Genomic DNA, 57,671 nt, shown 5'->3' with positions numbered 1-57,671 from the left:
AATATTGTAGGATCCTTGATTGGTGGATTTTTAATCCGTTTGTCTTTACATGAACAGGTTCAGTTGTTACTATTAACAGGTTTCTTAGGGGCATTCACGACTTTTTCTTCGCTTCAAATAGAGGGTTTCAAGTTGATAGAAGATGGAAAGTTCGCAAAAGGAATTGCCTATACTTTTCTCACATTGATTACAAGTATAGGTATGGCTGGAATTGGAGTTGGAGTGGCCAGTTTTTTTGTCGTATAGGAAATTGTTTAAAGAGGATATTCATGAAAAAGCCTTTGGGTTTCTCAGAGTATCCGTTCGGTTTTGTTATGTGAATAAAACCCCTAGAGAGAGGAAAAGCGCTGTAAAATAATTTAAAATAATTTGTTTTCATTCTACTATATTTCGACGAATATGTTCTTCTTTTGGATAAAATAAAAGCCCCTCGAAAGGGGCGTTGATACTATTGTAAATTAATCAAACCTGTTTCTGTTCCGAAGAATCCAGTTTGAACTTGTATTTGTGCACTAGAAATATCTAGTCCTTCTGGTGCATCAAAAGGTACTTTTCCTGTTAAAGATAAACCAGGGTTAACACTTTCTAGGAAAAATTGAGCATTTTCATTAGCGTAGATCGCAGCCGTTCCATCTGCATCATATTCTACTCCGTCTACTTGTAATTTGAAGAATGACGAATCAACGGTAATCGCTTCATCTTTGTCGTTCTCTACAGTAACATCTATAATTAAAAATTCACCTTTTGCGTCTTGTCCGAAATCTCCACCAATATTTGATGAGGTAGTTACTTCATTTATAGTGAACACTACACCTTTCACATCTAAAGGTGTACCAATTCCAATTGTGTCGTCACCGGATTCTTCTTTATTATCTCCTGCTACATCTTCAGCAGGCTCCTCACCACCAGCTTTGTCTTCATCGTCACCGCCAGATGCTACAGTCGCAATAATAATAACTGCAAGTAGCCAAACCCACCATTTCTTATAAAATGGCTTTTTTACTTTTTCTTTCTTCATATGTGTTGCCTCCTGTTTCTAATTTGGAACTTTACCAGTTTACTACATTTCGACATAGTAGTGTTCAAAAATATAAAAAATGACAGGAGGTAATTGTTGGGTATTACTTACATTCTAAATATAGACAAAAAAATCCAGTAATAAGAAAAGGAGTTTCCTTTATCAATGAACCACATATTGTAGCAAAAATGGGACAAACAGAAACTTGAATGACATTTTTTTAAGACACAGAAGGTAATACTCATGCTTTAATGAGCGAGTTAGAAATTTAATCAAAGACTTTGGAGACTGTTTAATTGTGGAGAAGTACGAAAATGAATTCACATTTGGTTTTGATGAGCGTATGGCTTACCTCGCTCATAGATTGCTTGGGTCTTGTGAGATGTAGAGAGTAAACGAGATGATCTGGAGATCTCAGAAATAGTATCGCCCGTACGATTTTTAGTACAGGTGTTTTTTTATATTGATAAGTAAATGTGCATCTATACAAAAAAACCCATTCGAGTGAGTAACATCTTGGAGTTCATATTGTGCCCCACGGTAAAATTGTTGGTGTCTTTAACTTACTGGCGAGTCGTTGACAAATTGTTGACAAGATTAAACAGTAAACTATAGGTAAGATAGAGGTAAAGTTCACAACGAGACAGAGTTTTATTAGATATGATAGTATTACAATGAAATACAATAACCTTATGTAGATAAGGATAGCACTGGTGTGAAAGGTGGTCCTTGGTGTGTGGAGAATTATTCAATTAAAAAGTGATGCGGAACCATGGTGGTTTTTAGATGGTTGGCGCGATGACACTGTAAACGAATGGACATTTAATGAAAAAGAAGCCGCTTTTGATTTTTATCGAGTGATAATAGAAGAGATGGTTACTAAATATCCTAATGTCCGCGTAAAAAGAGGGACACAAATTGCTTTTTGGTGTGAAGGAGAGCTTTTATTTTGCGATTCATGTGATGAAGATTTGCAACTTTATCACGGGATTTTAATGATGAAAGATGAAGCACCTTTTACGAATGAGCACATGACCAATGATGAGAAAAAGTTCTTTGAACAGTTGATTGATGAGCAAAAGAAAAAGACTGAAGAGTAGAGTGATAATCCCGCTCCAGTCTTCAGTCTTTTTCTTTTGGTGATTTTTGTTATACCAAAAGATTCTTCAAATTTTTTTATCGTTATATCTATTCCGAATGGTGATAAATCTGTAGGCGTTGACTACGATGGCTTTGCCGACAGCGTATGTTGGGACGGCCATAAGTAAGCCAAGTACCCCAGCAAAGCTTGCCGCAACCAGTAATAAAAAAATGATCGTAAGTGGGTGAACGGCAAGCTTTTTACCCATGACTTGTGGTGAGATGAAGTTACTTTCAAATTGTTGGACGGCAATGACGACTGCAATTACGAGTAATGCAGTTATAGGAGAATCAATAAATCCTACGATAATTGCAGGAATTGTGCCGATAAAAGGTCCAATAAACGGGATGACGTTTGTTAACATTGCTACAATTGCTAGGACAATCGTATATTCAAGACCAATAATTATGTACCCAATATACAACAGAACACCGACACAGAAACTAACAATAATTTGTCCCTGAATATATGAGCTAAGTGCAGTGTCCATATCTTGTAATACTTTTTTACTTTCAGGACGAAATTCTTCAGGGGTGAATCTTAAAAAAACATCTGGAAGCTTATGACCATCTTTTAACATATAAAACAAAACAAATGGGATCGTCACAATTACAATCGCAATATTCGTTAAGAGACTAATAAGTGATACAACGTTTGAACCGATGGAATCAACGGCTCCTTGTAAAAAATCAGTCAAACGCTCAGCAATATCTTTATAAGAGAAATCTTGGCTTTGCTGAACACTTTTAAACCAATCAGATTGCTGCAAGTTTGTTACCATACTACTTAATTCATCGAAAATACCTGGCATATTATTGATCAAAGAATTGAACTGTTCAGATAGGGGAGGACCAACGATGAAAACAAGACCAACGATTAATCCAATTCCTAACAAATAGATAATTAAAATCGCGAGCGCACGCGGGACGTATTTTGCAAAAATTGTTAGAACAGGACGTAATAAGTAATAAAGAACACCTGCAATAGCAATTGGTGCAAATAGTGTTGTGACAATAATTGTGATGGGTGTAAAAATAAATCCGACTAAGTTTACTAAATAAATGATCAATAAAATAGTAATGATTGCGAATCCAATTCGAAACCATTTTGATTTTGCTAGCTCGTTCAACCATATCCCTCCACTAATAAAATCCATAGATTGGTACTATCATACATCAAATCGCAACCAATCGCTATTATTTCTATCCATTAAATGAAACTAAATGTAGGTTGCCTCGTATGACGAGTGATTGAAATTTATATGAAGAGGGTAGAAAGTCAAAAATACAAAAAACCTTCCAAGTTTCGTTTGACATTTCCATTGAACGATGTATAATATGATTAAACAATTCAATAGCAAATTACCTGCAAGTTTAGATTCACATATTACAAAGAGTGATCGGAATGCACGGTGCTTTTTGTAATATGTGAATTTACTATGGTTATATTTGCATATTGTCATTAATATTTTGGAGGTTTTTCATTATGAAAACTGGTACAGTAAAATGGTTCAACGCAGAAAAAGGTTTCGGCTTCATCGAAGTTGAAGGAGAAAACGACGTATTCGTACACTTCTCAGCAATCTCTGGAGATGGATTCAAATCCCTTGACGAAGGTCAACAAGTTGAGTTCGAAGTGGTTGAAGGTAACCGTGGACCACAAGCAGCTAACGTTGTAAAATTATAATTGATAATATAAAAAAGCCATTCTCATAATTGAGAATGGCTTTTTTCATATTTGTAAAGTGAATACCCGAAAAATTTCGTCAAGTCCCTTTGGCGTACACAGAATTCTTTTTTGGTTATACGCCCATACACCGACAATTTGTATTGAATACAATACGTCAAAAGGGGTGAAGAGCATGTCCAATCAACCAAAGAAAAAGGTAGTAGAGAAAGAGGTGGAGGTAGAGGTAGAGGCAGTAGAAGAGACGCAAGAAAGAATTCATCCGTTTGATTCTTTTTGGAATTTTAACAACCAGAAACAAGTTGAAGAGGAAGTAAAGCCCTCTGAAGAAGTAAAACCCTCTGAAGAAGAGAACAAAGGTCCTGGTCCTTTTTGGTTTTAATTTCAAAAACGCTGGAAGTTTAGGTGCTTTTCTCATGCTTTTGAGGATGATCATAAAAAGTCCATCGCCTAATACCGGCGATGGACTTCTTATGATGCTTGTTGTTCTTCAAATTTCTTTAATTTAAAATCAAGTGCAAGATTTCCAAATGGGATGAATGCTACGATAAGAGACAGGAGTGGCCAATACCATTTCCAGCGTGTAACAAAGGTCGCATATGCAATCACCAAACAATAAGTGACAAATAAAAAGCCGTGAATCGATCCAACGAGGGTGACAGCCTCTGGAAGATCAAATAAATATTTTAATGGCATAGCAACAGCGAGTAATACGATAAGAGAAAACCCTTCAAAGTATCCCATGATTCGTAACCGTCCAATAGGTGTTTTTATCATACGTTCTCCTCCTGCGTTTATAGAACAAAATACAATTAATAATCATTTTAACAGAAGTTCAAGCGTAAATAGAAGCTAGTTCACTAGATCGTCATAGTATGAGACAAAAACATACTATCTAATCGTATGTTGACTGATATTTCTTTTAAAAAAGCTCCATCGATTCAAAGTAAAAGGTTCAGCATCATTTTATTAATGAGAGTTTGTTAACGTCAAGGTCACCCAGGAAAAGGATGAATGTGGACTAGCTGTCATCAATCAAGTGGCTGCTTTAACTGAAAAAGTAATCGTTTTGTTCTAACAAAGATAATAAGTACATGTAGAAAATAGGAAAAGACCTTGCAAGTAGCAAGGCCCTTCTTATTTTTAAGATGATACTTTGGATTTATTCCACTCTAGGAATTCATCGTATGACAACTGTTTGTCGGTAATTTTACCGTCATTGATGTCGATAATGCGGTTGGCAATAGTTTGAACAAACTGGTGGTCATGTGAAGTGAAGATCATTGCACCTTTAGAGTTTGTTAAGCCATTGTTTAACGCAGTGATCGACTCAAGATCTAAGTGATTTGTTGGTTCATCAAGTAAAAGAACATTTGCTTGCTTCAACATCATGCGTGAAAGCATACAACGAACTTTTTCTCCCCCAGACAAGACGGCAGGTTTTTTACGAACTTCTTCACCTGAGAACAACATACGACCAAGGAATCCACGCAGGAATGTCTCACTTTGATCTTGTGGAGAATATTGACGTAACCAATCAACTAGATCCACTTCATTCCCATTGAAATATTCATTGTTGTCATGAGGGAAGTAAGCTTGAGACGTTGTGACGCCCCATTTAAATGAGCCGCTATCTGCTTCGGTTTCGCCCATAAGGATTTTCATCAATGTAGTTTTTGCGATTTCATCTGTACCAACAAGTGCAATTTTGTCTTCTTTGTTCATTGTAAAGCTTACGTTATCAAGTATTTTGACACCGTCAACCGTTTTGCAAAGATCTTTGACTTGAAGAACATCGTTACCAATTTCACGTTCGCTTTCAAAGTTAACAAAAGGATATTTGCGCGATGATGGTTTAATATCATCCAAAGAAATTTTTTCGAGTGATTTTTTACGAGAAGTTGCTTGCTTTGATTTCGATGCATTTGCACTAAAGCGCGCAACAAAGGCTTGAAGCTCTTTGATTTTTTCTTCTTTTTTCTTGTTTTGATCCTGCATCATTTTTTGAGCAAGTTGACTTGATTCATACCAGAAATCATAGTTTCCTACGTAGATCTGAATTTTGCTGAAATCAAGGTCGGCAATATGGGTACAAACCGTATTTAAGAAATGACGGTCATGAGATACCACGATAACGGTATTTTCAAAGTTGATCAAGAAGTCCTCAAGCCATTGAATTGCTTGGATGTCGAGACCGTTTGTCGGCTCATCTAGTAAAAGAACGTCTGGTTTACCAAACAAAGCTTGTGCTAAAAGTACTTTTACCTTTTCAGAGCCAGTGAGTTCAGCCATTTTTTTCGTGAACATCGATTCCTTAATGCCTAGGCCTTGAAGAAGGATAGCCGCTTCTGACTCAGCTTCCCAACCGTTCATTTCAGCAAATTCACCTTCAAGTTCAGCTGCTTTAATGCCGTCTTCATCAGAAAAGTCTTCTTTCATGTAGATTGCATTTTTCTCTTGCATGACTTCAAATAAACGATTGTGACCCATCATCACAACACTCATCACTTCGTGTTCTTCATATTCAAAGTGGTTTTGTTTTAGGATAGCAAGACGCTCATTTGCGCCCATTGATACGTTCCCAGTTTGAGCTTCAATTTCACCAGAAAGAATTTTGATGAATGTTGATTTACCTGCTCCATTTGCGCCGATTAAACCGTAACAATTCCCAGGGTTAAACTTAATATTGACATCTTCAAACAGCTTGCGATCACCAAATCGTAAGCTGACATCTGTTACTTGAATCATAATAATTTCCCTCCATACACGTACTAATCAATGCATTATAACATTAAATATACATGTTCGCTTGTTTTTAGATGAAATAATGTAGGAATCAATTTATCTTGAATTGATATATTTTAAATTTGAAATAATGTAGGGCGTTGGTTACAATCAAGATAGACCATATGTAGAAGGGAAGGGTGAAGGATGAAACATATTTTCAAAGAAGGATTAAAATCAAAACCAACGTTTCTTTTACTACATGGCACAGGCGGTACAGAACAAGACTTGTTGCCACTTGCTGACATAATTGATCAAGAAGCGAGCGTGTTAAGCGTTCGGGGGAATGTATCCGAAAATGGTATGCCACGCTTTTTCAAACGTTTAGCAGAAGGGGTATTTGATCTTGAGGACTTAAAGTTCCGCACTGAAGAATTGCATAACTTCATCGATAAAGCAGCTAAGGATTATGGCTTTGACCGCGAGAACGTGATTGCTATCGGCTATTCAAATGGAGCGAACATTGCAGGAAGCTTGTTGTTCCATTACAGCAATGTTTTAAAGGCTGCGATTTTGCATCATCCAATGGTGCCGATTCGTAATAAGGAGCTTCCTGATGTTTCCAATGTACCTGTGCTGATTACAGCTGGTGACAATGATCCCATTTGTCCACCGCAAGAAACGAATGATTTAGAAAAGCTCTTAAAAGAGGCAGGAGCAAGCATAGATGTATATTGGCATAGTCAAGGTCATCAGCTTACACAAGATGAAGCACAAGCGGCGAAACAATGGTATGAAAAATTAAAAGGGTATTAATCGATGAAAGGATGGATTCAGCATTGCGCTGAATCCATCCTTTCATTATTCGTAGCTTTTTTCTAGCTCATCAACCAATTCGCCGACAAATGCTACTGCTTTTTTGATTGGGTCAGATGTCGACATGTCTACACCCGCATGTTTCAGTAGTTCAAGTGGTGATTTCGTACCACCTGCTTTTAATACTTCTAACCAGCGATCTACAGCAGGCTGGCCTTCCTCTTCAATCAATTGAGAAACGGCTGTTGAAGCTGTTAATCCAGCACTATAGGTGTATGGATAAAGCTCCATGTAATAGTGTGGCTGCCTCATCCATGTAAGTGATGCATGCTCATCTATTTCGACTGAATCGCCCCAGAACGCGCTTAACAGTTCATGCTTTTGTTCAGAAAGAACCGCAGCATTGATTGCTTTGCCGTCATCTGCAAGCTGGTACACACGACGTTGCAATTCACCCTCAAGTAAATGGGTGACAAAGTTATGATAGTACGTACCTAAGAATTGAAGAATCACCCAACGTTTCATCCGTGGATCAGTTGTTGTTTTTAGTAAATGACGACCAAGTAGTAATTCGTTCATCGTTGAAGGAGCTTCCACAAAGTAACGAGATGGGCGGGTGTTCGTTTGGCTTTGATTTTTCCCCGCTAAATAAAAGTGACCTGCATGTCCGAATTCATGCGTGAGAACGAATGCACCACGCATCGTATCCGTCCATGTCATTAGAATATACGGGTGAACATTATAAGGACTTGAGCAAAAGGCACCCGTTGATTTTCCAATGTTATCTGACAGGTCAACCCAACGATTATTTAATCCTTTTTTTATCATCTCAAGATATTCCGGACCCATCACTTGCAAGGATTCCAAAATCACATCGCCTGCACTTTCGTAAGAGGTAGGTGGGTTGAAATCTGGATCAAGCGGTGCTTTTAGGTCGGCAAATGTCATTTTATCTAAACCGAGCACTTTTTTACGCAATTTTGCAAGCTTTCTCATGTGTGGAGCAAGTTCCTTCTGGATGATGTCAAGTTGATTGTTGTACATGTCACGCGTTACTTGTTGTGGATGCAATAACATATCAGTAACAGAATCAAATCCACGTAATTTAGCAAGAGTTACTTGTTTTGTAATCTCTGTTTCATACGTAGCGGCAAATGTATTTTCATAGCGTTTTAATGTTTTAGAAAACGATTCATACGCTTTTCTTCGTGTTTCTGTATCTTTTGCAAACTCATAGCGGTCTTCAAATAGAGCAAATGAGTTTGGTAATGTTTCACCGTTAGAAAGCTCGATGTCTGCAAACGTCATGTCAGACATTTTACTACGCTCATAAATGTTATGCGGACTACCAAGTACTTGTCCAAGTGCTGCTAAGGCTTCTTCTGTTTCAGGGGAAAGCATAAACGGCTGCCACTCAATCAGTTCTTCGATCATGGTGCGAAATGCTTGGATAGGGCCATCATCTTGGACCAATGTTTTTAACTCATCTTCTGTATATAAAGAAAGCTCTGTAGAAATAAATGATAGTTTGCCACTAATCGCTGCAAGAATCGCTCCAACACGAGAAGCATTTGCTTGGTTTTCAGTATCAGTTCCTTCACAAGCAAATTTTAGGTTTGAATACGTAGAAACACGGCCAAGTTGAATAACCAATTCTTCATAAGCCTGAAGGCAGGATGCGACTTGATCTTTGTCTTTATGAAGCGTTCCTTTATAGTTAACTAGCTTGTCTGCTTGCGGGGAAAGTGAGTGCAAGGCTTCTTCCCATGCTTCCTTTGACGGATATAAATCGGTCAAATCCCATGTTTGATCCTCAGGTACTTCACTTCGTGACAATCGTCTAGATGCATGTACGTTCGTAGTGCTCAAAAAAAATCATTCCTTCCTACGTATATTTAGACTCACTACATATTATACAGAATAGATTGATAATTGCGTTAGTTTTTTCATTCAAGAAAAATGCTGTCTTTATTAATGAGGAACATATGATCGTTTTATATAGATTTGAAAAATCTTCTGTGGTAAAATTAACAAAAGAATCTATCTTTTGGAGACGGGGGAGAGCAGATGAGTAAAAATAATCCGAAGAAATTTGCGTTAAATATGAGTGCGTCTCAATTTACGAAATTTTATATTTTACATTTGTTATCGCTCCAACATTCAGGCATGATTAGTGAACATTTCAAAGGAGAGTTTCGAAAAGTAGGGGGAAATTGGGAGCCGGCGCCAAGTACACTCCTTGATGCTTTGCATGGTATGACAGAAGAAGGTCTATTAAACCGTACTGATGACTACAAGTCTTATGAAAAAAAACGTCAAAAAGTCTATTGGTATCGCTTATCTGATCAAGGTAGAGAAGAATTTGGTCTCATGAAGAAGCAATTTTTACCGTTGTTTGAAGAACAAAAACGAATTATCGAGAACATTTTAAAATCAGTATTTTAAAAGGGAAAACGCTTGTTTGCGTTTTCCCTTATTTAAAAGATTATGTGGTTGCCAGTGGCTTGAACAGTGAAAGTTTTCCAATTCGTTTTGCTGCTTCGATGAGCAATTCTTTATCCTGTACAAGTGCAATTCGCACATAGCCTTCACCACTTGGACCAAACGCATGACCTGGTGTCACAACAACATGCGCTTCATCCATCAACTTACGACTAAACTCCATTGATGTGATCCCTTCAGGAATAGGCGCCCACACGAACATTCCTCCTTCTGGAGATGGTATGTCCCAGCCAATCGTTTTTGTACTCTCGATAAGATGATCACGACGCTCTTGATAAATAGCACGCGCCTCCACACCATACCAATCTCCTTCAGTCAGTGCTTTTGCGGCAGCTACTTGAATTGGCCTAAATACACCATAATCTAAATTTGATTTCATTTGATTAACCGCATCAATGACTTGATGATTGCCAGCTATGTAACCTATTCGACAACCAGCCATGTTAAAGCTTTTTGAGAGTGAATTGGTCTCAACACCAACGTCAATTGCTCCAGGGATCGATAAGAAACTCTTTGGTTTTTTTCCGTCATAATAAAGCTCACCATATGCAAAGTCATGGACAAGTAAAATATGATGTTTTTTTGCAAAAGCAATCGCTTCTCTATAGAAAGATTCTGTTGCTTGGACAGGAACGGGATTACCTGGGAAGTTTAAAATCATCAAAGCTGTTTGATCTGCGACTTCTTCTGGAATGGCCGAAAGATCTGGTAAAAAGCCATTGTCTGCTTTTAGGGGCATATAATAGGGCTCTGCTTCTGCCATTGCAATCCCTGTCTCATAAGCTGTGTAGCCAGGATCAGGTACTAATATATAATCACCAGGGTTCGCAAACACCATTGGTAAATGTACAAGTGCGTCTTGTGAACCCATTGATAGCATAACTTGATTTGTAGGGTTTAATGTTACGCGATGTTCGTTTTTGTAATAGGTTGAAACAGCTTCATTAAATTCTTTGATACCTGTAAGTGTATAGCCATATTGATCGTCGTCTAAGGACAATGTAGATATCGTCTCTCTAATAAATGCAGGAGGTGCTAAGTCCGGACTACCGATGCTGAGATCGATCATGGCGGCGCCTTCACCAATCTTTTGTTGTTTATATGCAGATAATTCACTGAAAATCAATGTCTTAAAGCCTGCCATTCGCTGCGCAAGTGGAAACTCCATCCATAATCCCTCATTTCTATGTATATTTATAGCGCTAAATGGATCTTCAACATTGTACCAAAAAGTACGACAATATAAAAACAAACATTTAGAAGACTTTTAAAAAAAGATCTCTAAGGGAGGGGTTTGATGACGTTTCAATCGAATGAAAGTCATCGTGAAGATCTTAAGCTTGTCGTATACGAAGGAAATTTTGCTTTAGTTACTGAAAAGCGTAAGCTACCCACTGATTCATCCCAATGGATTCGCATCCAAGACTTACCACAAACAATTGATTTAAATAGCTTGATACTTAACGAAATCGCTGTAGAAGAATGGTCGATTCAACGCGCGTCTGGAGTAAGTCAATTGACGATCCTTCAAGCTTTAACAGGAGAAATTATTCTTTTTGGTGCTGAAGGCACTCCAAAGGAACGTCATCGGTTGATTGCATCTGTGCCAGATTTAGTGTTGAAAAATATACGAACAAAAGAGATTTTATTGAACCCAGATGGCGAAGTTGCCATTTTATCGATCCCTCCAACTGTCAGTAACTTACACACATTTCTATTTCGAGTAGATGAGAACGTTTGGCCAAACGCTTTTACGATGACGTATTTAACGAATGAGTTGTCGTGGCAAGCGCATTATCTGGTTTTACTGGGAAAAGATAAAATGAAAGTGAATGGTTTTATTGAGGTGAAAAATAATACAGGTTCATCTTTTATTAACGTTTCTCTTCAAACCATGGCAGGTGAAACGAAACGCATCCGCCAAGAAGAACCTACTTATATCCAACAAAATAAATCGATGATGTTGATGGATAGCTCAGAGTCTATCGTAACGGAGGAAGGGGAAGGAGAATTACATTTGTTCACTATTCCGTTTCGAGTGGATTTACACGATCAACAATCAACAGTCATTCCTTTTATTGATTCGATACTCCCTTATCGTCTATATTATGTCGCAATACCTGGGCATGAACATCCTATATCAACCATTGCGTGGAAACATGATAGTGACATGCCACTCGCAAAAGGGATTATGACTTTTTACTATGAACGTAACGATCAAGTTCTTTTTGCTGGAGAAGACCGCATTTCGTATAGCCCAAAAAATAAAGAAATTGAATCACAGTTTGGTCGTGCTGTTGATATCGACAGTGAATATGCTCTTATAAGAAGATATAAAAGTGGTGAAGATACGATTGAAGAGCACGAGTATCGATTACGCAATGGCAAAGATCAAGAAGCTGAAATGGTGATCATTCATCCATTCTACTATAAGACGTGGGAATTGATTGAAGCTTCCGAAGATATTTTATATCAATCAGCAAGTGAGCTGCAGCTTCATACAACGTTAGCGCCCGAGCAATCAAAAGTGGTTACATTTACGGTGAAAGTGAAGAAAAAATAAAGGCTTTACTCATTGCATAAAGCTGAATATACATGTACTTTTCAAACATTTCATGGTAGATTTAACAAATTGACAATCAAAAGTGGAAGCGGCTTGTGATAAGTCAACCTCTTATAGAAGGCGTCCTAGTGGTTGACATATCACCTCGGGGAACTGGTTGATGATACACTTTTATTTTATTTTAATATGAGAACGTAACAGGAGGATTTTATATGTACCAACAAGAAGAATCAATCACAGGGACCGTTCAGCGTTTAACGGTCGATAGAGAAGCGCCATTTGGCTATTATTTAATTAGAGGATCCGAAGAATTCCCATTAAATGAATCAGAGATAACAGAAGAACTAACTATTGGTGAAAGCCGCGAGTTTTTCCTTTATGCTGATCGTCGTGGACGCGTTGTGGCATCCATGAACATTCCAGAAATTCGTAAAGGTACATATGGCTGGGCAAAAGTGATTAAAATTAATGAGCGGGACGGTGCAGCGCTTGATATTGGTATTTCACGTGAAGTTACCGTTGTCTCAATGGATTTACCTGCCGCCCGACATGTATGGCCAAAAGCAGGAGATTATTTGTATGTAACACTTAGAACAGATCGCAGTGGCAATATGTTTGCAAGACTTGCTACAGAAGAAGTGGTTCAAGTCCTGTCAAATCGCGCGGAACCAGAGCTGCATAACAAAGAGCTTAAAGCACGTCCTTACCGCTTATTACGTGTGGGTACGTTTCTATTAACAGAAGAAGGCTACCTATGCTTTGTGCACGAGAGCGAACGACACAGTGAACCTCGTTTAGGTGAAGAGCTGACCGTTCGAATCATTGGTGTAAAAGACGATGGCTCGTTAAATGGTTCACTCGTACCTCGAAAACAAGACAAAATGGTTGGAGATGCGGGTGTGTTGTTGCAATATATTCAAGATCATAATGGTGAGATGCCATTTTGGGACAAAAGCGACCCTGATTTGATCAAGGAAACGTTTGGTATGAGTAAGGGTGCATTTAAACGAGCATTGGGAAAGTTATATAAAGAAAAGAAAATTCGTCAAGAAGATGGATGGACTTATTTGATCGAGACGAATACAGAAGAGTGATTGAACAGGATGGGTTATGTACCCATCCTTTTTTTGGGTAAAATTGAAAAAGAGATTATTTAACGACAAGCTAGGAGTAACTAATTTATAGGAGCGGGTGCTAAATGAACATTGAAGTAACAAAAGAGCAATATAAAAAGATACTACAAGCATTTTATTTGGGCGATTTAGTTCTTCACTCGATGAAAGATGAAAATGAAGAAAATGACGAATCGTATATTGCAACGGAGCAGTATCTGTTTTCTTTAGCAAAAGACTTTGGCTATGAAGACTATGTTCTATTTGATAAGGATTTAGATCAATATTTTCCAACTCCATTAATGGAAAATGAATTTGATACCGCGATGCTTAAATATGAACAAGAAATATTCCCAGATCAGCTTGCTGCAACACTTGCTAGAAATAAAGTGGAGGCAATGTTAGACGCAAAAGAAATAAGTACAGATGAGGCTGGACTTCTATTACTGGAACTTGAAGATAAGTATTTGGATCAACTAGACCAAGATGGACTTAATAGGATAGATATAAAATAGAAGAGGGGGACTGACATGAGGTATCAGCCAGTAATGATCGCCGTCAATGTGATTTTTGCATCTATAACTGGTTTTTGGACGGTTCAAAACATAGTTAGAGGCGATTATGCCATGGCGTCTTTATTTGGCGTTATCTGTGTGATTAATGCGTTCATTGCATTTAGAAGATACCAAATTGCTCGGATGCATGATCAGCGATAGTAGAGATGAGCTGCCTGTGAAAAGTTCGGGATTTAATAACACAGTGTTATCACTTTTTTAAAAATAATGAAAATATTGAGAGCCTATTATTTTTTCATTCAATAATAGGCTCTCATAATGTGCCAATACAATGACGGTGCGAAAAACGAAATACTAGGAAACGTATGTGTTTGAATACACAGATATAAAGAATACAGCTGGAGCAAAACATAAAGGCAGCGGGAATCAAATAAGAGCGATCAACTTGAAGAAGTTGTAGGGCGACAATTAAAGGATTTGAAAGATGATAACTCCTGATAAAGAATATGCTCAGTCGATTTATTTGTAGAAGCATAATAAAAAACCCCCATCCGTCTCACTATTTTAAGTTTACTTTTGATATGATACATACTAACGCTTGTTTTGTTTACTTCCTATAATATATATTATGTAAACTTGTCAATTTTGCTCGAAAGTGCGGGTTTGCTTCCCCATTATGACGAACGACACAAAATTACAGACAAATGAGTCAATACTCAAACAATAAAGACTTAGAATAAATTAATAAAAGAAGATCCTCTATATCCTTTTTAGATGTCTCCAGGACCTTTATTTTGCATAAAGATCATTTAGAATTACATCGTATAATCTTGCAGCGAATTTAGGTTGTCTTTCCGTTTTCGATAGATCGCAGGTTTCGATCCATATTTATATACATTTTCCAAATGAGGTATATTGTTAATTCTCTAGTATACTTTATCTCCTTTGGTGAATTCCTTTGTCATTACTCCAAAATAAGTAAAGAATACAAACCGAACACTTTTATCACCTTTATAAGCCCTGCTATCAAATTGGATTGATTATTTTGTACGATTTCCCCCACTTCTCTAGAAAGCTTGACCTTGGTTTTCCTTATGCTGTATCCATTCAATAACTGGATTTATGCTTTATCACATTTCCTTTTAAATTAACTTGCCGAATGTCCCTTCTGTCTTGCATTATCATAGCTTGACTTGTTATACGGTGCCGTTGCACTAACGAGCCTCAAACATGTTTCTACAAGCAGGAAGTTGACACTATAATGTAGGCTTAACAGATATAATGATTTACTGTGCCCAGTTACACGAACGTTGGTATTGGTTTTATATATGGAGTAGTATAGATTTTTTTAAAAAAATCTGAAGTATAGTAATTCTATTTCATTGTAATTCAAGACGTTCCATGTTATAAGTATAATGACCGTTCTATATAAAGGAGGTATTTTAAGTGAGTAAAAAAAAACAAGATTTACTAGAACACGCTGAGGAATTATTTTACAAACATGGTTTTCACTCAATCGGATTAAAACAGATAGTAAATGAAGCCGGTGTTGCTATAATGACATTATACAATCACTTCGATTCCAAAGAAGACCTAATACTTCAAGTACTTAAGAGACGGGAAGAAAAGTATTTCTCATACTTGGAATCCTCGGTGAGCAAGCCAAAATGCAATTCAATAGCATTATCATTGGCACAAGCACATTTAAATTGGATTCGAATGCATGAGACTAATGGGTGCATGTTTTTAAGAGCTAAAGAAGAGTTTTCATCTGATTCTAACAATGAAATTGTAAGGTATGTAAACAAGCATAAAAACTCATTGATATTCTTTTTCAAGCAGCTTAATTTTGATTATTGGGAATCTACTCGATTAGCTTTGCTATTTGAAGGCGCTACTGCTTTATCAGAAATCATAAATGTTGATGATGTAGCTCATGAACTTATGTATTGCATAAAGCATTTATATAAAAAGTAAGCTGATTGGCTTACTTTTTTTTCATAATAAATATAATGAACGTTCTATATATTTTAAGAGGTGATTAATAGATGAAGAAAATTGTACTTCCTGGTATTGCTATGATTGCGGTAACTTATTCATTTGCACGCTTCAGTTTTGGCCTGTTCCTACCTAATATTTCATCTTCCTTAGGGCTTACGGAAAGTAATGCTGGCGTAGTTGGTTCAACGGCTTACATTTCCTATACATTAGCTTTATTTACTTCTACCTTTTTGATTCAAAAATTTGGTCAGCTAAGATTAATTCAACTCTCTGGGATAAGTGCTATTATTGGATTAGTTGGAATAGCACTTTCTCAGGAGTTTTATTTGCTTGCTTTAAGTTCATTTATTGCAGGAATAGGCAGCGGTTGGGCGTCACCAGCCTTTAGTCAAGTAGCATCAACTGCTCTACAAAAAAAGGATAAAGATCGCGGTAACATCTGGATTAACAGCGGATCAAGTTTTGGAATTATACTTTCGGGATCTGTGGCGCTTCTGTTCACAGAATACTGGAGGCTTTCGTATGTTCTCTTCGCGATTCTTGCATTTATTGTACTTGTATGGAATACCTTGAGCATACCTGCTCAAGGTTCTAGTACTCACAAAACACAGACTAAACTACATTGGTGGCTAGCTATCAAGAAAGCTAAGTTTTTATTGGTAGTCTCCCTTATCATAGGAATAAGTTCCTCTATATTTTGGACATTTTCGAGAAGTTACTTAACTGTTGTCTATGATATGAGCACGAATGAAAGCGTAGTTTTCTGGATTTTAATGGGCACATCAGGAGTGTTTGGAGGATTTGCAGGGGAATTAATTAATAGAGTTGGTCTGGCTTTATCTTATCGTTTGGTTCTTGTGATGATGCTTCTCTCTATATATTCTATAACTATCCCTACAATGATTACCGTATACTCTTCTGCAGTATTATTCGGGATTTCTTATATAATTATGACAGGTTTATTTATTGTTTGGTCTTCCCGAATATTTAAGTTAACGCCTTCGATTGGGGTGAGTTTATCTTTCTTATTATTGGGAGTTGGTCAATCGGTTGGGTCATCAATAGCTGGAGGAATTATTGGAAGTACATCTTATTCACTAGGGTTTATGTTATTTGCTCTGACCGGTCTTGTGGGACTTTTTATTCCAATTAATAAAAGTGATGATACGTAAAATTGGTTTTATTCAAATATTGGGGTTGTAACAGTTGGTTCTATTCTCATGATCTGGAGGTGTTTTTGATGTTATTCATGCTGAGTGGAACGATTCGAATTAACGGGAAAGGAAAAAAGAACGCCTCCTTCCCCTCCATCCGATGATTATGCCGCTTTTAAAGGCCTTGAACTTTACGCTTTCAAAGGAATAGACTAAAGAAGCCCAAATCTGATTATGTCCATAGTAATTAGTAATCATGATGTTTCTCTTGTTAAACCTATCAATAACACTCCCAGACCAGAAGTTTGTTAATAGAGGTGTCATAGGCTTCAGTATATATAGCGGCTACTGCTGCAGGCGAATGCGTCATGTCAAATATTATTAAAGATAAAGCAATTAAATAAACCCAATCTCCAATATGCCCCTATCTGCTTATACTCTTGAGGGTATTGCTGCTTGTTTGCCCTCCGCCAGAAATCCTCATCTCGCTTTCTCTTTAACAGATAACTTTAAAAGCTGTGTAAGAGAAAGTTTCTCTCTTGTATAAAAGGCATATTTATAAATGTTTGATACTCCACCAAATAGGACAAATCCATATATTACGGATATTAATATGGCCAAATAGGTTAAAAGTTCAAATCCATTTAACATGGCATAAATTAATATAAATAAAGGAGAAAAAATTGGAATGAACATGACGATTGTGGAGATTAAAATCCATGTTTCAACCGTACTTGTTGGTAAAAAAATAAACAGGCCGAATAACACCATGTATGGAAGCAATATAATTAACGCTACAGGAGCAGCATCTACTAAACTATTTATTTTAATCGCAAGACTGAGTGTGAATAAAATAGAAGTTGCTAGCATGATCATTACAATGAGAACACACCCAGCAAAAAATAGACTCCCCTTTAATGTGAACGAAGAAAATATAGGGGCAAGTACAACTGTAAATACGTTAAAGGTGCTTGAAAATAGACTGTAAACCATACTTGCAATAAAGATAGCAAGAGCCATGGAAATAAAAACTACAAGCATGTTATAAAAAGAAGTAACTAACTTTCCAAATAAATAATGCTTCTCCGTAATACTTGTACTAATAACCTCGGAGACCTTACTATCACGATCTTCAAAAACGTTTTGCATCATAATTGCTACATTACTAAAGAGAAAAAATACAATAATGAGCGCAACGCCTTTTACAACATTTAAAGACGAAATCAAGCTGTCACTTCCAGTATCTATATTACCGATAAAGGGAATATCAGGTTTAAAAATCAATAAAAGTGTTGTTACAATTAATGCAATGATTAAATTGAAAAGAAATCCAGAAAACAACGACTTAGCAGGAAACAGTGTTTTAATGGAAACATAAGAGTATGCAGTATATTTATTGTGCATTTCTTTCCCCCTTTTCACTGAATACATTTTTAAAAATATTTTCTAAATTAGGTTTTTCAATAATAAACATTTCTGAAAACTTATTAGGCAACAAGTCAACTATTTGCTGCGAATCTTGTTTGTCCTTAAGTGCGATTTCATACACATTGTCCTTTAACTCATAAATGACCCCAGCTGATTGCAATATTTCTTCTGTTAATGAATCATTTATGATTTTCAATTTGTAGGTATACTTATCCTTAATACGATCAACGGTATCAAAATGAACAACTTCCCCTTTATTAATCATTAATAAACGATCCGACAGGTTTTCAACGGTATTTAATTGGTGACTAGAATATAAAATGGATACTCCTTTATCTTTCAAGTCTTTGATAGCATTTATAAAAAGATCTACATTAATTGGATCCAATCCGCTAAATGGTTCATCCAATATTAATAGTTTAGGTTCATGTAAAATAGAAGTGATAAACTGTATTTTCTGTTGGTTCCCTTTTGATAAACTTCCTAATATATCATTCTTGTGTTCATTCAAACCAAAATAGGATAACCAAACGTCTATTTTTGGTAGTAATTCTTTCTTGCTTTTCCCTTTTAAATAACCAAATGCTAAGAGTTGCGTAATAATAGTTGTTTTATTATATAAACCCCTTTGTTCTGGTAAATAACCAACATCATTTTTTAGATCAAAATTATTTTCATAAAACTTAACAGTTCCATTGTTAGCATGATAAATATCTAATAGTACTTTAAAAAGTGTTGTTTTCCCAGATCCATTATGGCCAACAACACTTATTAATTCCCCTTTTCTTAAATTCATTGAAATATTTTTCAACGCACGCTTCGAACCAAATGTTTTGGTAATATTCGATACTTCAAAAAAATAATGCATCCTTATCCTCCATTAGCTCTATTTTGGTTGTAAAAGATAGGTAATATCGTTTTGTAATAAATGTTATTTTTGGTTATTTCTTATTACTACTAGTGTAATTCTATACTAAATGTAGTTATCCTTCTTTTATAAACATTTTTTAAGCAAAATAAAAAACATTTTAGGGACAGTTCTCCAAGTAATCTAATCCCCGTTTTTGGTTATGTTCTCAAAGAATGACTTATAATAAAACCATTAAAAAAACGTACTTGGATACACCAGAGTACGCCTTAATACCACCTTTTAGAGGTTTTTTCAATTAACGCTCCTTTATACAGGAATCCTTCTTTTACTACTTAAATGTTTTTTTCATATTGATATCCGTAGGTTCAAAATTCAGTTTTTTATATAGGTGAATTGCTCGTTCATTGTGTACAAAAACATGAAGTGAAAACTTATCAAATTCCTTCTCTTTTACCAACTTTTCTAACGCCTCTAGTGAGATTTATCTTACCCTCTTCCTTGGTGTTCTTCAAATATGTAAAAATCATAAATATAAGCTTCTTTTTGTAACTTTGAATCATCGTAAAATACCATAGCCACCCTATCGTTTGTCCCTCATTAACAATAGAAAGAACTGTGTTAAGAAGAAATCGCGGTTTGGAAGACCTGTCGGCTTAATTATGGTACAATATCTATTTAAATTCCCAGTTTTCAACGCTCAACATTAAATTACTTCCTTTACTTTACTTCCATCCTCTTTTCCCATTATTGGATACTCTTTCTCCCAAAAATCAGCACCCTTAATCCCAAGTTTTTTGGGATCAAAGACAGGGTCTCTCCGCTGTTTTTTTTGCTCCTCATAATCCCTTAATACTTTTAGAGCCGTTTTAGTCATTAATAAAATTACAATTAAATTTACCCACGCCATACTTCCCATTCCAAGATCTCCGAGAGCCCATACGATTTCTCCAGATTGTACGCTTCCGACAAACACCATAACGAGCAAAATGAGTTTTAAAATATACAAAAAGAATTTAAAAGATTTATTTCGATTACCATTAATAAAAGCTAAACAAGTTTCAGCTTTATAATAGTATGACATTAGAGTTGTAAAACCAAAGAAGAATAAAGCAATAGCTAAAAAAGGTGCACCAAAACCAGGACTGACTGATTCTACAGAAAGTTGGGTATATGTAGAAGGATCCTCTCCAGCTGCAGCATTCGAAGTAATGAAGCCACCTCCATCAAGAGAGACATTATACATTCCTGTTATAAGTATCGTAAAAGCTGTTGCTGAACAAATAACTAAAGTCGTTAGATAAACGGAAAAGGCCTGTACCAATCCTTGTTTTGCCGGATGTGATACTTCAGCAGCTCCAGCTTCAAAAGTCTCGCTGCCAACCCCGGCGGCATGTGAAAAAGCGCCACGCTGTACTCCCCAGTTAATAGCAGACCCCACAGCACCTCCAAACACCGAATCTATGCCAAAAGCACTTTTCAAGATTAGCATGATGACACTGGGCAATTGTTCTAGATTAAACCCTACTATTACACAACATAATAGGACATAACCAATAGCCATTGTAGGTACCACTGTTTCCGCAACCTTGCCCAATCTTTTCACCCCACCAAAAATAATAATTGCTAGAATGATGACTAATAACCCACCTGTGATGGCTGTAGAGAGGCCAAATGCTTGATGAACAGTAGCGGCAATTGTGTTTGCCTGTAATGTTGGCCATAAAACTGCCATAACAATGATTGTTACAACAGCAAATAAAATTGCGACCTTTCTCATCTTCAGCCCTTTTTCAATATAAAAGGGGGCTCCTCCCCGATACTCTCCTCTAATCTTACTTTTATAAACCTGTGAAAGTGTAGTTTCAATAAATGAAGAAACAGCGCCGAGCATTCCCATAATCCATATCCAAAATACTGCACCGGGTCCTCCAAAGGCTATAGCTGTTGCAACACCAGCAATGGTTCCCGTCCCAACACGACTTCCCAAAGACATGGATAACGCTTTAAATGGAGATAATCCAGCTTCTGAATCTCTTCCTTTAAACGTTAGGGTTACCATATCTTTTAAATGCCTAATTTGCAGAAATCGTGTCGCTACTGAGTGAAATATACCGATTATAATAAAAAAAAATACTAAAGCTGAACTCCATATATAGCTGTTTAACGAATCCACAAAATTTTGTATCATCCTGTATTAGCCCCTTTGTTCATCCCTAACAGATACGTATTTTTTCTCCCCATACTAGTTTTTTGCTTGTTGTTCCTGGATTGAATATCCATAATCAAAAATGCGTCTGATTTTAAAAGAAGAGCTTTCTAGATCCTATAAAAATGGCTATCCACACTTCGTCCACTGTCCATCCATTACAATATGGTATGACCAATATATTTTCACTACATTTCTTTTTTAGCTATTTATTCAGAAAAAAGCACAAAATTATCGAAGGTTCAATATAGAATTGTAATCTCAGGTTGAGCGCGTATATCAACCTCATCATACGAACCCTTAAAAGTGGGCAAATTGATGATGCTAATTTTTGCGAGATTTCTCCAATATACATAAAATGACTTTATGCTCCGATAATGACAATAGGATTGAAGCCCTTTTCAATTAGTAAACATTATAGCTTTGTCCCGTTTGAGCTCCCAAAATACTTTTTCGAAACGCTAAACCTACCCGCTTCGAAGCAACAGGTTCAAATCCTTGAAACAATGGACCATATTTCTCAATAGAATCTTCCAACATACCTGGACTCACATGGTTAATGCGAATACCTCTAGGCATTTCAATTGCCGCTGATTTAACAAAAGCACGAATGCCGCCGTTTGCCATAGCTGCAGAAGCTGCTTTTTCAATGGGATCATCCATTAAAATGCCTGTTGTCAAAGTGATACTGCCATTATTATGTATATACTTCAATCCAAGCAGGACTAAATTAATCTGCCCAAGCAGCTTGCTGTCTACTGCAATAAGGTTTTGTTTTGGGGTCATCTCTTCAACATAACCAAAATGTGCAGCGCCTGCTGCGCTTGCAATGGCATCCACATGTCCTACTTGCTCAAACATCCTAGAAATACTTGCTGTAGAGGTAATGTCTACCTCTACATCTGAATTCGTTCGGCTCGCCGTAATAATCTCGACATCATTATTCATTTCTTTATAAACAGCTGAACCAATTGTCCCGTTTGCTCCTACAAGTAACAACTTCAATTGTATTCCCTCCTAAAGCCTCTCTTTTCATCAATTTCTCTCTAAGCCTGATTTCTTTCATAGTATTTGTATAATTCTTCACGAGTCTTAGGGATATTCGGCTGAAATTGAATAAGCGCCTCAGCTCTTGTCTTCCTTACTGAGTGTATCGCCTGATCAATTAGATCATCCAGCTTACCAGAACGATTGTTTATTTCAGCTGCAATGGTTAGACCTGCAACTTTCCCCTGGGCCATCGCTACTTTAGCACTCTCTATACCCGTGATGTTTCCTGCAACATAAAGATGAGGAATGTTCGTTTGCATTTGCTCACTATGCACCGGTATGTGTCCACCCAATTCAGTTACATATTGAAAGGAGCAGCCTACAATCGATGCTAATTCAGCCATTGGCATCAGCCCGCCTGAAATGCAAACGACATCTGCTTCAACTGTTTTTTCAGTTCCAGGAATTGGCGTGCCAGACGCAGTAACTTTCGTTGTTCGCACTCCAGTTACTTGCTTATCTCCTAGTATTTCTAAAGCAGCTGTTTTCACTTTAATAGGGATACCAAACATTTTGATACCAACAGCGGGGTAGCATTTCGCAGCAAGAGCGGGGGGGAAAAACCTTCCAACTTTCCCTAACTGTCTTAACATTGCGTTAGGGGCAAGATGAGTTAATTTCATAAGTGATTTCAATACACTTATTGGGTGCCCTGCTTCTTTTGATATGAGGCTTGACTTAGGGATAATGATTTCTTTCACGTCTACACCACAAAGCCTCAGCTCGTTTGCAATAGCCATCGACAAGACATTTGCACCAATAATCACACAAGATTGACCAGGTTTTACTCGGTAAACATTTCCCATAACTTGAGCGGCGCCTATCGAAATAACTCCAGGAAGCGTCCATCCCGTTATCGGAATTGGCGTCTCACTGGCACCAGTGGCAAGCAGCAGCGCCTTCGACTTCAGGATTCCATTTGATGTGTGAACATGCCATCCAGCTTCTCTCTTTTCAATATCGTAAACGGATGTTTCACACTGGATATCAACACCTGCTGTTAAGGCGCGACTATACAACTTATCTGATTCTGATATTCCGTTCCACCATTCTCCATTAGGCTCTTGATGCAGCTGTCCAAGCAGCCTTCCACCAACTCGGGGAAATTCATCAATGACATGAACATTTAAACCCTGCTCTGCAGCTTCAATTGCGGCACTCAAGCCAGCCGGACCAGCACCCACTATCAACAGATCCCTCATGCTACTCTCCCCCTTTTTTATATCCAGCTACAGAATGAATGTCCATCCCTTCTTTTACTAGTGTCAAACAAGCTCGGACAACTTTGCTATCTTCTAGTTGTACTCTGCACTCAAAGCAATGGCCAATATTGCAATAAATGCCTCTACTTGTTCCACTCATCTCATGTTGACGGAGTGTCCGTACTCCAGCAGCTAACATAGCTGAAGCAATCGAATCTCCTTCAAAGGCTTCATATGCCTCTCCGTTAAAATAAAATGTAAAGGGTTGTTTTCTTTCTAAAGAACCAAGAACAGGGTGATGTTCAACTCTCATTGTCATGAACGCTTCCTCCTAGTGCTCCAAATGTGACAGGACGAACTGGGGGCCGGTAACTAAGCTGAATGTCATTCTTCATAGTCTCTTGATTCATTCCTTTTGTTATTTGGTCAATTACACACCGGCAGGTTCTTCCACCACAATATCCCATGGCTGCTCGTGTGCGTAATTTCACTTCTCGAGATGAACATCTGTATCGATATATTGTATCTTTAATTAACTTTAAGGTAACTTCTTCACACCTGCATACTATAGTATTCATTTCATCCATGTCATTAATCCCCCTGTTTAAATGAATCCCATATATGGTTTTTGTGCAGTCGCCATGTGAGCCCAACGAATCATTGTAATAAAATCAAATACTGGCAATCCAACTGCCTGTTGTATCTCCCATGCATAAGGGGGAAGATCACTGCATTCTAACAAAATTGCGCCGATTTTAGGATTCTCTTTGACTAACTCTATCGCCGCTTGGACAACTTCCTGACGAACAATTCCATTATCAAATCTTCCTCTGCTTTCAGTAATGGCTGAGAACTCTGGCAAATTCCCTAGATTTTTTACGACTACATAGTCTTCTTTATGAATACCGCAGCTTCTATACAATGAGGAAGTAATGCCATTACTATCAGCTGTCAGCATACCAACTTGCTGCCCATCTTTTAGTCCAGTTTTTATCCAAGGCAATTGGATGACACTAGACATGAAAACAGGAATGTTTACTGCATCAGCCACCTCTTCTTGAAAATTCCCAAAAAATCCACATGCACCACAAATCGCTCTTGCTCCCTCTGCCTCTAATTGCATAGCAGCAGCTACCACATCCTCAGCAAGAGTAGGATCTCCCACGTGAATACGCTCCTGTGTACAATTAGGTACAACTTTTAAAGCCACCGGAAAGTCGTATGTTGATAAATTTGCCACGTTTCCAGGCAAGATAGGATACCAGCATTCATCTAAAAATAAGATTCCTATGGAATACCCTGACACATACTGCCCTTTTTTCATCTCAATGGTGGCATCCGAGTTTGATTGCATAAATCCATAATTACGTGAATTGTTGTATGTGTTCAGCGTCATTGGACATTCCTCCGCCCAGGTTTTGTTGTTGAAACAGGGAAAAATATTCTTATAGCTATTCTTCCCTAAACATGTTTTAAACGGGATTTACTTCATAGCCCAATTGTAAAAGTGTTTCTTTCATTTTAGATGTAAGCTCTTCAGAGGCTGGCACTAATGGGGCGCGAACTTCTCCGCCATTGAGCCCTATTAAATCTAAACCTGCTTTTACAGGACCAGGAACAGGCTCAGCTTCCACATAATCATAGAGAGGAAGAAGTCTTTGATTCAAGGTAATTGCGCCATCTATATCTCCTTCTTCTTTGAAAAGTTTATACATTTTTACGATTTCCTTAGGAATCAAATTATGGATAATACCTGTGGCACCGTGTCCACCTACAGCCAAAGTTGGCAGGATTAAGTGTTCAAAACCTGTGAGAACAGAGAAATTTTTCTGGTCTTTCGTCAGCCCAATGACTTTACATGTATGTTCTTGATCTGTTGTGTTTTTTACTCCAACAATACCTTCTACTTGACTCAATTCAGCAATTAATTCAGGAGAAAGCTCTACGTTTGTAGCCGCAGGGTAATGATAGATGACAATGCCGATTCCAGATTCAGAGGCTAGTGTTTTGTAATAGTTTCTTAAACCTTCTTCACTAGTCTTCATATAGTACGGTGTTACGATCAGCGCACAATCAGCTCCAATTTCCGCCGCATATTTAGTCAGTTCGAGTGTATCCTCTGTTCGGTGTGCACTAGTTCCGGCCATAATTGGCGTATGCCCATTGGAATATTCAACGGCTGCTTTTAGCACGCTTTTTCTTTCTTCCATGGACATAAGAGAGTATTCTCCCGTACTCCCTCCTGCCAGTAAACAGTGCATTCCGCCATCAATTAAATGATTAATTAGATTTTTATATGCTTCAAAATCAACATTTCCTTCCTTGTCAAAAGGGGTAGGCATTGCTGGAATCATACCGACTGGATTATACATTTTCATTCCTCCAATTTTATTTTTTGTTTAAACAGTTTGTTCTGATAAGGTGTTTTTGTACCTAGAAAAATTCAATCGATCTATATTAAAATCTGTTTCTTGGTTAGAGATTAACTGTGTTACCATTTTTCCTGTTATAGGAGCCATACTAATACCGTCCCCCTCATGACCGCTCGCAATAAAAAATCCAGGGACTTCTTCTACTTCAGAAACGATCGGAAGATGATCTACCACCCATGGCCGTATTCCAGCATAAGCTCGAATACAATTAATATCTTTCAATATTGGCAAAAAGCGCGTAGCCCGTTCAGCAATGCCCCTCATAACATCATTTTCTGAACGAATATCATATCCTTTAAAAGCTCGATGCCCACCAACCAAAAAATTATGAGCTTCCGTTGGTTCTATGGTGAATGCAATATTGTTATCGTCTACCAATTTACTTACATTACGTTTATATTGAATATCTTCGAACTTTGACAACATATAGCCGAACTCATGGACTTTCTGACTTACTACTTTTTTTGTTTTTTCGGTTATTAATATCAGCCCTTTCCGAGGACGAATGGGAATGTCAATCCCTACCATCTCCCCAATCTTGCTAGCCCAAACCCCGGCACAATTCACAATTCTTTTAGTATGGATCGTGGTTCTATCTGTTTTGACCGACTCTACTCGACCATCCGGTGCTTGAACAATCTCCCTCACTTCATGGTTGGTAAAAAGAGTTAATCCGTATTTCTTAGCTTCTTCGATAAAGGCATAACAGACAAGATAAGGGTTCATGGTTGAATCCACTTCCGTCCATATACCACCCTTTAAGTCACGAGCTAAATGAGGTTCAATATCTGGCAGCTCTTGCTGGTCAACCATTCGCATGTCGTATCCAGCCGTAACTTGTTGAGCTACATAACCCCGGGCTATTTCAAGTTCTTGATCTGTTTCACATACATAAAGGCTGCCTCTTGAAAAGAATTCAAAATCAAAGGAAAATTCCTTTGCCAACTCTTTATAAAGCTGAATACTTTTAAAACCAATGGCCGTATCAATTCCAGGCTTTTTATCGCAAATGAGAGCAACCGCATCACAACGGCTTGAAGTTCCGTTCCCGATATCACCTTTCTCAACAAGTGCTACACTGTATCCTTCTTTTGAAAGATAATAAGCAACACTTGAGCCAATGATGCCAGCACCAATGACGACAATATCAAAATTGTTCAATAAGGTACCTCCCTAGAATAGCTTTTTTATCTTTAGCTATCCTTTGTATACTCCAGATGGTTGAACGTTCAAAGCAATGTTCACTTGTTTCTTATATAGATATTCTTCAAAGCCGTACGTACCAAGATCGCCGCCAATACCACTTTGCTTATAACCGCTCCATGGAGCTTCATTAAAAGTAGGATGATACGTATTAATCCATGTAATTCCTGCTTGAAGTTCACGAATAACACGCTGTGCTTTTGCCCCATCATTTGTAAAGACAGCTGCTGCTAAACCAAAATCATTTCCATTGGCTAATTCAATGGCTTCATCTTCTGTTTCAAAAACTTGTATTACGAGAACAGGACCAAATATCTCCTCTTGTACAATTCTCATAGTCAGAGTTGTATCTGTGAAAATGGTTGGAGCCACATAATTTCCATTTGCTAATTCACCATCAATAAGCCGATAGCCGCCACACAAAAGACTTGCGCCTTCTTCTTTTCCAATTTGGATGTAATTCAGCACAGTATCCATGTGATCTTTAGAAATCAACGGCCCCATTTCAGACGTTTCTTTCCAACCAGGGCCAACCTGAATGTTTTTCGCACGTGAAACAAGTTCTGGGACAAATTTATCGTAAATAGACTTCTCAATAATAAGACGAGAACCAGCTGAACATACTTGCCCTTGCCCAGCAAATATAGCAAGCAATGCATAGTCAACTGCTGTTTCAAAATCTGCATCGGCAAACACAATGTTTGGCGATTTTCCTCCTAGCTCTAAGCCAACTTTTTTTACTGTATCTGCGGCATCTTTCATAATTCGCTTTCCTGTAGGTGTTCCACCAGTAAAAGAAATTTTATCAACATCGGGATGCTTAACTAGTGTGTTACCTACAATGGATCCAGCGCCGAGTACTAAATTGGCTACACCTTTTGGAAAACCTATTTCATCAATGATTTCAAATAACCGGATTAATGTGAGTGGTGTTTGAGTTGATGGTTTTACCACCACTGTACAGCCAGCAGCCAACGCAGCAGACATTTTTTGCGCCGCCATAACAAGTGGGAAATTCCATGGTACAATTTGAGCAACAACACCTATTGGTTCACGAATAACCATAGCTTGAATTTCGTCAGGCACTTCATATGTTTGACCATGGGGCTGCATAGCAAGCCCAGCATAATATTGAAATTGGTGAATCGCATCCTCCACATCTACTAATGAGTCACTGTAGAGCTTTCCATTGTTCAATGTTTCGAGCTTAGCAATCTCTTCTTTCTGTTCTTCTAGTTTTCTAGAAACCTTCAAAAGCAGGTCCGCTCTTGTTCGAGCATAGGTTGTTTTCCATCCGTTCTTGTAAAAGGCGTCCTTTGCTACTTGAACTGCTTGATTGACTTCATTCCCGCCCCCTTCTGTAACCGTTGCAATGACCCTATTGTTGGCAGGATTCAAAATTTCTCTCGTTTTCCCAGATGAACTTTCGACCCACTTGCCGTTAATGTACATATTTTGAACTGTATTTTTGTCTTTAAGGACCGCTTCAAACGTTTCTGAAGTACTAATCATTATTCCACCTCCAATTAAATGACTTGCAGACTTTCCTTCACTGTATTCAAAATAAATTGATAATCATCCTCTGTGATATTGAGAGGTGGGGCGATCTGTAAAATATTGTTATAACCTGCGACGGTATCACCATTCTTTCCGATAAGCAAACCTTTCTCCTTGCAAGCCTTCACAACTTCATTAATTTTCTCTAGTTCAATGGGTTCCTTCGTCTCTTTGCTCTTGACCAATTCAATCCCTAATAACAGACCTTTCCCCCGAACATCTCCAACATATTTATTCTTCATAAGCACTTGGAAATCTCGAAGAAACCTTTCTCCTAAAACTTTGGACCGCTCAAATAACCCTTCTTGTTCCATAATATCGATATTTTTTAGAGCAACTGCACAAGATGCAGGACTTCCCCCGTAAGTATTTACATGTCTAAATCGATCGTTTGTTTCCTCACCAATAAATACTTCATAGATCTCTCTGCGCACAGCTGTCGCCGATAATGGCATATATCCGCTTGTGATCCCCTTCGCCATTGTTATAATGTCCGGTTTCACTCCGTAATTCATGAAACCAAAAGGCTGCCCCGTTCGTCCAAAACCGCAAATGACCTCGTCAACAATAAGAAGTGCGCTATGATGATCGCATATTTCCTTAACCCGTTTTAAATAATTCTCCGGTGGAATTAATACTCCACCTCCCGTAATGATTGGCTCCATGATGACACCCGCAATCGTTTCGCCCAGTTCCCATGTCATAAGTTGATGTATTGCCTCCGCACTTTCTAACGTATCTGCATCTTTAGGGTTCCTATACAAGTCTGGAGGGGGTACATGTAAAAAACCTTGGCTTAAAGGTTCGTACTTATATTTTCTTTGCGCTTGGCCTGTAGCTGCCAAAGCTCCCATTGTATTGCCGTGGTAAGCTCTGTAGCGTGAAATAAATTTGTAACGATTTGCTTCACCCTTTTGCTGATAGTACTGTCTAGCAACTTTAAAAGCTGTTTCATTTGCTTCTGACCCACTGTTCGAGAAAAAGAACACATAATCATCATCCAGATACTGATTTAGTTTCTCTGCTAATCTGATAGCTGGACCGTGGCTATGGGAAAGTGGAAAATAAGGCAGTTTGTCAAGTTGATCATAAGCTGCCTGGGCTAGTTCCGTTCGTCCATATCCGACATTCACGCACCATAAGCCTGACATACCGTCTAAATATTTCTTTCCTTCAACATCAGTAACCCAGGCACCCTCTGCTGATTCTGCTATCAACAGACTAGGATCTGGCGCAGCACCCTTCATCGCATGCCATACATATTTAGAATCTTTTAATCTTAAATTTTCTGTATTCGAAATTACCCCTTTTAGCATTTGAAAGTCCCCTTTTCTAATATGAACTCTTGAAAAGATGATTAAAAAAGTTAGAATTTTTAATAACGCGCAGTAACCATTTTTTTTCTCGTAAAGAAGTTAACTCCATCTTTACCGTTAACATGAAGATCCCCATAAAATGAGTTTTTATAGCCGGAAAACGGAAAGAATGCCATTGGTGCCGGCACGCCCAAATTGATTCCAAGCATCCCCGAATCAATTTCTTCACGAAATTCACGTATATCTTTAGCGCTGTTCGTATATAGGCATGCTCCATTTGCATATTCAGAACGGTTAGCCACTTCAATAGCTTCTGTAAGCGTTTTCATTCGAACGATTGATAAAACAGGAGCAAAGATTTCATCTTTCCAAATCTTCATGTTTGTATCAACGTAATCAAATATGGTTGCTCCAACAAAATAACCCTCATTATCTTTCATATCCTCTCTTCCATCTCTTACAAGTCGAGCCCCTTCCATCTCTCCTGCGGATATATAGGACAGTGTGCGATCTTTTTGCTCCTTGCGAATGACTGGTCCCAAAAACACATCTTTATCTGAACCATCACCTATCACAATTTCATCTGCACCTTTTTTCAAACGGCTTACGAGAGAATCCGCAACATCTCCCACAGCAACAACAACTGAAGCTGCCATGCAGCGCTGACCTGCAGAACCGAAAGCTGCACCTAAGATATTTTTCACGGCTACTTCAAGGTCTGCATCCTCTAAAACGATACTATGGTTTTTGGCTCCGGCTAATGCTTGAACTCGTTTTCCGTTTTCTGCTGCCGTTTTATAAATGTACTCTGCTACAGGCTGAGAACCAACAAATGAGATTGCTTTAATTAACTTATTTTCCAATATTCCATTCACGACATCCCGAGACCCGTGTACAATATTTAACACACCGTCAGGTAAACCAGCTTCTTTAAATAATTCTGCCAATCGATTAGCTAACATTGGGGCACGTTCCGATGGTTTTAATACAAATGTATTCCCACATGCAATTGCTAATGGAAACATCCAACAAGGTACCATCATAGGAAAGTTAAATGGCGTAATCCCTCCAACTACACCTATTGGGTAACGGAACATCCCTGATTCCACCCCAGTTGCTATATCAGGTAATTGTTCTCCCATCATTAAGGTTGGAACTCCTGCCGCAAACTCAACACATTCAATTCCTCTTTGCACTTCTCCATAGGCATCAGCAAAAGTTTTTCCATTTTCCAACGTAATTATTTCCGCTAATTCGTTCCAGTGTTTGATTAATAATTGTTGGTAACTAAAAAGAATTCTAGCCCTTTTGGGAACTGCAACACGTTTCCACTCTTTAAATGCCTTTTTCGCTTCCTTGGCAGCAAAATCAACATCAATTTGTTCAGAAATTGGAACTTTGGCAATTACTTCTCCTGTAGCTGGATTATAAACATTCTCATATTGTTGCTTTTCAGGCCCTATCCATTTACCAGAAATAAAGTTTTTTAATTTTTTAGTATCTGTTAGTACATTCATAAAACCCCTCCTAAAAGTTATTTTGTTGACTTACATTTAGTTTATTTGGATAATTGTTAATAGTAAAATAAAAATAAAATATACTAGGTATAGAATTTTTTTATGGAAGGGTATATGCCATGACACTTCAACGTTATGATATTTTTAATAAAGTCGTGCAACTTCAAAATATTAGTAAAGCAGCCTCAGAGCTTCACCTCTCTCAACCAGGCATTAGCAACGCAATTAAAACTCTTGAGGAAGATTTAGGTTTAACACTCTTGGTTCGAAATAGAACAGGTATAACATTGACAAGAGAAGGAGAAAAAATATATAACTATTCTTTGAAAATGACAAAGCTGAATGACGCATTATTTCAAGAAGCCTCTGCTTTAAAAGGTTTGGAGACAGGGGTTATAAATGTAGGTTCGTTTGCTAGTGTAACAGCAAACTGGGTTCCTACAATTATTAAACATTTTAATAATAAGTATCCAGGTATAACCGTAAGAATTTACGAGGACGATTATTTGAACTTAGAAAAGGCAATTATATCGGGCGAATTAGATTGTTGTTTCAATACTTTTGTTGATACAAATGGAATTTGCTTTACCCCCTTAATAAAGGACAAATTATATTGTATTGTTTCTCTTGAGAACCCACTAAGTACACAGAAAAAAATAAATGCAAGACAATTAGAAGAATTTCCTTTAATTAAATCTAAAAAAGGCTGGGATAACGAGGTTTCTGCATTTTTTAAAGATAACAACATTCAGCAAAAGGTTCGATATGAAGTTTCTGAAGATCAATCAATTCTTGCACTAGTCGAAGCCAATTTAGGCGTGAATATTCGACCAAAATTGGTACTTAAAGGGTTTCGCCACAAAATAAAAGCAATTGAACTGGAGAAAAATCCTTACCGTACAATAGGAATTTGCACAACATCTCAATTATCCCACGCTACAAAAATCTTCGTAGAAACAGTTAAAGACTTATATGGGGAAATTAAGGAATAGTGTATTAAACTCTTGTTAACACAGACTAATAGGAAAAATAATCAATAATGGATTTCCATAGTACAGTTTCATACCGAAAAAGAGCTTGGAGACAATTCTCCGAGCTCTTTTTTCTACTATCGTTATTCAACTCTTACACCCGCTAGTAGTGGAGCGACACTTTTACTTTTTTACCATTATTTATTCTTGAAACGACCTTTCATCAAATTTAAGGTTTAATGCATTGCCAAAATACTGACCAAACCTAATAAATCCTCTTCCTCTGGCAGTAATTATGTTTCCATCTTGTACGACGAACTCTTTTGAATAATTCTCTTTTTCAAATACTCCTACCCTCTCTATATCTTCTTTTGTCACTCCAACAGTAAATTTTTTACCTTTTAAAGCTCCAGCTTTTGCTAATAGGAATGGGGAACTAGATATACTTTGTTACGATACTTTCAATAATTGCTGCATATCCATGTGCTCCAGTCTCAAGTTCGTCGAGATCGATATATTCATCTATACGGTGAGCGAGTTCCTCGTTACCAGGACCATAACCTATTGTAGGAATCTTTAGATCTCCTGCTGTACCACTTCCATTTGTACAAAAAGCATAATAGGAGAGATCGCTGGATTGATTGATTTTTTTCAGACCTGATTGAGCGAATTGAACAAGAGGTTCTGTTTGTTCGTAGTACCACGCGGCTGCAAAATTTTCTGCTTCCACACGCTGCCCAGTATAAGAGTCAAATTCATCAACAGCAAGTGATACCTTCCACTCCACTTTGTATGGCTCAAGAGTTTGAGCCACAATTTGCTCAATTGGTTTCAATATACTTTCTGCTGTTTCGCCAGGTAAAGTTCTTCTGTCATAGGTAGAAATACAATAGTCTGGTACAACAGAATTTGCTGGGTAAGGTGTCGATAAAACATCAGTAAGCACTAGAATTCCTTTACCTAATACTTCATGAGATGGAGGTTCAATCGCCCGTAAGGCTGTTGAAACATCAGCCATTAATTCAGCTGCATTTATACCTAATTCCGGACGTGATGAATGAGTAGGTACTCCGAAAATTTCAATTTTCACTTCTCCTCTTCCACGTTGCCCACGAGCTATTTTTAAGTTTGTAGCTTCACAAATAATAGCATAATCTGGATTAACTGCTTCAGCTATCTTAACGGTGGCAGCTCCTTCCACCAGTTCTTCAGCTATAGATGCAGATACCAAAATCCTCCCTCCTTTTAGCTTGTCTTTTAAAGCTGCAGCACCATAGACTGAAGCTGCAAGAGGACCTTTCATATCCATAGTACCTCTACCATAAAGCCTATTATCTACAATCTCACCTTCAGGATTGTATGTCCATTTACTAGAATCTGTTACACCTACAGTATCCATATGAGAATCAATTAGAATACATGGTCCTGGGCCAAGATTTAATTCTCCAATGACATTTCCTAAAGCATCCGTTGTCACTTCAAAACCTAATTTTTTCATTTCTTCGGCGATGACTTTTGCTACACTTCCTTCTTCTCCGGATATGCTGCGCTCTTTAATAATAATTTGAGTGAATGTTATTAATTCCTCTCGAGATACATTGTAATGTGAATTCATCTGAACATCTCCCCCTTTTTTTATTTAATCAGAAATTTCGAAATGATATTCTTTTAAAGAGTATCACTGTATTAAAGTCTCTTATATCCACATAAGTAATATATCACACTTCACATTATAGTCGATATATTTGGAATAATGATAATATTTATTTCCAAACTACTTTTCTATAATTCATTGGATCTGTATCCCCTTCGGTATTAATTACTAATACCTTTGCAGATCGATCTAATTCTAATTCATTTTTTAATTGATGAAGCTTTTTATTTTTTGTTAATTCATGCAACAATCCCATTGGGACGGATCCAGACTCCCCAGAAATAATTTTAGCGTCTGAATCAATTGGATTACCCAAAATCCGCATACCTATGGCACTTATCTGATCCTTACAAGAGAAGAAGTAATTACTTAGTGATTTTAAAATTTCCCATGCAAAAGGATTTGGCTCACCACAAGCAAGCCCAGCCATCATAGTCGAAAGGTCTCCATAAACCCTTTGGGGTGTTCCCTCTGGATTTTTGGAAGATTGGTAGAGACAATTTGCGTTTGATGGTTCAACCACTAAAATTTTTGGCATTGAACCAGAAATTAAGTTATAGATAGAAGCAGCCATTGAAGCAGCAAAAGATCCTACTCCTGCTTGAAGGATGACATGTGTAATTTCATTGAAAGTATCTGCCTCCAATTGCTCGTGTATTTCAGAAACGATTGTAGTATATCCTTGCATGATAGACAGTGGAATAGATTCATAGCCTTTCCATGCCGTATCTTGAATAAGAACCCAGTCATGTTCACTCGACAGATCTGCTACCAATTGAACAGTGTCATCATAGTTTAATTCTGTAATACAAGCATCTGCTCCTAATGCTTCTATTGCTTTTAATCTTGCTGTAGAAGAACCTTTCGGCATGTAAACTTTTGATTTTTGCCCAAAATGTGAAGCTGCCCATGCCACTCCTTTACCATGATTACCGTCTGTCGCAGTAGCAAAAGTGACTTGAGGCAAAGTTTTTGCTAGTTTGCCCAATTTGTTGAAATCAACTGTGTTTAAATCAACTGAAAGCGTTTGAGAAAAATAAGTGGCAATTGCATATGATGCACCCAACCCTTTAAATGCATTAAGACCAAAACGTTTAGACTCATCTTTAACAAAAACCTTGTTTATATCCAAATATTTTGCAAGTGCATCTAATGAATGAAGAGGTGTCGGCTCATATCCAGTGATACTTGAATGAAATTGAAGCGTTTTTTTTAATTCTGTTGAAGAAAAATTATCAGATCCTTGAGTACTAACTTTTCCTTTAAAATTATTTGAAACCCAATTAATATCATTAAACAAGTTTTCCCATCCTCTCAACATGTGATATATTACATTATACAAACATGGATTTATTTTTCAACTACTGACCTTTTGAAGAATATAGAATAGTAATACTGTGGTATATTACATGTTAAGTAATTGCTTATAAAGAGGTGAGGAAGTTGACAATTAACCAAGAAACCCAATTAAAACGTACTTTTATGAAAGATGAAGCTTATAATATACTTCGAAAATGGATCATGATTGGTAAACTCGAACCAGGTGCGAAATTAAGAAATCAAGATTTATCCGATACTTTGGGGATCAGTCGTACACCTGTTAGAGAGGCTTTGCTTCAATTGGAAAATGATGGTCTTGTCGTGACTAAGGCAAATCGATGGACCTTGGTAGCTCCTATTGATTTAGAAAGTGCAAAAAATATCTACTCAATTGTATGGTCACTTGAAAGCCTAGCACTAGAACAAGCATTCCCTCGTTTTTCTCAAGCAGACCTTGAAGGACTTGAATTGCTTAATGAACAACTGAACAAAACGATGAAGGTTGGAGATAAAATTAAAGCACTTGAAATAGACAATGCTTTTCATGATAAAATTATTGAAATTTCCAATAATAGTGAATTACCAAAATTACTTGCAAGCTTAAAAATAAAAATACAAAGAATTGAAATACATTACTTTAGCCAAAACTATGCGAGGTACGCTACTTATAATGAACATTTACAAATAATAGATACAATAAAAAAACAAGACCTAAATTCCGCATTGCAAGCCATACAAAACAATTGGAAAAATAGTCTTAAACGCATTCAACAGAGTACTTAACCTGAGTACCTAATCAATAATTAAATTCAACCATTTATAATTGGTTAGGTCAGCTTGTAGAGAAAAACAACGTTCTCATACAAGCTTTTTTCATTTGAGCCTAGAAATCAGCATGATTGGGTGGCTGACAAGTCCTTTTTTCTTGTATGAATTCTCATACAGAACTATGTACAAATTCTTGCAATACTCTACACTTCTATTTTGCATTACACAACTGCTAACTGAGCATCATTTCCATTCTAGTGAGTCGATATTTTATAATGAAAGTAATTAACAGTTAAACTCTTGTTAACACAGACATAGGACAAATAACCAATAATGGATTTCTAGACATTCTCTAATTTTCTCTAGTTACCTCCATTTAACTCATACATATGATGAATCAAAACTGATAGAACAGGTGTTCTTTTGTGATCTTACCAATGAGTGATGAGGATACCGAGAACCGATTAAATGGACGAGCCTGACGCTTCCAGAACACGTCAAACTATATGTTGTTCATCGACAATGAATTAATATTCCTCATGAAAGTAGTATCTTAGTAGAGAAGAATACTTTGATTGCATAATCTATAATTCTCCTCCTCTTTATCAAGATCCTCCATTGGAAACAAAAGCAACGTGTACATGCTTTTGTTCGTACTCTTTCGGACTCCCCCATGTAGTCGCTGATACTCTTTTCTATTGGCGGTAAAAGAATTTGTATGCTTTGGTAAGAAATATTTTTATTTTGAAACTTTTTTTATTATCCTTCGTATTATGATTAAGGAGGTTTTTTGATGAGTGAGAATAAAAATAATGATAAGAAAGAAACGAATATAATCAAAAATACTGCCAAGTCCTTTGGGAAAGCATTTACTTGGGGGAGTCCATTCGATCCTGATTTGCACGAAGAAAATGTTAATAAATCAACAAAAGAATTCACAGATAAAGAAATTATCAATCACTTGACTGGGAAAGAAAAGCTTTCGAAAGAAGACGTGGAAGAATTAAAGAAACAGGCTAAGTTTAGAAGGTTTTTGTGATTATTAACAATATTCTTATCCAGGTAAAGGGTGTGTTAGTTTAACAAGATAAATTAAAAAGTCTAGTCCTCTGTACATACAGGATATCGACTTTTTAAGGATTAAAATCAGCTTAGTGTACAAGTTTTGGTTTTGCTGTACCCTTTACACAAAACTTCTCTACATTTATAACATATTGCTTACTTAATTCTCTTTGACATATTGATATCCGTAGGTTCAAAATTCAGTTTTTTATATAGGTGAATTGCTCGTTCATTATGTGTAAAAACATGAAGTGAAATCTTTTCTATCTCCTTCTCTTTTACCAACTTCTCTAATGCCTCTAGTGAAGATTTACCGTGCCCTCTTCCTTGGTGTTCTTCAAATATATAAAAATCATAAATAAAAGCTTCTTTTTGTAACTCTGAATTATTGTAAAAATACCATAACCATCCTATCGTTTGTCCTTCACTAATAATAGAAAGTAAAAAATGCTGTTTCGTTTCTCTTCCTTGTGGCAATAACTCATTATTATAAATGGGACCCTACTAAATCGCCATCAAGATAAGAATAACTTCATCTCTATTTCTATAACTCTAGGTAATCCGAATACTTAGAGATTGATGATGCATTGAAATAAAGATCCTCTATGCTCATTTTGTTAAAATAATACGTGGATCTGGGGCTAAACCATCTGTTTAAGTCCCGCAGAATATCGATAATATTATATCGGTTTTATCTTTATGGAATACGGAAGAGTAGGATGATTCCAATTAAGAGAACGTTCTCCGGATATCGTTATTTTTAATGGGTGTATGGAAGCTGGCCGTTGTGTGGGATACCAACACCTTCCTTCTCTAACTAATACAAAAACTCCTTGTTCATCACCGTAGAAAGCAAAATTCTCACTTTTTATTTCTTTTATTTGATCCGGTACAAGCGGTGCTAATTCATGACGAAAATCTTTTACCGAACTTGAAGGAATACCTATTTCTCCGATATCAAACCAACCAAATGGCACTGCACCTTTATAGTGATAGTCCCTTTCAAGTATCTCTAACACATTGCCGTCTGGATCTGTAAAATACATTTGTTTCCCTTTCCAAAACAAGGAGGTTTCCCCTGCTTCATTTTCCAGTAAAATATTCATTCCTTTTAGAATTTCATACATTTTGTCAAAATAACTTTCATTTGTACGGAGGCAAAGATGATAATATGGCTGTTGAAAGTCTCTTTCGAAATTAAGACGTGTCGTTCCTGCCATGACAGAAAAAATATGTTCCTCCTCTACAATTAATTCCATTTGTAATATATTCGTATAAAAATGTTTCATTTTTTTCAAGTTATACGATTTCATTGAAATCTCATAAATATTCATACTTATTACCCCCTTGTTCTCATTGTATTAAATCTGTATGAAAACAACATTGGACAGAGGTATGAAGATGATCTACTACTTTGGAATGAGTTTTTGCCATCTTTGTTCATCGAGACTTTTTTTGCCACTTCAAATCAGAATGTTTTAACTTTTTTGGCTTGCGTTTAGCTGAAGAAGTTAAACATACAGTTAAAAAATATACTTCTATAACCATCAATGTTTCCAGATAAATAGAAAACCCGACCCCTATGAATTTAGGAATCAGGTTGAATATTAGCGCTTTTTAATTACTGTCTACTGATCGGATCACTCGTCAATAGGTTCACTTTCTCCAATCTCTGTTTTTATGTCTAATACATTCGTATTTTTTACGGAGCCTTTAATTTCTCCACTTGTTTTATCAAGAACATTATCCACGGAATGGAACCAGAAATAATGGCCGTCAACTCTCTTTGGAAAGTTCGCTCCTACCCATCCAGTAATGTTGATTGGAACGGTGAAATGCATTGTTTGTTCTTTTAATATACCAGTCATCGTTACTAATTTTTTACTGTGTGGAGGAACTGTAACTTGTACGGTAGAACTTGCAGATTGGCTCATACCTTCCGTATATGATTGTCCCGCAGTAACAGATGCGTTTAGTGTAACACCCGTAGAAAATACTGTGTCAAGCTTAAAGGTAGATGTGTATGAGAGACCAGTAGTTATCGATGATGATACAGTGGTATTAGAGGTCCAACCTCCATTAACCGTTAATGAGACTGTCGCCTCTTCGTCACTATAATTATAAGCATAGTTAGACCCTACAATGGCAGCTTGAATATCATTAACTTCACCGAGATCATAATTAACTTCACCGAGATTCTTATAAGCGTAATAGCCATATTGTTCTGTAATAGGTGGATTCACTGCATTATAGTAAGTTTCCGAATTAATGGCAATCCCATCAGGTGAAACTCCATAATACTGTTTAAAATACTCTCTTATACTAACAGGATTTGAATTAAGCCCTTGTAAGTCACTAAAAGTTAAAAGTTCACTATTTGACTTAAGAAGAGTAGGATTTGATTCGGGTTCGGGTCCTTCTCCAAAGACACCAAATGGTTTATTAGCTGCTGCAGAAGCATGATTCGAAAAACTCATACCACTCATTAGCATTAACAAAGTAATAATAACGAAAGATAGCTTTTTAATATTTTTCAATGTCATGATAAATTTCCCCTCCAATTACTCATAGTTGAAAGAACATGGTGCATGCTTGGAATATGGCCAACATCCTATTTTTTTGGGTCCAGGAAAGAAAGCGATATCAAAAATAGGATTAACACTAGGACGCTATTGCAGGACCTACACTCGATCTCATTAGCAATACTGAAGAACAGCTGATACTGATTCGAAGCCGTTGTTCCAGAGCTTTTCCAAAGCGTTCAATAAATCCAAAATTAATTTGATGAATTAGAATATCTCGGAAAGTGTGTCCGATTGGTAATATTCTGCATATCACCCACTTAATACATTTTGTGCTTTAATTGACTATAAAAAGTCAACCTATTGATACACCATAGTAGTTAGATATCTTTACTTTTATTACATCCTAATGTCTATAGAGACTTCCTCACGACTTTTAACACCACGTAGATGAACTAGTTTTTCATGTGCATATCTCATAAAGACCTCCTTTTTAAATACAAAATGTATTTTTACAACTTAATGATATTGCACGTTTTATTTTGTGTCAATATTAAATCCGAGGTAATTATTGGTTATTTTAAAAAGTAGCGTAAATATTAATCTCATAATTACTAGTGTTTCAGGAAAAAATTAATTCTTGAAATAGTTCTCGAAATCTTCACTGTCCAAATCTACTAAAAAGAAACAACAGAGTACAATCATACACAAAAAAATTCATTTGGTTTAATGGGTTTTACCCATTAATTATAGAAAAACTTCAACACTAATCTCTAGCAGTTAGACCAAAATCGGTTTTCATACATTACTAACCTATAACTTCCGCCTTATATTAATAGTGTTTCAAGCAGTAATATGTACAGTTAAACCGTTACGAAGGTGTTTTATATTGTCTCTTTAATTTAGCTTAGTCCACATCTGACAGTTCATGAGATCGGTCTTTTATCTATATCTATTACTCTACCGTAAATAAATACTTCGTCTTCGTTTCATACGATTTTCCTTTTTTTATAATGGCAGATTGGAAATGGGGTTGATGGATGGAGTCTGGTGGTGCTTGTGTTTCTAAGCATAAGCCTAAATAGTTTCGAGCTTTCGTGCCCCTAATTGAAAGCTCTCCTTCTAGCTTATTACCTGTATAAAGAACAACACTTGGTTCATCTGTTTCCACAATGAGCGTACGACCACTATCTTGATCAGCTAATATGATCTCGTTCTGATGATTTGCATTCAATAGAAATGGATGGTCATACCCTTTTTTCACTAATATGTTTTGCGGATGGGTGGAATGAACGCCTTCACGAATTTTTCTCCCTTTTCGAAAGTCAAATACAGTATTTCTTGCGTCCGCAATCTTTCCTGTTGGTAGCAATTCCTCGTTTAATTCGATAAATTTATCACTATTGATCGTTAATTCATGGTCTAACACATCTCTCTTCAAATTCCCTGATAAATTGAAGTATGTATGATTCGTTACATTTAAAAGAGATGTTTGGTCGCAAAAACCGTAATAAGAGATGATCAGTTCGTTGTCATGGTTGACAGTATATTTTACGTTCATCTGGAGGTTACCTGGATAGCCATCTTCCCCGTCTGGACTGAAATAACTAAACTCAATCGTTACTTCATTTTCTTTTTCGATCACGTTCGTATCCCAAAGAACTTGACTAAAGCCTTTATAACCGCCATGCAAATGATGTTGATTTTCGTTCTGTGTGACTTGATATGTATTCCCTTCTAAGCTAAATTTCCCTTCCTTTATTCTCCCTGCAACCCGGCCGACGACGGCGCCAAAATAAGGAGAATTCTTCTCATATTCCTGTATCGTATCATAGCCTAATACGATATTTTCAAGGTTTCCATCGCGATCAGTTGTTAAAATCTTTGTAATAATCCCACCGTAATTTATGCATTCCACTTGTAATCCATTGTCATTTTTAATCGTATATAAAGTAACGGGTTGATCATCTATATAACCGAATACTTCTTTTGTAACATCCATGTTCAGCTTCCTTTCTTTTCTCTATGATAAATAGAAATAGGGGCTCTGTGTAGAACCCCGCTTTCCAAGTCTATTGTTTTATGTTTATTACTTGCCCAGTTTGAATCGATTCATAGCAAGCATCGATGGCGCGCATATTTCGAATAGTTTCTTCTGCTGTGTTAAACGGTTCCCCATCCTCTAAAATATAGTTGGAGAAATGTTCAACTTCTAATCGATAAAGATCGCCAGGAATTCGTTCTTCTCGTGAAACGCCATCGCATGTGACAACGATAAGACCGATGCCTCCTTCGTTCTTGTCAGGACGGAATGCATAAGGAACTTTGATTGTCCCTTTCGTACCAATGATTTCGTATTCATTTCGGTTTGCCATGTCAAAGCTACAATCAAACATCACATTGACACCGTTTGTCATCTTTAAATGAGCAAAGGTCGATACATCCACATTCGTATCAGGGTCCATTTCTGCCAATGCATGCGCACGAATAGGTTCCGTTTGTAAAATATGACAAGCAGCGTGGATCGAATAACAGCCCATATCATACAAACTCCCCCCACCCATCTCTTTATCCATGCGAATATTCGTCACACGATCTTTCATATAAAAAGAATGACTCGATTTCATTAATTTGACGTCACCGATTTCGCCAGAAGCAATGATTTCTCGAACTCGTTCATGCTGCGGATGTAATTGGTACATGAATGCTTCTATAAATTTAACATTTTTCTCTTTACAATATTCGATCATTTCAGCCGCTTCCCGCTCATGAAGGGCTGCTGGTTTTTCACAAAGGATGTGTTTGTCATGATCGGCTGCCTTACACACCCACTCTTTATGTAAATAATTTGGAAGAGGAATATACACAGCGTCAATGTCCGGGTCTTTGAGTAAATCGTCGTAGCTCTCATAAGCTTTCGGGATTTGTAATGCCGCAGCCACCTCATGCACCTTACTTCCTCTACTTGCAATGGCCACTACTTCTGCATTTCCCGCTCTAAACATGGCCGGAATTAATTGTGTTCGTGCAATTTTTGCTGTACTAAGAACACCAAAGCGAATGTACCTCATTGTTGTAACCTCCTAACATTTTTCGAAAGAAGCGAAAGATAGCGCCAATAAAAGATGTATTTTGCCTATTTAGACTCCAAGAGCTGATCACGCTTCAAGTCTAGTCTATCAAACTTCTTTTAAGAAATTACTTTCGAAATGGTTTTAAAGCTTCATTTAATGATTTCGTTTGTGTATATACTTGTTTGTAAACAGAGAATAACTCTTTATAGGTTGCTACATTTTCCTTTATCGGTTCATACGTTTTGACTGGCCGTATCCATACGTCAGCACATGCTTCAAGGGATTCAAACCAACCGCATCCATAGGCTGCAAGCATCGCTGCACCCATCCCTGGTCCTTGCTCACTTTCTAATTTTACAATTTTCGCATCAAAAATGTCCGCTTGCATTTGCAACCATGCTTCATTTTTAGCCCCACCACCAATCGAGACGATCGTTTCAATTGTTTTTCCGCTTTCTCTAAAAATATCAATCGACTCATGGAGTGAGAACGTAATGCCTTCCATAGTGGCACGGACAAAATCTTTTTTCGTATGGGAAGCATCCATGCCTATAAAGCTAGCCCTGATGACAGAATCAGCATACGGCGTGCGCTCCCCAACTAAATAAGGAGTGAAAATGAGGCCGTTTGCGCCAATAGGGACTTTCTCAACCTCATCAAGAAGATCAGCAAAGGTTTCGTTTTCGTTAAATAACTCTTTAAACCAACTAAGACTGTAGCCAGCAGCTAACGTCACTCCCATTGTATAAAAAGCATCTTTTACTCCATGATTAAAATAATGAACTTTGCCGTCAAAATCACAGTCTTTATTGTCCTCATAAGAAAGGATCACTCCTGATGTTCCAATGCTACACAATGTTTTTCCTTCTGATAAAATGCCCGAACCAATCGCACCGCACGCATTATCAGCACCACCTGTAAATACTTTCGTAGAGGGGGAAAGGCCAGTTTCATTTGCGAATGAAGTAGTAATCGTTCCCACGTAATCATGAGATTCGATTAACGGTGGACAAATGGCAGGATCTATGCCAAATTGTGCGCATAATTCTTGGCTCCATTCCTTTTCACTCACGTTTAATAGAAGCGTGCCGGCCGCATCAGAATATTCACTAACAATTTGTCCTGTCATTCGGTAACGTAAATAGTCTTTCGGAAGCATAAAGATAGCTGCATGAGCAAAAGTCTCTCTTTCGTGTTTTTTTATCCATAATAGCTTCGGTAATGTGAACCCTTCTAGCGCTGGATTTTTCGTAATTGAAAGCAACTTTTCTCTGTCGATTGTTTCATAGATTTCCCGGCATTGCTTCGTTGTTCTTGTGTCATTCCAAAGAATCGCTGGACGTAATACGTCGTTATGTCGATCTAATAAAACGAGCCCGTGCATTTGTCCAGAAAAGCTGATTCCTTCTATATTATTTACCTCTCCATCCAATTGGTTCACAAGTTCTGAAAGTGCTTCTGTTGTTTTTTCTACCCACTCTTCTGGGGATTGTTCACTATAGCCTGACTTTTCTTGAATAAGTGGATAGGACTTTGATATTTCCGTGCATACCTCCCCATTCTGATTCACAAGTAAAACCTTGACAGCACTTGTCCCTAGGTCAATTCCTATCACATATTTCATTTTCTTCACCCTTTTTTAGGAGCTATTTGTAAAAAACGCGATCGTAAAAAGAGGCCATATTCACCACCTGATAATAAGATCACACCAATAAAAAGGCAGGTCCCATGGCCCTTCATAAATGAGATTAACAACTTTCGTCTATCCTTCTTTTTATTCTGAAAGAACGGATATTAAATATTGATTAAAGGTAGCCTTCAGACGTTCTGCTCTACCAGAACTGTTGTGAATGTTTCCAAGCTGAAGCGCGTATTCTTCTAATTTATGAAAATCGGTATTTCCTTCGACAATATCTTTCCCAATTCCTTCTGAATAGCTGCTATAACGTTCTTCAATGAAACTTTCTAGTACTTTATCTTCAATTAGTTTTTGCGCCACCTTCAAGCCAATCGCAAAGCTGTCCATCCCTGCAATATGTCCATAGAAAAGATCCTCTGGCTCAAATGAACCTCTTCGTACCTTTGCATCGAAGTTTAAGCCACCTCGACCAAGACCGCCGTTTTGTAAAATTTCGTACATTGCTAACGTTGTAGAATACAAGTCTGTTGGAAACTCATCTGTATCCCATCCAAGTAAAGGGTCACCTTGGTTGGCATCTACAGAACCAAGCATTCCATTGATGCGAGCAGTGCGAAGCTCATGTTCAAACGTATGGCCAGCTAATGTGGCATGGTTTGCTTCGATATTAAATTTAAAATGATTTTGAAGGTCGTATTTTTGTAAAAATGCTAATCCTGTTGCCACATCGAAATCGTACTGATGTTTTGTTGGCTCTTTCGGCTTTGGCTCAATTAAGAATTGTCCTGTGAAACCAATCTCTTTTGCATAGTCAACCGCCATATGAAAGAAGCGTCCGAGGTTATCAAGCTCAAGCTTCATATCTGTATTCAGTAACGTTTCATATCCTTCACGACCACCCCAGAACACATAGTTGTCGGCTCCTAAATCTTTTGCAATTTCTAACCCCTTTTTCACCTTAGCAGAAGAGTAAGCAAATACATCCGCATTGACTGATGTGGCAGCTCCATGCACAAAGCGTGGGTGCGAAAACATGTTAGCTGTATTCCAAAGTAGCTTCGTTTTACTTGTGTTCATATATTCTTTGATCATGCCGACAATTTCATCTAAATTGCGATACGTTTCCTGTAACGTAGCTCCTTCTGGTGCAACATCTACATCGTGAAAGCAAAAGAATGGCGCATTAATTTTTTCGAAGAATTCAAATGCCGCTTCGACTCGAGTCTTCGCTAAATCCATGCCGCTAAATTTGTTCCATGCGCGAATCATATTTCCACTTCCAAAAGGGTCTGTTCCATCCATCGTAAATGTGTGCCAGTAAGCTACACTATATCTCAAAATCTCTTCCATCGTTTTTCCTGATACTTTTTCTTCTGGGTTATAAAACTTAAACGCAAGTGGATTCGTAGAGTGATGTCCTTCAAAATCAATTTTATTAACGTTTTCAAAAAATACCATAGTATAGCCCTCCTAATAGTTTATATTTATTAAAAAACCTAATTACTCGCTATCATGTTAATTATTTTTTACTTAAAATATCGATCCAAACAGCAAAGATTAAGATTAATCCTTTTACGATATATTGCCAAAATGTTTCGATATTCATCATGCTCATGCCATTATCAATACTAGCCATAATTAGTGCACCAATTAAGGCACCAACAATTTTCCCTCTACCACCCATTAAACTAGTACCACCGATCACACAAGCAGCAATTGCGTCTAGCTCATACATATTTCCAGCATTTACGGTTGCGGCATTTAATCTACTTGTTAATAACACACCAGCTACGCCTGAAAGTGCCCCCATTAATACAAAAACAGATAGTGTATTACGCTTAATATTTATTCCAGAAAGAGCAGCCGCTTCAACATTTCCACCGATTGCGTATATATATCTACCAAAAGAGGTCTTTGTTGATATAAAAATGAAAATTGCAGCTAACATTACTACAATAATAATGGGAACAGGGATGCCATAGTAACGATTCAGCAAGTAAGTTGCCAGTAAAATAAAGAATGAGTACATTGTCACTTTTCCATAATCGATCGTTGCAGTAGGCAAACTAAGACCCATGCTTTTCCTTTTTGACCTGCCTCGAATAGTCCAAAATATAAGTAATGCAATGCTTAGTAATGCTAATAGATAACCAAGAGAGTAAGGTAAATAGCTGTTTCCTATTTGTTTAAAGCTTTCATCCATAGGTGCAACCGTTTGACCTTTACTTATTCCAATCAAAATCCCTCGAAAGATAAGCATGCCTCCTAGTGTCACGATAAACGCAGGAACTGCACGATAGGCAACCCACCAGCCTTGCCATAGGCCAACTATTGCCCCGGTTACAACTGCTGCAAGTACAACTAAAATGGTGTTCCATCCGAACCAAACTTGCAAAGTGGCTGCAACAGCTCCTGTTAAGCCAACTAATGAACCAACTGATAAATCAATATGACCAGATACAATAATAAGTGTCATTCCTATAGCAAGGACTGAAATGATAGACATCTGAGTGAATAAATTGGATAAATTACGAGAAGATAAAAACTCCCCTCCTGTTAACAAACCAAAAATGAGGGCAATTAACACTAAAGCAATAATTAGCGTGTATGACTGAAGATCAAACTTAAAACTTAACCCTTTATTATCTTTAGGATTGGCTTCAGTTGTCTGTTTTTGACTATTCATGGCTCTTGCCTCCTGTTGCACATGTCATAATTTTCTCTTGAGTCGCTTCCTCTCTCGAAAACTCTCCAGTAAACTTCCCTTCTGACATGACAAGAATTCGGTCCGACATCCCTAATACTTCCGGCAATTCAGATGAAATAATAACGATTCCAACCCCTTGGCTAACGAGCTCATTCATTATTTTATATATTTCATATTTCGCACCAACATCTATTCCTCTTGTTGGTTCATCTAAAATAAGAACTTTCGGTTCATTTAATAACCACTTACTTAACACAACCTTTTGCTGGTTTCCTCCACTTAATTGACTTACTTTTGCTTCTAGATTATGAGCCTTTAATTTCATCTTTCTAGTTATTTCAGTCGCTCTTTTAACCTCGAGGGCATTGTCGATCACCTTTAGTTTCATCACTTTATTCAGAGCCACGAGCGTTGAGTTTTTCATAATATCCATTTCTAATATAAGACCATAGCGTTTACGGTCCTCCGAGACATAGGCTAATCCCTCTTTTATCGCATCAGCAGGTTTTTGAATACTTATTTCTCTTCCATCAATCAATACAGTGCCCGTTTGTTTGCCTTTAAAACCACCGAACAGGCTTGTAAATAATTCTGTTCTTCCTGATCCCATTAATCCTGAAATACCAAGAATTTCTCCTTTTTTCAGGATGAAAGATGCATTATCTATCACTTTTTTATTTACATTACGATCGATAACAGAATAATTTTTTACCTCTAGAATGTTCTCCTCACTGATGGTATGTGGTTCAAAAGGGAATAGCTCGGTTAACTCACGACCTACCATTTTTGTAATAATTTTCTCTTCTGTTAAGTCTTCAATTGGGTCTGTACTAATGGATTGACCATCCCTCAAGATCGTAACCGAATTAGCAAGGGACATTACTTCCCCCAATTTATGAGAAATATAAATGCATGTAACTCCTTTAGAGCGCAACTCATTTAATAGATTCATTAATATCTCAACGTCACTTTCAGTCAACGCTGCAGTAGGTTCATCTAATATTAAAATATCCGCATTTTTCGTGAGTGATTTTGTAATCTCAATTAATTGCTGTTTTCCTACCGTCAAATCTCCAACCTTCATTTGTGGGTCAATTTTCAAGCCAATATGGTCAAGCCATTTTTGTGCTTCTCTATAAATAGTATCCCAATCTATTACTTTCGCTCTCATTAAATCGTGACCTAAAAATAGATTTTCAGCTACTGTCATTTCCTCCACTAATGCAAGCTCTTGATAAATGATCGATACACCCTTATTTTGAGATTCGATAATGGATTTAAATTCAACGGGCTTCCCTCTAATTAAAATTTCTCCGTCATATGTACCATATGGATATACACCGCTTAGAATTTTCATTAAGGTGGACTTTCCTGCACCATTTTCACCACACAAAGCATGAATTTCTCCTTTTCGTACTGAAAATGTTACATTATCTAGTGCACGTACACCTGGAAATTCTTTTGTGATCCTTTTCATTTGGAGTACATAATTCTCCATTATTATTTCCCACCTCCTGTAAGGTTCGAGAGGAAAGAAACTCTCTCCTCCACCTATATTCCTTTTTAAAAAATACGTTCTTACGGACGAGGTGGACGATCATTTTCTGGGACATTTTTATACACATCATCATAACTATGGAAGTTATCCTTAATAACTGTGTCTACTAGGTTATCCTTATCAACTTTTATTGGGTCTAGTTTAATGAAAGGTACATCAATTTTTCCATTATTAACTACGGAGTCTGTTGTCACTGTTTCACCTTTTGCCAGATCAACTGCTAATTCTGCACTTTTATTAGCAATCTCCTTAATAGGTTTATAGACTGTCATAGTCTGAGTTCCTTCTGCAATACGTTGAACTGCTGCTAAGTCAGCATCTTGACCCGATATGGCAATTTTTCCAGCTAATGCTTGAGAATCTAAAGCCTGGATTGCTCCACCAGCTGTACTATCATTAGATGCAACAACAGCGTCAACTGCATTTTGATTTGCTGTCAATGCATTTTCCATAATTTTTAATGCTTCGTTTGCACCCCAATCTTTAGCCCATTGGTCCCCAATAATTTCAATATCTCCATTATCAACGAGCGGCTGGATCACATTCATTTGACCAGCTCTAAACATTTTGGCATTATTATCTGTTGGTGAACCACCCATTAGAAAGTATTTTCCCGTTGGTACGATATCCACTAAGTATTCGGCTTGCATTTCACCTACTTGTTCATTGTCAAATGATACATATGCATCAATATCTGTACCATTTATTAGTCGGTCATAAGCTACAACAGGAATTCCTTCGCTTTTCGCTTGATCAACAACTGTTGATAAAGCATCCGAGTTAATCGGAATAATGACCAATGCATCAATATTTTGTGACAGCATATTTTGGACTTGTGATAACTGTTGAGACTCATCACCATTAGCGGATTGAACTAACACTTCTGCTCCAAGCTCTTCTGCTTTTTCGACAAAAAAGTCGTTATCATGTTGCCAACGCTCTAATGTTAAGTCTGATACAGAAAGACCTATTTTAATTTTTTTATCAGAAACTCCATCACCACTCACATTGGTAGCGTTTTCATCTTCGCTTGCTGCATCCTGACCACAAGCTGCCAATGTTAACACCAAAATAAATAAAATAGAGAGAAAGCTTTTTCTCATATTTTTTTACTCCTCCTCATTAAAATTTATCTGACAATTAAATCATATCACCGTCAACTTTGTTTGTCTATTAAACAAATTAAGTTTATTGTATACTTTAATCTACAGATGAAGATAAGATAAGTACGGGACGTTCCCCCGTTTATTAGAGATCAAACCCTTGAAGAGTCAATGAGTGATGCGACTTCAATAGGGTGAGCACTGGAGATGAACATAGATAGACCAGTGAAGGTTTCTTCTTAAAAAATTATGCTTTCTTATCTTTTAAAAAGGAAAGGAACCTGACGAATGAAACAAAAAACCTGGAATCACCAAGTTGTCAAAAAAAAGAATAAAGAAATCGTTCTCGGAGCGATCACTGCACTAGCCCCGATTTCCCGTGCGGATATTGCCCAGCGCTCTGGTTTAAATAAGGCAACAGTTTCTTCACTAATTAATGAACTTATCGATGAGGAACTAATTTATGAGTCTGGACCTGGTGAATCAAGCGGGGGCAGACGCCCTGTTATATTACTGTTTAATGAACAGGCTGGATATTCTATTGGCATGGATATTGGTGTTAATTATATTTTAGGCGTGGTAACGGATTTAGTCGGAAACATTATTTATGAAGAAAATGAAGCAATCGATCACCTTTCGTTTCAAGAACTGATTGACCTCGTTAAGAAAATGATACAAGGCCTTATTGATCGTACACCCAAAAGTAGGTATGGTGTCATCGGAATAGGAATTGGTGTACCTGGGATTGTTGATAAATACGGTAAAGTTCTTCTTGCGCCGAATTTAAAATGGAAAGATGTCAATTTGTTAGATCTTCTTGAGCAGGAATTTGACTATCCAATATTTATCGAAAATGAAGCGAACGCAGGTGCCTATGGAGAAAAAAGATTTGGAGAAAGGAAGGAAAGGGACAATCTTATTTATGTAAGTGTTGGAATAGGAATTGGTGTCGGGATTATACTAGAAAATGAATTGTATCGTGGAGTGAACGGGTATTCCGGTGAGAGTGGTCATATGACGATCATGGTCAATGGTGAGTTGTGTACGTGCGGAAGTACAGGGTGCTGGGAAGCTTACGGCTCTGAGCATGCATTATTAAAAGAAGCGAAACACTTCGAACATTTATCCCATTCTACGCTCGATGAGTTGATTCAAATGGCTGAATCCAAGGATGCTGATACTTTAGAACTTTTCCGGAAAATTGGGACATACATTGGAATCGGGGTGACGAATTTAATAAAGACGTTTAATCCTGGACAGATTATTATCGGAAACAGATTAGCAAAGGCAAAGGATTTTATTGAGAAACCTATTGTTGATACTGTTCAAAAACAAACATTGCACTTTCATCAAACTGATATGAAAATCCAATTTTCTAACCTATCTCTATACGCAGCAGCACTCGGCGTATCCGCTTTTGCGGTCGACAATTTTTTGAAAATAGACGAAAGTCACCTGTGAAATTCTTGTCATACAGGTGGCTTTCACCAAACCGATAAAACAATTTCAGATTAAAAAATGGACTAACTTAAAGTAGTAAGACAATATAACACCTTCGTAAATGTTACTCTGTAAGCAAGTACATTTATCAAAGGTGTTTTTCCGTGAGCAAAAACGTATATGCAAGTGAAACGAAATGAGCAGTAGTAAAAAATAGTGGATAGTAAATAAAACAATACAGAGATGATGATAAGTTTCAACAAAATAAATTTACCTTTTTATGAAGTTTGATTGATCCTCCATATATTAAGCTGTTTGTTGAATTAGTCCATTGTGAATACGTTTGCGGTTATCCCCTTCCCTTAAACTAACCGATCCCTTTAGTTTAATAAGACAAATAAAGTAATAATCATTATTCATTAATTTCATAAACCAATATATCAAATAATTGATCGTCGGTATAAAGCAATACTGCCCATCCCACTGTCTGAATTATCTCAATTTTAAGTTTTACAAGTTACTTGACTACCTCAAAAGGAATAATCACCTTGCAAAATATCTTCACCATTAAGTACGACTCGATTGTAAACTTTTTTGTGTAGCTATCTGGTGAAAATTGAGTAATACCGTGGGGGGATTTTTATATAATAATCTGTAAATCCCATTTGCCAAATAAATAAATTTATTTATATGCTTATTATATATTAATAGTTAATTTTACCGTAATACAGGACTTTTTTATGCTGAGAATAAGGTTTTTAAAGACTTAGAGAACTATTTCAATGTTTAATTTTTTCCTGCAACACTACTGTAATATTAAGTAAAAAAAGGGGGCAATATGAAACGTTTTATTAAATACCTTATATGTTCACTCATTGTCATTCTTGTATTATATTTTGGGTCTGAAATTTACTTGCGATTAGAGGAGTATAGAAGAAGTAATTTTGAATTGAGACCTTTGATGTTGTTTATTGTGTTGTTTCCTATTTTGGTAGGGATGATGATCCGATTCCCACAATTAGTGACAGATATACGTTTAAAAAAGGGATGGTCGATTGATTGGGTTAAACTTTCTGCAATCGGTATTCCTTCACTTTATATTGCTTTAAGTCCGCTCCTACTTATCTTAAATGTACCGATCATTCATCAAGTACGTATTAGTTTTCTTATGTCAGGATTTCTAGAGACTGTGACGACTATCGCTGGTGTTATATTTGGATATGTACTTTTGGATAGTTTAAAAGAAAAATAGATGTTTTTCTAATTAGCAGAGTGCTACGGATAAAGAAACGCAGGTTGACATTAACATTTAACATGCAAGGTGCTTTAACTATTTTTATGAAGCCGATAAATACCATCAATTTTTACTCATAGAAAGTAAAATAAAGCATTTATATGCAACAAATGTTTTATTTTCTCATATAAAACAGCACCCATAAGGATGCTGTTTAGTCTATCTATCATTGTAGGCCTTCATTTGCTCTTCATAAACAAACTCAACCATATTGAAATCATATCCCAAGTAGAAAATGCTTTTTCCATTTGTTCTTGTTCCACTTCAGATGACAATTCCATGTTTTTTAATTTATTAAATGCATCTGTCTGTTGATCTATAACAAAGTTCTGCATAACAAAATCCCCATCCCAGTCTTGTTCAGCTTTTTCTTTTATTTTTCCTTCAGCTTCTAGGTCTGAAATAGATGAGATGACATTACTATAATTAGAACCCTCTGGTTCCAGATCTGTTTCTGGTTTAACTTCTGATTCTTGGTTTGTATCTTCACCTTCTCTAGATTCCTCAACCTCATCCTCAGTTATAAAGCTTTCACATCCCTTTCAAGTGATGAGACGTGATTATCTTTTTTAATAGAATTGATGTTCCAATTAATGAAGATAGAGCCACAATAAACCAAATCCACTTGATTGCAATGTCATTATAAAATGCCAAAACACTTGTGATAATTAGTAAAACTTTGATATAAGACTTATATAAAACTGCTTATGCATATACCTTCCCCCAAGAAAAAACAGTTTGTAGTATCCGTAAATGTTTAGTCAAATAATTTATTACCAGATTCCTTGAAATTAGAAGGAAGTTTATTTCTAATTCGTTTGAATGCTTCAATGAATCTATTCTTAACATTCATATCATAGGACAACGTAAATAGAATCAATCCATCCTCTGTTAGATTGTACTTAGTACCTGTCTTATTGAAGTTAAACCGTGAGAATTCATCTTCTCCTAACTCAGATAGTTTGTGTATTTTTCGATCAATATCTTTTAAAACTTCTTCATGTTCCATATCGAATGCTTTAGATACTGTTAAGCTGTCGGTTAAGATCTTTTCACCATTAAAAAAGACTAGTTCCTCCACTGTTTCACCCACTTTTCAATTAGTCAAACTAATCCCTAACACAATTCAATAGTAATCATTAGTTTTTTGATAGTTCTTCCACCTCCAGAACAAACCCAAAAGGTTTACTCTTTTTCACGCCACAATATTTTAAGATTTTTTTCGCTTTTTTGACCTGTATATTTTCCAAGAAACACTGCAAAAAACACCATAAAGTAACTAAATATATGACGAGGAGTTATGTCTGTTGGAAATAATTTTTATAATCGAAATAATCACAAGCATTGTAATAAATGCCACATTTTAATTGACTCATTTTTTTACTGCCTCCACTTTTTTGTATTTTTGACAGTGAAACCTATTCAATAATATTTTTTTTAGAATAAATCCATACAATATAGGTAACCCGGACGGAAGAACTAATGGAGAAAGCAGGTTATAGCTTCCATAAGAACGAGTTTGGTCACAGGGGTTATCTTGAACGAGATATTATTGTTATGAATCGCATTAAGGAAGCATCAAAGAATAGCAATATATCACTTGAGGATGCTGTAAAGGTAGTAGTAGAAACGATTGAAGAAAAGCCTGTACAAGGTAATGATATTCAAAATTTGCTTTTTCTTCAGTATCGCTAGTTGGTGTCATCGGTATAAAAATAACAATAATAAGTACAGCAACACTTATGCGAATAAAACCTATATGTTTGAAAATGTTTCTTGCACTACTCTCATTTAAAGCTTTCTTATTACTCACCCATTCCTCTCTTCTAATGTTAAATTAGCCATTTTAATAAACCGATCCGATGTCAGTTTTATTGTTTATGCTCTTTTTTTCGCATAAAAGTAGCGGGGGTTAATTCTTCAGACTCAATTACTATTGCGGTTAATCCAGTCTCAGTTGCTGTTTCATGTCCTTCACCTTTCTTCCAAAAAACAACATCGCCAGCTTTCACATTTACTCTTCGTTCATCATTACCCCGAACCCAACCCTCACCATCTAAAACAATAAGTAATTGTGGAACAACAGCTTGATGAAACCCTACAATTCCATTAGCTTCTAAATGAATACAACCAATTTGTGTTGGTTTTTCTGTTTTTACAATTCGAGACATAATGAAATTTGAATTATAGTGAGAAATGTTTTTACCCACTTCTTTGTCAATTCTATAAAATTCCAAAAATATTAACCCCCTATCCCTTTATCTTAAAAAGATAAATAAAGTATTACTCCTTATTCATTGATAACTATTTTGATATATAGTACATGTTTGCCCAAGCTAATAAACTATCAAAGCATATACTATATTAGTTTCTGCTAAGGAGGTGTATGAAAAATGGCTTTTTGTGTTCGTCTTAAGGAACCTTTAAATGCGGAAGTTAATGTTCAAGAATTCATTCAAGTATGTGCTTTCTCAACTACCGCTACAGATAAGAATACAAAAGTTTTAGTAGCTTTAGGAAATCGTGCCCAAGTCGATGATATAGATTTTGTATTTAGTGATGGAACTCCTATTGAATTTAACGAGGCAGGTGTTCATGTTTTTGAGCCTGTTATATTAAACACATGCGCTAACATTATGGGGATTTTCAAAAAAACAGGAGAATATGTATTTAATGTCGCATTACTTGAGCAAAATACTAACGAACTTTTGGATATTGAAACTGCAACCGTTAAAGTATTTAAGAAAAAATCATAATTAAAAGTGCTATTTATTATAGTTATTTTGGTAAACTTTGTATATAAAAAGAAGGATTTATTATAATTATTTAAATTATTAGAATAGCGTAATGGTTATAAGAGGAAAATATGTTTTACCAAGAAAAATACTATTTGACGCTGAAATACTTTAATAAAGCGCTAAAAAATCCCCCCAAAATGAAAAAGTGCTGAGAAATCAGTGTTTTTTCCATTCTAGGGGTATAAATTCCGAGGAACTCTAACTCTCAGAAACCTTTAAATTGTATAAAGGGAAAGGTCTAATCCAAATGAATCATTTATTAATTCATGAAATATTTTTTTATTCTCTTAACCATGCATTCGCTAAGGTAATGGCTCCTCTCGCAGCTGAAGTATTGGCTAGTGCATTTAGCATAACAAAGTCATGGATAATCCCTTGAAAACGAACGGCAGTTACAGGTACCTCAGCTTCACGAAGTTTATTTGCATAAGCTTCTCCTTCATCACGTAAAACATCAGCTTCAGCTGTAATAACCAATGTTTTTGGAAGCCCTTTAAGCTGTTCTTTAGAAGCTCGAAGTGGAGAAGCAGTTATCTCCTCTCTTTGTTTTGAATCCGTAGTATATTGATCCCAGAACCATTGCATGCCATCTCTACGAAGAAAAAACCCTTCTGCAAACTGATGATAGGAATCAGTATCAAATGTAGCATCTGTGACGGGATAAAACAGCAATTGTTTATTGATTTTGGGTCCATTGCGTTTTTTTGTCATTAAAGTAATCGCAGCTGTCATATTTCCACCAACACTATCACCTGCCACAGTGATTTTTTCATTATTTAAACCAGTATTTCCTCCCTCGGTATCAATCCAATTTAATACAGTGTAAATTTCTTCTATCGCTGTTGGATATTTTGCATCAGGTGAAAGGCTATAGTTAGGAAAAACAATGGCGGACTCGGAACCAACACATAATTCACGGATTAAACGATCGTGAGTATGAGCATTACCAAAAACCCAGCCTGCTCCATGTATATAGAGGATGACCGGAAGTTTATCGGGAGCGTTTTGGGGTTTTAACATTCTAACTGATACTTCTCCAGAAGGTCCTCCTTGTATGATGATATCTTTAGCATCTACTGGTAATTTCTCAACATCATCTGATTGCACTTCATCAACTAGCTCTCGCCCTTTTTGTGGAGGGTGATCAAATAAATATGGTGGATTGGCTGTTGCTTCAACAAATTCTTGGGCTTCTGGTTCAAGAATAGGGTCATTGTTTTTATGTCTCAATTTAGTAGTTCCCTTCATTATTTTTAGACACATAATCAGTTTTTGCTAATTCTAAAAAGATATACAGCAAGTTGAATCTTACTTAAAGATGGTAGTGAACAAGGCCGACGGAACCAAAAGGGTTAGAAACATATGAAAAACGTATAGAAATTATTGAAAATAATATGTTGCTCTTGCTGAATGAAAGGGATAATGGATCTTTAGAAAGTGTATCGTATTCTTTGATTGCTGATAATTATGATTTAGTGACAAATGAAGGAAGTTTGTTTTTACACTATTCATTAAAAGATATTACGATCCCTATTGAATTACAGCCCTTTGAGTTAAAAAATCAACCAAAAAATTTTCTATTAAGCACTCCAATTAAGGAAATTGTTGATTATTTATCTTCTTAATCTACATTAAAAAACCCGCTCTTACGCGCGAGGTGCTTCCCTTCAACCATTCTTAATTTTCGGTATTTAAGGAGTAATGACAAGCCGATAAGACCCAAATAAAAACAGGCTATCAAAATCCT

The 57,671-nt window shown here is 36.8% G+C and carries 56 protein-coding genes and 1 pseudogene (1 of these 57 running past the window's edge); 20 read left to right on the top strand and 37 right to left on the bottom strand.

The genetic code is table 11. The features are described 5' to 3' along the window. Positions 1 to 246, top strand: the 3' portion of a protein-coding gene (locus tag AB1471_RS08060) for a fluoride efflux transporter FluC (protein ID WP_367779238.1). It extends 93 nt beyond the left edge of the window; 246 of the gene's 339 nt are visible here — the last part of the coding sequence; the start codon falls outside the window, past its left edge; it ends in the stop codon at positions 244 to 246. A 202-nt stretch (positions 247 to 448) separates the two neighbouring features. Here AB1471_RS08060 and AB1471_RS08055 read toward each other — a convergent pair whose 3' ends face one another. Further along, positions 449 to 1,018, bottom strand: a complete 570-nt coding sequence (locus tag AB1471_RS08055) for a DUF4352 domain-containing protein (RefSeq protein ID WP_367779237.1) — start codon at positions 1,016 to 1,018, stop codon at positions 449 to 451. A gap of 146 nt (positions 1,019 to 1,164) precedes the next feature. Between AB1471_RS08055 and AB1471_RS08050 the strand changes: the two are divergent. Together AB1471_RS08050 and AB1471_RS08045 are read left to right on the top strand one after the other, a co-directional pair. Then, positions 1,165 to 1,242, top strand: a pseudogene (locus tag AB1471_RS08050) (VOC family protein); the annotation flags it as partial. Between the two features lie 510 nt (positions 1,243 to 1,752). Next, positions 1,753 to 2,118, top strand: a complete 366-nt coding sequence (locus AB1471_RS08045) for a DUF1033 family protein (RefSeq protein ID WP_367779236.1) — start codon at positions 1,753 to 1,755, stop codon at positions 2,116 to 2,118. Positions 2,119 to 2,184: 66 nt separating this feature from the next. On the opposite strand, the gene AB1471_RS08040 is transcribed toward AB1471_RS08045, so the two are convergent. Continuing rightward, the gene (locus AB1471_RS08040; RefSeq protein WP_367779235.1) at positions 2,185 to 3,288 is read right to left on the bottom strand and encodes an AI-2E family transporter; all 1,104 of its coding nucleotides are present in this window, start codon (positions 3,286 to 3,288) and stop codon (positions 2,185 to 2,187) included. A gap of 356 nt (positions 3,289 to 3,644) precedes the next feature. Between AB1471_RS08040 and AB1471_RS08035 the strand changes: the two genes are divergently transcribed. Next, complete coding sequence (locus AB1471_RS08035; protein ID WP_367779234.1) at positions 3,645 to 3,845, top strand: cold-shock protein; 201 nt, start codon at positions 3,645 to 3,647, stop codon at positions 3,843 to 3,845. 175 nt (positions 3,846 to 4,020) lie between these two features. After that, entirely contained in the window at positions 4,021 to 4,227 is a 207-nt protein-coding gene (locus AB1471_RS08030) for a hypothetical protein (protein ID WP_367779233.1), read from the top strand. 89 nt (positions 4,228 to 4,316) lie between these two features. Here AB1471_RS08030 and AB1471_RS08025 read toward each other — a convergent pair whose 3' ends face one another. Next, a complete protein-coding gene (locus AB1471_RS08025; RefSeq protein WP_367779232.1) occupies positions 4,317 to 4,622 on the bottom strand; it encodes a DUF3817 domain-containing protein in 306 nt (101 codons plus the stop codon). A gap of 366 nt (positions 4,623 to 4,988) precedes the next feature. After that, the gene (locus tag AB1471_RS08020) at positions 4,989 to 6,593 is read right to left on the bottom strand and encodes an ABC-F family ATP-binding cassette domain-containing protein (RefSeq protein ID WP_367779231.1); all 1,605 of its coding nucleotides are present in this window, start codon (positions 6,591 to 6,593) and stop codon (positions 4,989 to 4,991) included. 183 nt (positions 6,594 to 6,776) lie between these two features. Between AB1471_RS08020 and AB1471_RS08015 the strand changes: the two genes are divergently transcribed. Then, positions 6,777 to 7,385, top strand: a complete 609-nt coding sequence (locus AB1471_RS08015; protein WP_367779230.1) for an alpha/beta hydrolase — start codon at positions 6,777 to 6,779, stop codon at positions 7,383 to 7,385. 45 nt (positions 7,386 to 7,430) lie between these two features. Here the strand turns inward: AB1471_RS08015 and pepF are convergent, their stop codons facing one another. After that, complete coding sequence (gene pepF / locus AB1471_RS08010; protein ID WP_367779229.1) at positions 7,431 to 9,254, bottom strand: oligoendopeptidase F; 1,824 nt, start codon at positions 9,252 to 9,254, stop codon at positions 7,431 to 7,433. A gap of 198 nt (positions 9,255 to 9,452) precedes the next feature. Between pepF and AB1471_RS08005 the strand changes: the two genes are divergently transcribed. Beyond that, a complete protein-coding gene (locus AB1471_RS08005) occupies positions 9,453 to 9,830 on the top strand; it encodes a PadR family transcriptional regulator (RefSeq protein WP_367779228.1) in 378 nt (125 codons plus the stop codon). Positions 9,831 to 9,870: 40 nt separating this feature from the next. On the opposite strand, the gene AB1471_RS08000 is transcribed toward AB1471_RS08005, so the two are convergent. Further along, positions 9,871 to 11,055, bottom strand: a complete 1,185-nt coding sequence (locus tag AB1471_RS08000) for an LL-diaminopimelate aminotransferase (protein WP_367779227.1) — start codon at positions 11,053 to 11,055, stop codon at positions 9,871 to 9,873. A 129-nt stretch (positions 11,056 to 11,184) separates the two neighbouring features. Here AB1471_RS08000 and AB1471_RS07995 point away from each other — a divergent pair, with 129 nt between their 5' ends. The 6 genes from AB1471_RS07995 to AB1471_RS07970 all read left to right on the top strand — a co-directional run bounded on the left by AB1471_RS07995 (position 11,185) and on the right by AB1471_RS07970 (position 17,250). Further along, the gene (locus tag AB1471_RS07995) at positions 11,185 to 12,450 is read left to right on the top strand and encodes a DUF4139 domain-containing protein (RefSeq protein WP_367779226.1); all 1,266 of its coding nucleotides are present in this window, start codon (positions 11,185 to 11,187) and stop codon (positions 12,448 to 12,450) included. A gap of 212 nt (positions 12,451 to 12,662) precedes the next feature. Continuing rightward, a complete protein-coding gene (locus AB1471_RS07990; RefSeq protein WP_367779225.1) occupies positions 12,663 to 13,544 on the top strand; it encodes a CvfB family protein in 882 nt (293 codons plus the stop codon). A gap of 104 nt (positions 13,545 to 13,648) precedes the next feature. Next, positions 13,649 to 14,077 carry a hypothetical protein gene (locus AB1471_RS07985; protein ID WP_367779224.1) on the top strand — a complete coding sequence of 143 codons (429 nt, stop codon included), beginning with the start codon at positions 13,649 to 13,651 and terminating at the stop codon, positions 14,075 to 14,077. Positions 14,078 to 14,092: 15 nt separating this feature from the next. Continuing rightward, positions 14,093 to 14,278 carry a hypothetical protein gene (locus AB1471_RS07980; RefSeq protein WP_367779223.1) on the top strand — a complete coding sequence of 62 codons (186 nt, stop codon included), beginning with the start codon at positions 14,093 to 14,095 and terminating at the stop codon, positions 14,276 to 14,278. A gap of 1,245 nt (positions 14,279 to 15,523) precedes the next feature. Then, positions 15,524 to 16,054 carry a TetR/AcrR family transcriptional regulator gene (locus AB1471_RS07975; RefSeq protein ID WP_367779222.1) on the top strand — a complete coding sequence of 177 codons (531 nt, stop codon included), beginning with the start codon at positions 15,524 to 15,526 and terminating at the stop codon, positions 16,052 to 16,054. Between the two features lie 71 nt (positions 16,055 to 16,125). Then, positions 16,126 to 17,250: an MFS transporter gene (locus tag AB1471_RS07970; protein WP_367779221.1), complete on the top strand. Its 1,125-nt coding sequence runs from the start codon at positions 16,126 to 16,128 to the stop codon at positions 17,248 to 17,250. Between the two features lie 462 nt (positions 17,251 to 17,712). Here the strand turns inward: AB1471_RS07970 and AB1471_RS07965 are convergent, their stop codons facing one another. The 14 genes from AB1471_RS07965 to AB1471_RS07900 all read right to left on the bottom strand — a co-directional run bounded on the left by AB1471_RS07965 (position 17,713) and on the right by AB1471_RS07900 (position 32,014). Continuing rightward, positions 17,713 to 18,636 carry an ABC transporter permease family protein gene (locus AB1471_RS07965; protein WP_367779220.1) on the bottom strand — a complete coding sequence of 308 codons (924 nt, stop codon included), beginning with the start codon at positions 18,634 to 18,636 and terminating at the stop codon, positions 17,713 to 17,715. Then, positions 18,626 to 19,528: an ABC transporter ATP-binding protein gene (locus AB1471_RS07960; protein WP_367779219.1), complete on the bottom strand. Its 903-nt coding sequence runs from the start codon at positions 19,526 to 19,528 to the stop codon at positions 18,626 to 18,628. The genes AB1471_RS07965 and AB1471_RS07960 overlap by 11 nt, the downstream gene beginning before the upstream one ends. A 331-nt stretch (positions 19,529 to 19,859) precedes the next feature. Beyond that, on the bottom strand, positions 19,860 to 20,012 hold the full coding sequence (locus AB1471_RS07955; RefSeq protein WP_367779353.1) for a GNAT family N-acetyltransferase: 153 nt from the start codon (positions 20,010 to 20,012) through the stop codon (positions 19,860 to 19,862). A 222-nt stretch (positions 20,013 to 20,234) separates the two neighbouring features. Next, entirely contained in the window at positions 20,235 to 21,719 is a 1,485-nt protein-coding gene (locus AB1471_RS07950) for an alanine/glycine:cation symporter family protein (protein ID WP_367779218.1), read from the bottom strand. Positions 21,720 to 22,142: 423 nt separating this feature from the next. Further along, positions 22,143 to 22,742 (bottom strand): short chain dehydrogenase, encoded by a 600-nt coding sequence (locus AB1471_RS07945; RefSeq protein WP_367779217.1) that lies wholly within the window; start codon positions 22,740 to 22,742, stop codon positions 22,143 to 22,145. Positions 22,743 to 22,783: 41 nt separating this feature from the next. Then, a complete protein-coding gene (locus AB1471_RS07940; RefSeq protein WP_367779216.1) occupies positions 22,784 to 23,989 on the bottom strand; it encodes an NAD(P)/FAD-dependent oxidoreductase in 1,206 nt (401 codons plus the stop codon). A 1-nt stretch (position 23,990) separates the two neighbouring features. Next, on the bottom strand, positions 23,991 to 24,308 hold the full coding sequence (locus AB1471_RS07935) for a (2Fe-2S)-binding protein (RefSeq protein WP_367779215.1): 318 nt from the start codon (positions 24,306 to 24,308) through the stop codon (positions 23,991 to 23,993). Continuing rightward, positions 24,292 to 24,576: a (2Fe-2S)-binding protein gene (locus tag AB1471_RS07930; RefSeq protein ID WP_367779214.1), complete on the bottom strand. Its 285-nt coding sequence runs from the start codon at positions 24,574 to 24,576 to the stop codon at positions 24,292 to 24,294. Before AB1471_RS07930 ends, AB1471_RS07935 begins: the two co-directional genes overlap by 17 nt. A gap of 17 nt (positions 24,577 to 24,593) precedes the next feature. Beyond that, positions 24,594 to 25,385 (bottom strand): aspartate/glutamate racemase family protein, encoded by a 792-nt coding sequence (locus AB1471_RS07925; protein ID WP_367779213.1) that lies wholly within the window; start codon positions 25,383 to 25,385, stop codon positions 24,594 to 24,596. Positions 25,386 to 25,461: 76 nt separating this feature from the next. Beyond that, positions 25,462 to 26,361, bottom strand: a complete 900-nt coding sequence (gene dapA / locus AB1471_RS07920) for a 4-hydroxy-tetrahydrodipicolinate synthase (protein ID WP_367779212.1) — start codon at positions 26,359 to 26,361, stop codon at positions 25,462 to 25,464. A gap of 27 nt (positions 26,362 to 26,388) precedes the next feature. Then, positions 26,389 to 27,582 (bottom strand): NAD(P)/FAD-dependent oxidoreductase, encoded by a 1,194-nt coding sequence (locus tag AB1471_RS07915; protein WP_367779211.1) that lies wholly within the window; start codon positions 27,580 to 27,582, stop codon positions 26,389 to 26,391. Between the two features lie 36 nt (positions 27,583 to 27,618). Next, complete coding sequence (locus AB1471_RS07910) at positions 27,619 to 29,136, bottom strand: aldehyde dehydrogenase family protein (protein WP_367779210.1); 1,518 nt, start codon at positions 29,134 to 29,136, stop codon at positions 27,619 to 27,621. Between the two features lie 14 nt (positions 29,137 to 29,150). Beyond that, complete coding sequence (locus AB1471_RS07905) at positions 29,151 to 30,497, bottom strand: aspartate aminotransferase family protein (protein ID WP_367779209.1); 1,347 nt, start codon at positions 30,495 to 30,497, stop codon at positions 29,151 to 29,153. 59 nt (positions 30,498 to 30,556) lie between these two features. Continuing rightward, a complete protein-coding gene (locus AB1471_RS07900) occupies positions 30,557 to 32,014 on the bottom strand; it encodes a CoA-acylating methylmalonate-semialdehyde dehydrogenase (protein WP_367779208.1) in 1,458 nt (485 codons plus the stop codon). A 119-nt stretch (positions 32,015 to 32,133) separates the two neighbouring features. Between AB1471_RS07900 and AB1471_RS07895 the strand changes: the two genes are divergently transcribed. Continuing rightward, positions 32,134 to 33,006: a LysR family transcriptional regulator gene (locus AB1471_RS07895; RefSeq protein WP_367779207.1), complete on the top strand. Its 873-nt coding sequence runs from the start codon at positions 32,134 to 32,136 to the stop codon at positions 33,004 to 33,006. Positions 33,007 to 33,186: 180 nt separating this feature from the next. On the opposite strand, the gene AB1471_RS07890 is transcribed toward AB1471_RS07895, so the two are convergent. The 3 genes from AB1471_RS07890 to AB1471_RS07880 form a co-directional block, all read right to left on the bottom strand. After that, the gene (locus tag AB1471_RS07890; protein ID WP_367779351.1) at positions 33,187 to 33,429 is read right to left on the bottom strand and encodes a DJ-1/PfpI family protein; all 243 of its coding nucleotides are present in this window, start codon (positions 33,427 to 33,429) and stop codon (positions 33,187 to 33,189) included. Next, the gene (locus AB1471_RS07885) at positions 33,422 to 34,600 is read right to left on the bottom strand and encodes a YgeY family selenium metabolism-linked hydrolase (protein ID WP_367779206.1); all 1,179 of its coding nucleotides are present in this window, start codon (positions 34,598 to 34,600) and stop codon (positions 33,422 to 33,424) included. The genes AB1471_RS07890 and AB1471_RS07885 overlap by 8 nt, the downstream gene beginning before the upstream one ends. Positions 34,601 to 34,748: 148 nt before the next feature. Further along, positions 34,749 to 35,939: a diaminopropionate ammonia-lyase gene (locus AB1471_RS07880; RefSeq protein ID WP_367779205.1), complete on the bottom strand. Its 1,191-nt coding sequence runs from the start codon at positions 35,937 to 35,939 to the stop codon at positions 34,749 to 34,751. A gap of 182 nt (positions 35,940 to 36,121) precedes the next feature. Between AB1471_RS07880 and AB1471_RS07875 the strand changes: the two genes are divergently transcribed. Both AB1471_RS07875 and AB1471_RS07870 read left to right on the top strand, forming a co-directional pair. After that, entirely contained in the window at positions 36,122 to 36,742 is a 621-nt protein-coding gene (locus tag AB1471_RS07875) for a GntR family transcriptional regulator (RefSeq protein WP_367779350.1), read from the top strand. Positions 36,743 to 37,520: 778 nt separating this feature from the next. Beyond that, on the top strand, positions 37,521 to 37,766 hold the full coding sequence (locus tag AB1471_RS07870) for a hypothetical protein (RefSeq protein ID WP_367779204.1): 246 nt from the start codon (positions 37,521 to 37,523) through the stop codon (positions 37,764 to 37,766). Between the two features lie 179 nt (positions 37,767 to 37,945). Here the strand turns inward: AB1471_RS07870 and AB1471_RS07865 are convergent, their stop codons facing one another. The 10 genes from AB1471_RS07865 to xylF form a co-directional block, all read right to left on the bottom strand. Beyond that, positions 37,946 to 38,266 (bottom strand): GNAT family N-acetyltransferase, encoded by a 321-nt coding sequence (locus AB1471_RS07865; RefSeq protein ID WP_367779203.1) that lies wholly within the window; start codon positions 38,264 to 38,266, stop codon positions 37,946 to 37,948. 203 nt (positions 38,267 to 38,469) lie between these two features. Further along, positions 38,470 to 39,123, bottom strand: a complete 654-nt coding sequence (locus tag AB1471_RS07860; protein ID WP_367779202.1) for a VOC family protein — start codon at positions 39,121 to 39,123, stop codon at positions 38,470 to 38,472. A gap of 306 nt (positions 39,124 to 39,429) precedes the next feature. Beyond that, complete coding sequence (locus AB1471_RS07855; RefSeq protein WP_367779201.1) at positions 39,430 to 40,332, bottom strand: hypothetical protein; 903 nt, start codon at positions 40,330 to 40,332, stop codon at positions 39,430 to 39,432. A gap of 934 nt (positions 40,333 to 41,266) precedes the next feature. Continuing rightward, a complete protein-coding gene (locus AB1471_RS07850; RefSeq protein ID WP_367779200.1) occupies positions 41,267 to 42,313 on the bottom strand; it encodes an aldose epimerase family protein in 1,047 nt (348 codons plus the stop codon). A gap of 70 nt (positions 42,314 to 42,383) precedes the next feature. Continuing rightward, positions 42,384 to 43,382 (bottom strand): Gfo/Idh/MocA family protein, encoded by a 999-nt coding sequence (locus AB1471_RS07845; RefSeq protein ID WP_367779199.1) that lies wholly within the window; start codon positions 43,380 to 43,382, stop codon positions 42,384 to 42,386. A gap of 127 nt (positions 43,383 to 43,509) precedes the next feature. Then, on the bottom strand, positions 43,510 to 45,009 hold the full coding sequence (gene xylB / locus AB1471_RS07840) for a xylulokinase (protein ID WP_367779198.1): 1,500 nt from the start codon (positions 45,007 to 45,009) through the stop codon (positions 43,510 to 43,512). A 150-nt stretch (positions 45,010 to 45,159) separates the two neighbouring features. Further along, positions 45,160 to 46,482, bottom strand: coding sequence for a xylose isomerase (xylA, locus tag AB1471_RS07835; protein WP_367779197.1), 1,323 nt, complete (start codon positions 46,480 to 46,482; stop codon positions 45,160 to 45,162). Positions 46,483 to 46,543: 61 nt separating this feature from the next. After that, positions 46,544 to 47,710, bottom strand: coding sequence for a sugar ABC transporter permease (locus AB1471_RS07830; RefSeq protein WP_367779196.1), 1,167 nt, complete (start codon positions 47,708 to 47,710; stop codon positions 46,544 to 46,546). Further along, the gene (locus AB1471_RS07825) at positions 47,703 to 49,229 is read right to left on the bottom strand and encodes a xylose ABC transporter ATP-binding protein (RefSeq protein WP_367779195.1); all 1,527 of its coding nucleotides are present in this window, start codon (positions 49,227 to 49,229) and stop codon (positions 47,703 to 47,705) included. Before AB1471_RS07825 ends, AB1471_RS07830 begins: the two co-directional genes overlap by 8 nt. Before the next feature lie 80 nt (positions 49,230 to 49,309). Next, entirely contained in the window at positions 49,310 to 50,392 is a 1,083-nt protein-coding gene (gene xylF / locus AB1471_RS07820; RefSeq protein ID WP_367779194.1) for a D-xylose ABC transporter substrate-binding protein, read from the bottom strand. Positions 50,393 to 50,680: 288 nt separating this feature from the next. Between xylF and AB1471_RS07815 the strand changes: the two genes are divergently transcribed. Both AB1471_RS07815 and AB1471_RS07810 read left to right on the top strand, forming a co-directional pair. After that, positions 50,681 to 51,853 (top strand): ROK family protein, encoded by a 1,173-nt coding sequence (locus AB1471_RS07815; RefSeq protein ID WP_367779193.1) that lies wholly within the window; start codon positions 50,681 to 50,683, stop codon positions 51,851 to 51,853. A gap of 817 nt (positions 51,854 to 52,670) precedes the next feature. Then, the gene (locus tag AB1471_RS07810; RefSeq protein WP_367779192.1) at positions 52,671 to 53,084 is read left to right on the top strand and encodes a hypothetical protein; all 414 of its coding nucleotides are present in this window, start codon (positions 52,671 to 52,673) and stop codon (positions 53,082 to 53,084) included. A gap of 221 nt (positions 53,085 to 53,305) precedes the next feature. Here the strand turns inward: AB1471_RS07810 and AB1471_RS07805 are convergent, their stop codons facing one another. Both AB1471_RS07805 and AB1471_RS07800 read right to left on the bottom strand, forming a co-directional pair. Beyond that, a complete protein-coding gene (locus AB1471_RS07805) occupies positions 53,306 to 53,461 on the bottom strand; it encodes a hypothetical protein (RefSeq protein WP_367779191.1) in 156 nt (51 codons plus the stop codon). A 422-nt stretch (positions 53,462 to 53,883) separates the two neighbouring features. Beyond that, complete coding sequence (locus AB1471_RS07800; protein ID WP_367779190.1) at positions 53,884 to 54,207, bottom strand: Rha family transcriptional regulator; 324 nt, start codon at positions 54,205 to 54,207, stop codon at positions 53,884 to 53,886. 401 nt (positions 54,208 to 54,608) lie between these two features. Between AB1471_RS07800 and AB1471_RS07795 the strand changes: the two genes are divergently transcribed. Beyond that, positions 54,609 to 54,821 carry a hypothetical protein gene (locus AB1471_RS07795; protein WP_367779189.1) on the top strand — a complete coding sequence of 71 codons (213 nt, stop codon included), beginning with the start codon at positions 54,609 to 54,611 and terminating at the stop codon, positions 54,819 to 54,821. A 176-nt stretch (positions 54,822 to 54,997) separates the two neighbouring features. On the opposite strand, the gene AB1471_RS07790 is transcribed toward AB1471_RS07795, so the two are convergent. Beyond that, positions 54,998 to 55,363, bottom strand: a complete 366-nt coding sequence (locus AB1471_RS07790) for a cupin domain-containing protein (protein ID WP_367779188.1) — start codon at positions 55,361 to 55,363, stop codon at positions 54,998 to 55,000. A 156-nt stretch (positions 55,364 to 55,519) separates the two neighbouring features. Between AB1471_RS07790 and AB1471_RS07785 the strand changes: the two genes are divergently transcribed. Next, complete coding sequence (locus tag AB1471_RS07785) at positions 55,520 to 55,882, top strand: hypothetical protein (RefSeq protein ID WP_367779187.1); 363 nt, start codon at positions 55,520 to 55,522, stop codon at positions 55,880 to 55,882. Positions 55,883 to 56,203: 321 nt separating this feature from the next. Here AB1471_RS07785 and AB1471_RS07780 read toward each other — a convergent pair whose 3' ends face one another. Then, positions 56,204 to 57,172, bottom strand: coding sequence for an alpha/beta hydrolase (locus AB1471_RS07780; RefSeq protein ID WP_367779186.1), 969 nt, complete (start codon positions 57,170 to 57,172; stop codon positions 56,204 to 56,206). Between the last annotated feature and the right edge of the window lie 499 nt (positions 57,173 to 57,671).

The sequence above is a fragment of the Jeotgalibacillus marinus genome, assembly GCF_040801915.1.
GTDB lineage: Bacteria > Bacillota > Bacilli > Bacillales > Jeotgalibacillaceae > Jeotgalibacillus > Jeotgalibacillus marinus.
Note: the sequence above shows the minus strand (reverse complement) of the source record. Positions and strands in the feature narration are given on the sequence as shown.

What these genes read in the sequence shown, in the direction of transcription:
- AB1471_RS08055 (WP_367779237.1), bottom strand. Translation starts at nt 1,018, where the DNA reads ATGAAGAAAGAAAAAGTAAAAAAGCCATTTTATAAGAAATGGTGGGTT.
- AB1471_RS08035 (WP_367779234.1), top strand. Translation starts at nt 3,645, where the DNA reads ATGAAAACTGGTACAGTAAAATGGTTCAACGCAGAAAAAGGTTTCGGC.
- AB1471_RS08030 (WP_367779233.1), top strand. Translation starts at nt 4,021, where the DNA reads ATGTCCAATCAACCAAAGAAAAAGGTAGTAGAGAAAGAGGTGGAGGTA.
- AB1471_RS08025 (WP_367779232.1), bottom strand. Translation starts at nt 4,622, where the DNA reads ATGATAAAAACACCTATTGGACGGTTACGAATCATGGGATACTTTGAA.
- AB1471_RS08020 (WP_367779231.1), bottom strand. Translation starts at nt 6,593, where the DNA reads ATGATTCAAGTAACAGATGTCAGCTTACGATTTGGTGATCGCAAGCTG.
- AB1471_RS08015 (WP_367779230.1), top strand. Translation starts at nt 6,777, where the DNA reads ATGAAACATATTTTCAAAGAAGGATTAAAATCAAAACCAACGTTTCTT.
- AB1471_RS08005 (WP_367779228.1), top strand. Translation starts at nt 9,453, where the DNA reads ATGAGTAAAAATAATCCGAAGAAATTTGCGTTAAATATGAGTGCGTCT.
- AB1471_RS08000 (WP_367779227.1), bottom strand. Translation starts at nt 11,055, where the DNA reads ATGGAGTTTCCACTTGCGCAGCGAATGGCAGGCTTTAAGACATTGATT.
- AB1471_RS07995 (WP_367779226.1), top strand. Translation starts at nt 11,185, where the DNA reads ATGACGTTTCAATCGAATGAAAGTCATCGTGAAGATCTTAAGCTTGTC.
- AB1471_RS07990 (WP_367779225.1), top strand. Translation starts at nt 12,663, where the DNA reads ATGTACCAACAAGAAGAATCAATCACAGGGACCGTTCAGCGTTTAACG.
- AB1471_RS07985 (WP_367779224.1), top strand. Translation starts at nt 13,649, where the DNA reads ATGAACATTGAAGTAACAAAAGAGCAATATAAAAAGATACTACAAGCA.
- AB1471_RS07980 (WP_367779223.1), top strand. Translation starts at nt 14,093, where the DNA reads ATGAGGTATCAGCCAGTAATGATCGCCGTCAATGTGATTTTTGCATCT.
- AB1471_RS07970 (WP_367779221.1), top strand. Translation starts at nt 16,126, where the DNA reads ATGAAGAAAATTGTACTTCCTGGTATTGCTATGATTGCGGTAACTTAT.
- AB1471_RS07965 (WP_367779220.1), bottom strand. Translation starts at nt 18,636, where the DNA reads ATGCACAATAAATATACTGCATACTCTTATGTTTCCATTAAAACACTG.
- AB1471_RS07960 (WP_367779219.1), bottom strand. Translation starts at nt 19,528, where the DNA reads ATGCATTATTTTTTTGAAGTATCGAATATTACCAAAACATTTGGTTCG.
- AB1471_RS07950 (WP_367779218.1), bottom strand. Translation starts at nt 21,719, where the DNA reads ATGATACAAAATTTTGTGGATTCGTTAAACAGCTATATATGGAGTTCA.
- AB1471_RS07940 (WP_367779216.1), bottom strand. Translation starts at nt 23,989, where the DNA reads ATGAGGGATCTGTTGATAGTGGGTGCTGGTCCGGCTGGCTTGAGTGCC.
- AB1471_RS07935 (WP_367779215.1), bottom strand. Translation starts at nt 24,308, where the DNA reads ATGACAATGAGAGTTGAACATCACCCTGTTCTTGGTTCTTTAGAAAGA.
- AB1471_RS07930 (WP_367779214.1), bottom strand. Translation starts at nt 24,576, where the DNA reads ATGGATGAAATGAATACTATAGTATGCAGGTGTGAAGAAGTTACCTTA.
- AB1471_RS07925 (WP_367779213.1), bottom strand. Translation starts at nt 25,385, where the DNA reads ATGACGCTGAACACATACAACAATTCACGTAATTATGGATTTATGCAA.
- dapA (WP_367779212.1), bottom strand. Translation starts at nt 26,361, where the DNA reads ATGTATAATCCAGTCGGTATGATTCCAGCAATGCCTACCCCTTTTGAC.
- AB1471_RS07910 (WP_367779210.1), bottom strand. Translation starts at nt 29,136, where the DNA reads ATGATTAGTACTTCAGAAACGTTTGAAGCGGTCCTTAAAGACAAAAAT.
- AB1471_RS07905 (WP_367779209.1), bottom strand. Translation starts at nt 30,497, where the DNA reads ATGCTAAAAGGGGTAATTTCGAATACAGAAAATTTAAGATTAAAAGAT.
- AB1471_RS07900 (WP_367779208.1), bottom strand. Translation starts at nt 32,014, where the DNA reads ATGAATGTACTAACAGATACTAAAAAATTAAAAAACTTTATTTCTGGT.
- AB1471_RS07895 (WP_367779207.1), top strand. Translation starts at nt 32,134, where the DNA reads ATGACACTTCAACGTTATGATATTTTTAATAAAGTCGTGCAACTTCAA.
- AB1471_RS07885 (WP_367779206.1), bottom strand. Translation starts at nt 34,600, where the DNA reads ATGAATTCACATTACAATGTATCTCGAGAGGAATTAATAACATTCACT.
- AB1471_RS07875 (WP_367779350.1), top strand. Translation starts at nt 36,122, where the DNA reads ATGAAAGATGAAGCTTATAATATACTTCGAAAATGGATCATGATTGGT.
- AB1471_RS07870 (WP_367779204.1), top strand. Translation starts at nt 37,521, where the DNA reads ATGAGTGAGAATAAAAATAATGATAAGAAAGAAACGAATATAATCAAA.
- AB1471_RS07860 (WP_367779202.1), bottom strand. Translation starts at nt 39,123, where the DNA reads ATGAATATTTATGAGATTTCAATGAAATCGTATAACTTGAAAAAAATG.
- AB1471_RS07855 (WP_367779201.1), bottom strand. Translation starts at nt 40,332, where the DNA reads ATGACATTGAAAAATATTAAAAAGCTATCTTTCGTTATTATTACTTTG.
- AB1471_RS07850 (WP_367779200.1), bottom strand. Translation starts at nt 42,313, where the DNA reads ATGGATGTTACAAAAGAAGTATTCGGTTATATAGATGATCAACCCGTT.
- AB1471_RS07845 (WP_367779199.1), bottom strand. Translation starts at nt 43,382, where the DNA reads ATGAGGTACATTCGCTTTGGTGTTCTTAGTACAGCAAAAATTGCACGA.
- xylB (WP_367779198.1), bottom strand. Translation starts at nt 45,009, where the DNA reads ATGAAATATGTGATAGGAATTGACCTAGGGACAAGTGCTGTCAAGGTT.
- xylA (WP_367779197.1), bottom strand. Translation starts at nt 46,482, where the DNA reads ATGGTATTTTTTGAAAACGTTAATAAAATTGATTTTGAAGGACATCAC.
- AB1471_RS07830 (WP_367779196.1), bottom strand. Translation starts at nt 47,710, where the DNA reads ATGAATAGTCAAAAACAGACAACTGAAGCCAATCCTAAAGATAATAAA.
- AB1471_RS07825 (WP_367779195.1), bottom strand. Translation starts at nt 49,229, where the DNA reads ATGGAGAATTATGTACTCCAAATGAAAAGGATCACAAAAGAATTTCCA.
- xylF (WP_367779194.1), bottom strand. Translation starts at nt 50,392, where the DNA reads ATGAGAAAAAGCTTTCTCTCTATTTTATTTATTTTGGTGTTAACATTG.
- AB1471_RS07815 (WP_367779193.1), top strand. Translation starts at nt 50,681, where the DNA reads ATGAAACAAAAAACCTGGAATCACCAAGTTGTCAAAAAAAAGAATAAA.
- AB1471_RS07810 (WP_367779192.1), top strand. Translation starts at nt 52,671, where the DNA reads ATGAAACGTTTTATTAAATACCTTATATGTTCACTCATTGTCATTCTT.
- AB1471_RS07805 (WP_367779191.1), bottom strand. Translation starts at nt 53,461, where the DNA reads ATGCAGAACTTTGTTATAGATCAACAGACAGATGCATTTAATAAATTA.
- AB1471_RS07795 (WP_367779189.1), top strand. Translation starts at nt 54,609, where the DNA reads ATGGAGAAAGCAGGTTATAGCTTCCATAAGAACGAGTTTGGTCACAGG.
- AB1471_RS07785 (WP_367779187.1), top strand. Translation starts at nt 55,520, where the DNA reads ATGGCTTTTTGTGTTCGTCTTAAGGAACCTTTAAATGCGGAAGTTAAT.
- AB1471_RS07780 (WP_367779186.1), bottom strand. Translation starts at nt 57,172, where the DNA reads ATGAAGGGAACTACTAAATTGAGACATAAAAACAATGACCCTATTCTT.